This window comes from Mycobacterium sp. MYCO198283 (assembly GCF_021213805.1).
GTDB lineage: Bacteria > Actinomycetota > Actinomycetes > Mycobacteriales > Mycobacteriaceae > Mycobacterium.
The window spans coordinates 1-56,768 of sequence record NZ_JAJQJI010000003.1; the positions used below are offsets into that span (position 1 = coordinate 1).

Here is a 56,768-nt window from a genome sequence, read left to right on the forward strand (position 1 = left end):
ATGGACACCGGCGCGTCGATCGCCCCGTACAACCATTTCGAGCTGGGTCAGCCGATCCTCACCGAGTACGTGTGGGGTCGCCAGGTGGGGGAGAACACGATCAACCCATGAAAATCACCGGTACCGCCGTCAAGCTCGGCGCATTCTCGCTGGTGCTGCTGCTGTTCACCGCGGTCATCATCGTGGTGTTCGGACAGCTGCGGTTCGACCGCACCACCACGTATGCCGCCGAGTTCCAGAATGCGAGCGGCCTGCGCAGCGGCCAGTTCGTCCGCGCCTCCGGCGTGGAGGTGGGCAAGGTCAAGAGCGTGAAGCTCGTCGACGGCGGGCAGCGGGTGGTCGTCGAGTTCAACGTCGACCGCGGGCTCCCGCTGTTCCAGTCGACCACCGCGCAGATCCGCTACCAGGACCTGATCGGCAACCGGTACCTGGAGCTCAAGCGCGGCGAGGGCGAAGGCGCGAACCGCAAGCTGCCCCCGGGCGGTTTCATCCCGCTCTCCCACACGCAGCCGGCGCTCGACCTCGACGCCCTGATCGGTGGCTTCCGGCCGCTGTTTCGTGCACTCGACCCCAAGAAGGTGAACAACATCGCGTCGTCGATCGTCACGGTGTTCCAAGGGCAGGGCGGCACGATCAGCGACATCCTCGACCAGACCGCGCAGCTGACGTCGACGCTCGCCGAGCGGGATCAGGCGATCGGAGAGGTGATCAACAACCTCAACACGGTGCTGGACACCACGGTGCGCCACCAGAAGCAGTTCGACGAGACCGTCGACAACTTCGAGAAGCTGATCACCGGCCTGAAGGGCCGCGCGGATCCGCTCGCGGATTCCGTCGGCCACATCAGCGACGCGGCCGGCACGGTCGCCGATCTGCTCGCCGACGACCGGCCGCTGCTGCGCGACACCGTCAACCACCTCGACACCGTCCAGCAACCGTTGGTCGACCAGCAAGCGCAGCTCGACGACCTGTTGACGAAGCTTCCCGAGGCACTCCGGCGCATCGGTCGCACCGGCGGCGTCTATGGTGACTTCTTCAACTTCTATCTGTGCGACATCAACCTCAAGCTCAACGGCCTGCAGCCGGGCGGCCCGGTGCGCACCGTCAAGATCACCTCACAGCCGACGGGTAGGTGCACGCCGCAGTGAGAACGCTCGAAAGTGAAAACCGGATCCGCAACGGCATCGTCGGCGTCCTCGTCCTCCTCCTGGTGATCGGGGTCGGACAGAGCTTCGCGTCGGTCCCGATGATCTTCGCGACGCCCACCTACTACGGGCAGTTCTCGGACTCGGGCGGCCTGAACACCGGCGACAAGGTGCGCATCGCCGGCACGGACGTCGGGGAGATCAAGAAGCTCACGATCGACGGCGACAAGGTCGTCATGGGCTTCACCATCGGCAGCAACACCATCGGCAAGGAGAGCCAGCTGGCGATCCGCACCGACACCATCCTCGGCAAGAAGGTCCTGGAGATCACGCCGAAGGGCGACCAGCGGCTGCGCGCCAACGACGTGCTGCCGTTGGGGCAGAGCACCACGCCGTACCAGATCTACGACGCGTTCTTCGACGTGACGAAGGCCGCGCAGGGCTGGGACATCCGCACCGTCAAGGAGTCGCTGAACGTCTTGTCGGACACCCTCGACCAGACGTCGCCGCACCTGAGCGCGGCGCTGGACGGGGTGGCCCGCTTCTCCGACACCATCGGCAAGCGCGACGACGAGATCAAGCAGCTGCTGGCGAACGCCAACAAGGTGGCCGGCGTGCTCGGTAACCGCAGCCACCAGGTCAACGACCTGCTGGTGAACTCCGAGGTGCTGCTGCGGGCGTTCAACGAGCGCAACTCGCAGATCGACGCCCTGCTGGAGAACGTCAGCGCCTTCTCCACCCAGGTCAAGGGCTTCATCGACGACAACCCGAACCTCAACCGTGTGCTGGAGCAGCTGCGGGTGGTCAGCGGCCAGTTGGTCAAGCACAAGAACGACCTGGCCGACGTGCTGGTGACGCTCAGCAAGTTCACCGCCTCGCTCGCCGAGGCCGTCGCGTCGGGCCCGTACTTCAAGGTCATGGTCGTCAACCTGCTTCCGTACCAGATCCTGCAGCCGTTCGTCGACGCCGCATTCAAGAAGCGCGGCATCGACCCGGAGGAGTTCTGGCGCAACGCGGGCCTGCCGGCCTTCCAGTTCCCGGACCCGAACGGGGCGCGTCAGCCCAACGGCGCACCGCCGCCGGCGCCGACGCCGCTGGAGGGCACCGCCGAGAACCCGGGGCCGGCCGTGCCGAAGGGTTCGCCGTGCTCGTACACGCCGCCGGCCGACGGCATCCCGTCGCCGGGTAACCCGCTGCCGTGCGCGGGGCTCTCGGTCGGACCGTTCGGTGACAACCCGTACGGCCCGAACTACGGCCCGCCGAACGTCGCGACGTCGCCGCCGAACCCGAACGGGATCCTGCCCGGTCCGGGGGTCCCGGCCGCCGCGATCCCCGGGCAGGCCTCGCCCGACGTGCCGGGTAGCCCGGTGCCGCTGCCGCCCGCGCCGCCCGGTGGCCGGACCGATCCGGGCGGTCCGCCGCCAGGGTTCGCTCCGCCGCCGCCCGCGCTCAACGGACCGCCGCCTCCGCCGGGGCCCGGCCCGCAGGTGCCGGCACCGTTCATCACACCCGGCGGCGACCTGGGGGCTCCGCGCTGATGTCGACGATCTTCAACGTCCGCAACCTGAAGTTGCCGCAGGGCGTCAACCGCACGCGCCTGGTCGTCGGCGTCGTCGTGGTCGTCGTCGCGCTGATCGCCGGAATCGTCGGCTGGCAGGCCTACAAGAGGCTGACCACCAACACCGTCACCGCGTATTTCAGCGACACCCTCGCGCTGTACCCGGGCGACAAGGTGCAGATCATGGGCGTCCGGGTGGGATCGATCGACAAGATCGAGCCCGACGGCGACAAGATGAAGGTCACCTTCAGCTACGAGAACAAGTACAAGGTGCCGGCAAACGCCACCGCGTCGATCCTGAACCCGAGCCTCGTCGCGTCCCGCACCATCCAGTTGTCGCCCGCCTACACCGGGGGCGCAGAGCTGCGAGACGGCGATGTCATCGACCTCCAGCACACCCAGGTGCCCGTCGAGTGGGACGAGCTGCGCGACCAGATCACGAAGATCGTCACCGAGCTCGGCCCGACGCCCGAGCAGCCGAAGGGTCCGTTCGGCGACATCATCGAGTCGGCGGCCGACGGGCTCGCGGGCAAGGGCGAGCAGATCAACAAGACGTTCACCAGCCTGTCGCAGTCGCTCACCGCGCTCAACGAGGGCCGCGGCGACTTCTTCGCGGTGATCAAGAGCCTGGCGACGTTCGTCAACGCGCTGTACCGCAACGACCAGCAGTTCGTGTCGCTCAACAACAACCTCGCGCAGTTCACCAACGCGTTCTCGAACTCCGACCAGGAGGTGTCCCAGGCGCTGCGGCAGATCGACCAGCTGCTCACCACCACGCGGCAGTTCCTCGACCAGAACAGCGAAGTGCTGACCACGGACGTCAACAACCTGTCCGAGGCCACCACGGCGTTGCTGCAGCCGAAGCCGCGTGACGGCCTGGAGACCGCGCTGCACGTGTTCCCGAACCTGGGCGCGAACTTCACGAACATCTACTCGCCCACGCACGGCGCGCTGACCGCGGTGCCCGTCATCAACGGCTTCGCCAACCCGATGCAGTTCATCTGCAGTGCGATCCAGGCGGGCAGTCGGCTCGGCTACCAGGAGTCCGCGGAGCTGTGCGCGCAGTATCTCGGGCCGATCTTCGACGCGATCAAGTTCAACTTCCCGCCGTTCGGCGTGAACCAGTTCTCGACCGCGGAGACGTTGCCGAAGTACGTGGCCTATTCCGAGCAGCGGCTGCAGCCGCCGCCGGGCTACAAGGACACGACGGTGCCGGGGATCTGGTCGCGCGACACGCTGTTCTCGCACGGCAACCACGAGCCGGGCTGGGTCGTCGCGCCGGGCATGCAGGGCGTCCAGGTGCAGCCGTTCACGCAGAACATGCTGACGCCGGATTCGCTGGCGGCGCTGCTCGGCGGGCCCGACATCGTGCCGCCGCCGGGCGGTCCGCCCGGTGGTGCACCGCCGAACTCCTACGACCAGCAGAACCCGCTGCCGCCGCCGTGGTATCCGGGTCCGATCCCGCCGCCCGCACCGGCGCCTGAGGTCCAGACCGGGCCTGGCGCGATGTCGGCACCCGGGCCGGCCCCCGGTCCGGCAGCACCTGCCGCCCCGGCGCCGCCCGCGCCGCCCGGCGGTTACCCCGCGGAAGGAGCCGGCTGATGCGCGTGCCGACCCTGCGTACGTCGCTGCGGCGATGGGTCGTCCGAGCCTTTGCGCTGCTGGCCGCGGCGTGCGTGCTCACGTCCTGCTCGTCGTGGCGGGGCATCGCCAACGTGCCGCTGCCCGGCGGCCCGGGCACCGGCCCGGACAAGATCACGCTGTACGTGCAGATGCCGGACACGTTGGCGTTGAACGTCAACAGCCGCGTCCGGGTGGCCGACGTCTACGTGGGCTCGGTGCGGTCGATCGAGTTGAAGGACTGGATCGCCACGCTGACCCTCGACCTGCAGCCCGACGTCAAGCTGCCGAAGAACACGCTGGCCCGCATCGGCCAGACGTCGCTGCTGGGCACCCAGCACGTCGAGCTCAACGCGCCGGCCGAGCCGTCGAAGGAGATGCTCAAGAGCGGGGACATGATCCCGCTCAGCCAGTCCTCGGCGTATCCGACGACGGAGCGCACGCTGGCGAGCATCGCGACCGTGCTTCGGGGTGGCGGCATCCCGAACCTCGAGGTGATCCAGAACGAGGTCAACAACGTCCTGACCGGCAACGCCGAGCAGATCCGCGACTTCCTCGGCAAACTCGACACCTTCACCGCCGAGCTGAACGCGCAACGCAACGACATCACCCGGGCGATCGACTCGACCAACCGGCTGCTGCAGATCGTCGCCGACCGCAACGACACGCTCGACCGGGTGCTGACCGAGTTCCCGCCGCTGATCCAGCACTTCAACGAGACACGGGATCTGTTCGGCGACGCCGTGGTCGCGCTCGGTGACCTGTCGGCGGTGGTGGACCGATCGCTGACGGCCGCGCGGGCCGACCTCGACCGCAACCTGGAGCTGCTGCAGCGGCCGCTCAAGCAGCTGGGGCGCGCCTCGCCGTACCTGATCGGAGCGCTCAAGCTGATGCTGACCGCGCCGTACAACATCGACAACCTGCCCAAGGTCATCCGCGGCGACTACATCAACACCTCCGCCACCTTCGACCTGACGCTCAGCTCGATCGACAACTCGTTCCTCACCGGAACCGGGTTCTCGGGAGCGCTGCGTGCCCTGGAGCAGGCGTGGGGCCGCGATCCGTCGACGATGATCCCGGACGTGCGGTTCACCCCGCACCCGAACGACCCGGTCGCCGGACCGTTCGTGGAAAGGGGGGAGTGAGTCGTGCTGACCCGCTTCATCCGCATACAGCTCGTGCTGTTCACGGTGCTGACGGTGCTGGCGCTGGTGGTGCTCGGCTGGTACTACCTGCGGGTGCCCAGCCTCATGGGCATCGGCCGGTACACGCTGAACGCGACGCTGCCGGCCTCCGGTGGGCTCTATCCGACCGCCAACGTGACCTATCGCGGCATCACGATCGGAAAGGTCACCGAGGTCGAGCCCACCGAGACCGGTGCCCGGGCGTCGATGAGCATCGACAACCGCTACCGGATCCCGGTGGACGCCACCGCGAACGTGCACTCGGTGTCGGCCATCGGCGAGCAGTACCTCGACCTGGTGTCGCCGTCCGACGACAACGACAAGTTCTTCGGCGACGGCCAGACCATCACCCGCAGCACCGTTCCCGCGGAGGTCGGGCCGGCGCTCGACGCGGCCAACAACGGCCTCGGCGCGTTGCCGTCGGACAAGATCGCCACGCTGCTCAACGAGACGGCGCTGGCGGTCGGTGGGCTCGGGCCGTCCCTGCAACGGCTGGTCGACGCCACCCAGGCGATCGTTGGCGACTTCAACCGCAACATCGGCGACGTCAACGCGATCGTCGACAATTCGGCGCCGATCCTCGACAGCCAGGTCAACAGCGGCGACGCCATCGGGCAGTGGGCGGCCAACCTGAACGTGATCGGGGCGCAGGCGGCGGCCGAGGACCAGTCGCTGCGCAACGGGCTGACGCAGGCCGCGCCGACGGCCGATCAGCTGAACACGGTGTTCAGCGGCGTGCGGGAATCGCTGCCGCAGACGCTGGCGAACCTCGAGATCGTGCTCGACATGCTCAAGCGGTACAACAAGGGCCTCGAACAGACGCTGGTGGTGCTGCCGCAGGGCGCCGCGATCGCCCAGACCGTGGCGGCGCCGTTCCCCGGCCAGGCCGCGCTGGACTTCAGCCTGACGATCAACCAGCCGCCGCCGTGCCTGACGGGCTTCATCCCGGCGTCGCAGTGGCGGTCGCCGGCCGACGTCCGCACGGTGGACCTGCCGGAGAACACCTACTGCAAGGTCCCGAAGGACACCCCGGCGAACGTGGTGCGCGGCGCGCGCAACTATCCGTGCGCCGACGTGCCCGGCAAGCGGGCGGCCACCCCGATGGAGTGCCGCAGCGACGAGCCGTACACCCCGGCCGGCACCAACCCCTGGTACGGCGATCCGAACCAGATCGTCAACTGCCCGGCGCCCGCGGCCCGCTGCGACCAGCCGGTCGAACCGGGCCGGGTGATCCCCGCGCCCACCATCAACAACGGCATGAACCCGCTGCCGGCCGATCAACTGCCCGGACCGGTGCCGCCGACGAGCGATCCGTTGACGCCGCCGGGCACGGGTACCGTGCAGTGCAACGGCCAACAGCCCAACCCGTGCGTCTACACCCCGGCCTCGGCGGTGTACAGCCCGGCCAGCGGCGAAGCCATCGGGCCCGACGGCACTCGTTACGACGTGTCGAATTCGATCAGTACAGGAGACAACGGATGGAAGGAGATGCTGGCACCGGCCGGCTGAACCCCACCGATCACACCGACGACGCGGCCGAGGACGTAGCTCCCGCGCCGGAATCCCCCACATCCGACGATCCGTCCGGGTCCGACCTCGACGCGGCGGGCGCCACCGACGAGCAGGCCGCCGCCGACGAGACGGCACAGCCCGACGCACCGGCACCGCCCGACGGGGCGTCGTTCCTGTCGCGCGGCTGGATTGCGGCCGTGGCCGTCCTGCTGACGGTGCTGGCGCTCGGAGTCGGAACGCTCGGCTACCTGACGTGGCGGGCGAACCGCGGCGATGCGGACACCTCCCGCAACGAGGCCGCCGCCGCCGCGGCCGCGAAGAACTGCGTCGCCGCCACCCACGCGCCGGACGTCTCGGCGATGGCGGCCAGCCAGCAGAAGATCATCGAGTGCAGCACCGGCGACTTCGGTGTGCAGGCGAACTTCTTCGCGCCGATGCTCGTCGAGGCGTATCAAGCCGCCGACGTGAAGCTGCAGATCGAGGACATGCACGCCGCGGTCGAGAAGCACAACGACGACGGCTCGATGGACGTCCTGGTGTCGTTCCGCGTCAAGATGTCGAACGTCCAGAGTGCTGACCAGGAGATCGGTTACCGGCTGCGGGCCCGCATGGCGCCGGACGCCGGACAGTTCAAGGTGGCCCGACTCGACACGGTGTCGGCTTGACCACGGTGCTCGACGAGAACGCCGTCGGCGACGAGGCGGTCGCGACGGATCGGCCCGTCGCCTCGTGGGGCGCGCGCGCGGCCGCCTTCGCCATCGACGTGCTGCTCGGCCTTGGCGCGGTGGCGTCGTTCGTGCTGCTCGCCGTCATCGCCCGGGACGTTGCGTGGCTGCGCTGGAGCGCGGCCGGGGCAGCGGGTGTGCTGCTGCTGGCCGTCGCCGCCAACCGCTGGCTGGGGCCGGCGCTGACCGGCCGGACGCTCGGCCGGGCGCTGCTCGGTCTGCGGGTGGTCGGCCGCGGCGAGGCCGCTGACGGTCCGGTGCTGCCGGCGTGGCGGGCGCTGCTGCGCGATCTGCTGCACCTGCTCGACACGCTGTCGGTGTTCGTCGGGTGGCTGTGGCCGCTGTGGGACGACCGCCGCCGCACCTTTGCCGATCTGCTGGCCCGCACCGAGGTCCGGCCCGTCCCGCGGCCGAAGCGCCGGGTGCCGAGGGTGGTCGCCGTCGTCGTCGCCGCCGTGACCGCGTTGGCAGTCGCCGGCGCCGTGCTCGGCGCGCTGACCGTCTACCGCCCGCAACGGCAGACCGCCGACACCCGGGAGGAGCTCCGCGCGCAGGCGCCGGAACTGGTCGGCGACCTGCTCAGCTACAGCGCCGACACCGTGGACCAGGACTTCCAGTACGCCCAGGAGCTGGTGACCGACTCCTTCCGAGAGCAGTTCGTCGCCGAACAGCAGGCCGCACGCAAACGGAAGATCGTCGACACGCAGTACTGGGTGGTCGACAGCGCGGTGCTGTCGGCGTCCCCCGACCGGGCGCAGCTGCTGATGTTCCTGCGCGGTCAGCGGGGCAACGATCCCGCCAGCACGGCGTTCCTGTCGAACGTCAACGTGTTCGTCGATTTCGAGCGCAACGGCGACGGGGCGTGGCGGGTGTCCGGGTTGCGGCCGCTGCCGCCGCCCAACGCGTCGACCCCGCCGCCGACCGCCGCGCCGCCCACTGCGCCGGCGCCGCCTCCGCCCAACACGCCGGCACCGGGAGCGCCCCGATGAGCCCCCGCCGCCGGATCGATCCGGTCGAGGAACCCGCCGACGTCGCCACCGAGGCCGCCACCGCCGAGCCGGGCGCCACCGAGGCGCCGACGCGTCGGTCCGCACTCGGCTGGCTGCGGAGGCGGCGGTGGAGTGTCATCGCCGCGAGCGCGGTGGTGGCGTTGCTGGTCGCGGGGGCGATCGCCGCCAACGCCCTGATGGCGGTGGCGACGACCCGCGTTCACCGCGCGCAGATCGACGAAGCGGCGGCGCTCGATTTCGTGAAATCGTTCATGGTCGAGTTCACTTCGCCGAACCCGTTCGCGGCCAACCAGTACGCCGACAGCGTGATCGCGAAGTCGACGGGCCCGTTCGAGGACCAGATGACGCAGATGAAGAACCAGGTCGTCCTGATCGCCGGGTTGGGCACCGTGACGTCGGGTTCCGTCGCGTCTGCCGGCCTGGTCCATCACGACGACGACGGCAGCATCCGCACGCTGGTGGTCATGAACATCGCTCGCGCGTCGCCGGACGGCAAGTCAGCCGAGCAGATTCAGAAGCGGTGGCAGGTGACCACCGTCAAGAGGGGGCAGGAGTGGAAGATCAGCGACGTGACGGACGTCCCATGAGTGGGGGCGACGATCCGGCCGCCGGCACCCTCCGGGAGCACGAGCCGCCGGTCGAGCCGGCCACCACCGAGGAGCGGGCCGCCGAGCTCGCCGAGGGCGACGCGGCCGGGGGCGCGGTGAGCACCGAGACGACCGGGGACGCGGGAGACGACGGGTCGCCCGCCGACGGACCCGCCTCGGAAGAACCGGCCGCCGCAGAACCGGCCGCGGAAGAACCGGCCGCCGCAGAACCGGCCGCCGAGCCGGGCCCGAAGGTCCGCAAGCCACCCAACCGGCTGGTCTTCGCGGCTGCGGCGGTCGCCGCGGTGCTGTTCGTCGCGGCGTCTGCCTTCGCGGCGGCGATGGCACAGCCGCAGCTGTCGCACGCCGCGCAGGTGCAGAGCAAGCTGAACGTGGCGCGCACCGCGGCCGACGGGATCACCGCGCTGTGGACGTACACGCCGGAGAACATCGAAGGCCTGCAGGCCCGCTCGTCGCAGTACCTCGGCAGCGAGCTCGCCGAGGAGTACCGCAAGACCATGGACGCGATGGCGGCGATGAACAAGCAGGCCGAGGTCAGCACGTCCACCCAGGTCGTGGCGGTTGCCGTCGAGTCGTTCGAGGGCGACACCGCCACGGCGATGGTGTACACCAACACCACGAGCATCAGCCCGAAGACCCGCAATATCCCGTCGCTGCAGTACCGGTCGTACCGGCTCGCCATGCACCGGGAGGGCAGCCGGTGGTTCATCGACGACATGCCGTTGATCAGCAACCTCGACATCACGCCGCGCCTGCCACCGGTCTGAGCGGCCGCCGTCGATAGGCTGGCCGGCATGCCAGGAGTTCTCGTCACGGGTGCGTCCCGCGGCATCGGCCATGCCATCGCGACGCGCCTCGCCGCCGACGGCTGGGAGGTGTTCGGCGGCGTCCGCACTGACCGCGACGCCGACCAGTTGGGCCGCCATCCGCGCATCCGGCCGGTCGTCCTCGACGTCACCGACGAGGCGCACATCGCAGCGCTGCCCGCCGCGCTGCCCGAGCGGCTCGACGCGCTGGTGAACAACGCCGGCATCGCGGTCGGCGGCCCGCTCGAGACCATCAGCCCGGCCGACATCCGCCGTCAGCTCGAGGTCAACGTCGTCGGCCAGCTCGCCGTCACCCAGGCGCTGCTGCCGCGGCTGCGGGCGTCGCGCGGCCGGATCGTCTTCATCTCCAGCGTCAACGGGCAGGTGTCGGCGCCCTTCTTCGGGGCGTACGGCGCGTCGAAGTTCGGCCTGGAGGCGGCGGCGCACGCGTTGCGGATGGAGCTGCGGCCGTGGCACATCGGTGTCAGCATCGTCGAGCCCGCCCAGACGAGCACCGACATGTGGCACACCGCCGAACAGGTGCTCGACGACACCGTCGCCCAGCTCTCGGCCGACCACCGCCGGCTCTACGGCAGGCACATCGAGGGTTTCCGCAAGGCGATCCCGGTGTCGCAGCGGATGGCCGCGCCGCCGGAGAAGGTCGCCGACGTGGTGGAGCGGGCGCTCACCGCGAAGCGGCCGAAGGCCCGCTACGTGGTGGGTGCCGGACCGGCGCTGGCCGCCGCGATCGTGCCGAGACTGCCGCTGCGGCTCAGCGATCCGATCCTGCGGCGCGTGATGGGCCAGCCCGCTCGGCTCTGACCGCCGCTCAGCTGAACGCCAGCCAGCTCGGCAGCGCGCGCTCCCGCGAGTCGCACAGCACCAGCCGCGTGTCGCAACTGCCCTTCGGCGCGCCGGCACCGGACCACATGCCGCCGGTGTCGCGCTTCAACACGATCGCTGAGGAGCCACCGCCGTCGAGCAGGATCGCCTGGTCGGCGCCGAGGCCGCGGAACAGGTCCTGCATGTTGTCCGGTGTGTAGCTGCCGCCTTGGAAGACGTACAGCTCGTCGCGGGCCCTGCTGTAGCCGACGGCGGTGCGGGCGGCGCTGGGGCCGCCGTCGCCCAGCTGAGCGGTTGCACCGGGCGCCAGCAAGCCGATCCCGCTCACCGCGACGAACCGCGCACCGGCGTCCGTCAACCGCTGGATGACCGGCGTGGCGGCGTCGAAATCGTTGTCGCCCTTCGGCATCACGACGTAGGGAGCCGCGCCGACGGGCAGGATCATCGTCGCCAGCGCGCTCCAATTCTCGCCGCCGCCGGACAATCCCTGCTTGCCGGCGTACGCGACGGTGCCGGTGACGGCGGTGTTGGCGCGGCCCTGGCCGCGGGTGTTGTCGACGTAGGCGCCGAGCGGCGAGCTGCACCCCGTGGCCTTCCACGACCCGCCGGCCTGTGGCCGGACGTCGAAGAAGTTCGCGTTGATCGCGATCACCGGCATGCCGAGCGCCTGCCAGGCCTGCAGCGGGGGATAGGTCTCCGACGCCTGTCGCAGGCCTTCGGCGGTGCGGGCGCCGGGCGTGCGCTCGCAACGCGACTGCGCCCCGGCGTGGCTGTCGACCAAGAGCCGCGGAGTCATCCGAGCGGTGGCGTTCTTGATGGTCATGAGGCGGCCACCGTTGTCGAGCGTGTACTCGGCGCCGGCGGCGTTGCGGAACGGCGCCGCGTATTGGCCGCCGAAGTTGTAGACCAGGTAAGCGCCCTTGGTGTTGGCGATCGCCGCCATCAGCATCGCGCGGGCATCGCCCTCGGCGCGGGCGGGCTGCTCCCCGATCAGCGCGAGTGCCGGGAGCAGGGCGACGGCCAGGCAGCCGGACAGCAGGCGGCGCAACCTCGGCGTCGACACAGTCCGACTCCCTCCTGAGCTGGGGCGATATCCGAAGAATCAGTCACAGGAACCACACTGTCAACTTTCGTCACAGTTCCGTTGCGGCGCGGTTGCGGCGCGTCGCGGACGGGTCACGATGTGGCCGCTTCTGCCGCAAATTTGGTCATCGAAGCGTTAGACCTTCCCCAAACGGGGAACACGGCGGACAGCGGCACCACGGAAGGCGCCGTAGAACAAAGGAGCGGCTATGTTGTGGACAATTCTGAGCGCCATCGTCGTTGGCCTCATCGTCGGCGCGCTCGCTCGCCTGATCCTTCCAGGTAAGCAGAACATCGGCGTGGTCATGACGATCCTGCTGGGCGTGGTCGGATCGTTCCTCGGAACCTGGATCACCTACAAGCTCGGCTACAGCAACGAGAACGGCGGCTGGAAGGTCATCCCGTTCCTCGTCGGAATCGTCGTCGCCTGCGTCTTGATCGCGATCTACACCGGCATCACGGGCCGGCGCGGCGCAGGAACCGGCTCACCCGTCACCCGACGCTGACACTCGACAACGACGCCCTCGAAGGTTCCGGCCTTCGGGGGCGTCGTGGTGCGGGAGGCGTCGATATTCGACGGCGTGGCTGAGAACCGGAGAGACGCCGGCGGCGCGTTCGCGCTGATCGTCGCGGCGCTCAAGATCTCGGCTCTGGCCGGTCCGGTGAACTAGGGCGGCGGCGCCAGCCGGTACACCGCGCCGGCGTAATCGTCGGTGACGTAGACCGCGCCGTCGGGCCCGGCCACTGCCGCGACGGGACGTCCCCAGCGGGAGCCGTCGGCCGCCTGGAAGCCGCCGACCAGCGTCTGCTGGTCGCCGAGCCCGCCGTCGCGCCAGGGATAGAACGACACCTCCGGTGCGCGCGCCGGCTCCCGGTTCCACGAGCCGTGCACCCCGATCAGCGCACCGCGACCGAGCGGCCCGGGCAGCGTGGCAAAGGCCATCCCGAGCGGCGCCGAGTGCGCGCCCATGCTCTGTTCGATCGGCGGCAGGGCGGCGCAGTCGAGCTTCGACCCGTCGGCGTTGGTCTGCACGTCGGGGATGAGCGGCAGGTTCGCCGGCCCGCCGTCGGTATTGCAGTACGGCCAGCCCAGTTCGCGGCCGGGCGTCAGCCGCGCGACCGACTCCGGCGGATGGTCGTTGACGTAACTCTGGTCGACCTGACCGCGCCGGGGGCCGTCGGGGAAGGCGATGTTGTCGCGGTTGTTGACCGCGGTCCACACCGCACCGTCCGGCGCGACGGCCAGCCCGGTGCCGTTGCGGACGCCGGTGGCGAACGGCGCTGCCGGCCCGCCGCCCGGCGGAACCCGCATGATCGTCGCGCGCGGCGGCGTCGCCTCGCGGTCGGCGGCCGAGATGTTGCCGGTCGACCCGATCGAGAAGTACACGGCGCCGTCGGTTCCCACGGCCACGCTCTTCAATGCGTGCGAGTACGCGCCGCGCAGCTCCGGGCTCTTCGCGTCGGGCAGGTTCGCGGCGACGACGCGCGGCGCGCGGGCGGTGCCGCCGGTGTAGTCGTAGGCGACGACCCGGTTGCTCTCGGCGACATACAGCGTCGATCCGGCGAAGGCCAGCCCGTGCGGCTGCTCGAGGCCGCGCAACAGCACGCCGTCGCGGTCGTCGGCGGTGAGCCGGCGCACGCTGCCGTCGGCCGGAACCGACACCAGCAGTGCGCCGTCGGGCGCCCACGCCGCGAGCCGGGCCTTGGGGATGCGGGCCCACACCGAGATCGTCCACCCGGTCGGCACCACCGCCGCGCGCGGCTCGTCGAACGGCGGCTGCGCGAACTCAGCGGGCACGGTCAGCGTCACCCGGGCGCTGCCGCCGGCGACCGGGGCGGCAGACGTCGGTGCGGTGGTCGACGGCGATACGTCGCCGCCGCCGCACCCGGCCAGCAGGACGGCGACGGCGACGAGCGCGCCCGCGTTACGCGGCCGCAAGCCCGGCATGCATCTCCCAGACCAGGATCTCGGCCGGCTCAGTCGCGGTGACACGCTGGCCGCCCGTCGCCGTGAAGCGCACCGCGTCGCCCTGGTGCAGCGGGCCGGCCCCTTCGAGGTCGACGGCGCCGCGCGCCACGAACAGGTGCACGTACGGGGCCTCCGGAAGCGTCACGGTGTCGCCGAGCTGCAGCCGACCGCCGTGCAGCGCCGCGTAGCGGTTACGGATCGCGATGGCAGTCTCGCCCGCGTGCTGCGGCATGCCGGACGCGATGGTGACGAGCCCGCCGCGGAGCAGTTCGTCGCCGATCTCCAGCTGCTGGTAGCCGGGGCTGATCCCGGATTCGTCGGGCACCACCCACATCTGCACGAAATGCACCGGCTCCCGGTGGCTTTCGCTGCCCGTGAGCCGCCACGAGTCGTTCTTCTCCGAGTGCAGGATCCCGCGGCCGGCCGACATGCGTTGTGCCAGGCCGGGATAGATGACGCCCGAGTGTCCGGTCGAGTCCTGGTGCACCAGTGAGCCACGCAGCACCCACGTCACGATCTCCATGTCGCGGTGCGGATGGGTCTCGAAACCCGCACCGGGCGTGACGATGTCGTCGTTGTTCACCAGCAGCAGCCCGTGATGGGTGTTGGCCGGGTCGTAGTGGCTGCCGAACGAGAACGAGTGCTTCGAGTCCAGCCACGAGATCTTCGTCGCCGCCCGGTCGGACGCGCGGCGGATGTCGACGGTTGCGGTCAAATCGGTCACGTCCCTACCCCTACCTCGAATACCAGCCTAGTGGCCGGCGCTGCCCCCGACAACGAGCCGCTCGGGCAGCCCGAAGCGGGCGAACAGCGAGGTGTCCATGAACGCGACGACGTGGTCGATGCCGGCGGCGGCCATGGCCAGCACGTGCAACTGGAACGCCTCGTGGTGTCCGGTCTGCGGGTCGCGCAGGTACATCGCGGCGGCGGGCTGGCCGTTCGCGGTGGTGGGGATCAGCCGCATGTCGCCGGCGCGCTCGGCGGGGCAGTGGTGGCGCGAGAGGTCGCCGATGGCCTGCGGCCCCTGGTACCAGCCGGTGAACGGCGGCATCTCCCAGACGGCCTCGGCGGTGAACAGCTCGACGAGCCGGTCGATGTCGTACGCCTCGAATGCCGCGATGTAGCGGGCGAGCCGATCCTGCACGTCGGGCGAATCCGGGGTGCTGTACCGGTCGTCGGCGCTCGGTTTGACCTCGTCGAGCTGCGCGCGCGCCCGCTGCAGCAGGCTGTTCACCGCGGCGGTGGAGGTGCCGAGCGCCTCGGCCACCTCGGCGGCCTTCCACTGCAGCACGTCGCGCAGCACCAGCACGGCGCGCTGCCGCGGGGACAGGTGCTGCAGCGCGGCGACGAACGCCAGCCGGACCGACTCCCGGGACCCGACGATGGTCGAGGGGTCCAGCGCGTCGTCGGGCAGTGGTTCCAGCCACGGCACCTCGGCGTTCTGGGCGAGCTCGTCGTGCGGGTCGGAGCTCGGGGCGCCGAGCCCGCTCGGCAGCGGACGGCGTTGCCGGCTCTCCAACGCCGTCAGGCAGGTGTTGGTGGCGATCCGGTAGAGCCACGTCCGCAGCGACGACTGGCCGCGGAAAGTGCCGTGGCCCTTCCACGCCCGCAGCAGGGTTTCCTGCACCAGGTCTTCGGCGTCGTGCAACGAGCCGGTGAGCCGATAGCAGTGCGCCAGCAGTTCCCGCCGGTGCGCTTCGGCCTGGAGGAGGAACTCGTCGTCGGTATGTGCCAGGACGCTCACGCTTGCCCAGCCTACGCAGGGAGGTCAGGCGATTTCGGTGGTTCCCGCGACCGGCGGCTACCCTGCCCGAATGGCGAGTACCCGCAGCGAGCAGGCCTTCGACGGCGTCGGCGGCACCTCTTCCCGTCGCTCCGCTCGCCCCGGCGTCCGCATCGTCTACGACCGCTGGACGCCCGACGGCGAGGTCCGCGGCGTGGTGGTGCTCGCGCACGGCTACGCCGAACACGCCGGTCGTTACGCCCATGTCGCGCAGCGGTTCGGGGCGGCGGGGTTGGCGGTGTATGCGCTCGACCACCGCGGCCACGGCCGCTCCGGCGGCAAGCGGGTGATCGTCGGCGACATCTCGGAGTACACCGGTGACTACGGCACGCTCGTCGACATCGCCGCCGCCGAGCACCCGGGCGTCCCGGTGGTCGTCCTCGGCCACAGCATGGGCGGCGCGATCGTTCTCGCCTACGGCGCCGAGCACGTCGACCGCTACGCCGCGATGGTGCTCTCCGGGCCGGCCGTCGCGATGCAGGACGAGATCGGCGCGCCGATGGCGGCCATCGGCAAGGTGCTCGGCCGGTTCCTCCCCGGCGCGCCGACCCAGCTGCTCGACGCGAACGCCATCTCCCGCGATCCGGCCGTCGTCGCCGCCTACCGATCCGATCCGCTGGTGCACACCGGCCGCGTGCCCGCCGGGATCGCCCGGGCGCTGATCACGGTCGGGGAGCGGCAGCCGCAGCTGGCGGCGCAACTGACCAAGCCGCTGCTCATCGTGCACGGCGGTGCGGACACGCTGGTGCCCCCGGCCGGCAGCCGCAAGCTCGCCGAGCACGCCGGCCGCGCCGACGTCGCGCTCAAGATCTATCCCGAGCTGTATCACGAGGTGTTCAACGAGCCCGAGCGCGACCGGGTGCTCGACGACGTGGTGTCGTGGATCGAGACCCACCTGTGAGGAGCCGGTGGGCCGCACCGCTTTTCGCCCTGCTGCTGGTCGCCGGCTGCTCGTCCGGGAACTCGGGTGAGACGGCATCGCCGTGGGTCGAGGACGAGGTGACGTTCACCGCGGACGGCCTGACGCTGCACGGCACCTACCGGCACGGCCGCGACGGCGACGCTGGTCCGGCCGCGGTGCTGATCTCCGAGAGCGGGCAGACCGACCGCAACGGCGACAACAAGGTGGCCGGCAAGATCGGCACCATGCGCGACATCGCGCAGCGGCTCTCCGACGCCGGCGTCGCCAGCCTGCGCTACGACAAGGTGGGCACCGGCGACACCGGGCTCGGCCCCTACGCCCAGAATCCGGCGGCCGTCGGCAGCGCGGTGTTCACCGGCGGCGCCAAGGCCGCGGTGCGCTTCCTCGCCGCCCAACCGGCCACCGCGCCGGACCGCATCGGCGCCTACGGGCTGGGGGAGGGCACGGTCCACGCCCTCCAGCTGGCCGTCGACACCGCGCCCGACGCGCCGCGCATCCACACCCTGGGATTGCTGCAGCCGCTGCCGGGCCGCTACCTGGACCTCATCACCTCGAAGCTGCGGGCGCAGAACGAGGCGGGTGTGCGGGAAGGCCGCGTCACTGCGCAGCAGGCCGATCAGTTGATGACCGCCTGGACGACGGCCGTGCAGCAGGCGCGGACCACCAAGACGGTGCCGCAGCTGCCCCCGGAGCTGCGCGGGCTGCTGCATCCCGGCAACGTCGCCGCGGTGGTCGAGAGCGACGCAATCGACCCGGTGGCCCTGGCGCGGCGGGTGCCGCCGACCACGCAGGTGCTGCTGACCTGCAGCGACGCCGACGGCCAGGCGCCGTGCGACCAGATGCAGCCACTGGCCGACGCGCTGGCGGCCACCGCGCTGGACGACGTGCAGCTGCGGGGCGTCAACCACGTGCTGAAGGACGACCCCACCGACAGCGTCGCCGACTACGCCAACGACAAGCCGCTGTCGCCGCAGTTCGTCACGGCACTGCAGGCCTTCGCCACCCGGTAGCGCTGCCGGCGGGTTGTCGAAAGCGGTGCCCTACCGTGGCGCCATGACCGACAAGATGCTGGCGCGGATCGCCGCGCTGCTCCGGCAGGCCGAGGGCACCGACAACCCGCACGAGGCCGAAGCGTTCCTGGCGGCGGCCCAGCGCCTCGCCACCGCCACGTCCATCGACCTCGCCGTGGCGAGATCGCACGCGAAAAGCCGTACACCGCAGCAGGTTCCGGTGCAGCGCACCGTCACCATCGGCAACCCCGGCACCAAGGGCCTGCGTACCTACGTGCAGCTCTTCGCCGTCGTCGCCGCCGCCAACGACGTCGCCTGCGACGTGGCGTCGAACTCGTCGTTCGTCTACGCCTACGGGTTCGCCGAGGACATCGACGCCACCAAGGCGCTGTACGCGAGCCTGGTGGTGCAGATGGTGCGGGCCTCCGACGCCTACATCGCCAGCGGCGACCACCGGCCGACGCCCACCATCACCGCCCGGTTGAACTTCCAGCTGGCCTTCGGCGCACGGGTCGGGCAGCGGCTGCAGGAGGCGCGGACGCAGGCCCGCCACGAGGCGTCCGAGGCCCGCGGCTCCGCACCGGGCACCGCGCTGGCGTTGCGCAACAAGGACATCGAGCTGCGGGACTTCTACCGCAGCGAGTCCCGGGCGCGGGGCACCTGGCGGGCGGCCCGTGCCACCGCCGGCTACTCGTCGGCGGCGCGGCGGGCCGGTGACCGCGCCGGCCGGCGCGCGCGGCTGGGCAACAGCGCCGAATTGTCCGGCGCCCGGACCGCGCTGCCGTGACGGCGAGCCGCGACACCCAGCGATCACAGGTGTACGCGGCCGAGGCGTTCGTCCGCACCCTCTTCGACCGGGTGGCGCAGCGCGGTTCGCCGCTGGTCGACTTCTTCGGCGCCCAGCTGACGCTCCCGCCGGAGGGCCGGTTCGGTTCCGTCGAATCGGTGCAGCGCTACGTCGACGACGTGCTGGCATTGCCGGCGGTGCAGGCACGGTGGCCTGGTGCCGCGCCGCTGGCCGTCCGTCGCCGCCGCGGCGCCACCGCCGCGCATTACGAGCGCTCGACGGCGGGTGCGGCCATCGCGGTGCCCGACCGGTCCGGCACCTGGGCGCTGCGCGAGCTGGTGGTGCTGCACGAGATCGCCCACCATCTCTGCCTGGCCGACGACGAGCCGCCGCACGGCCCGCGGTTCGTCACCACGATGCGCCAGCTGTGCGACGCGGTGATGGGTCCGGAGGTCGGGCATGTGCTCGGGGTGGTCTACGCACAGGAAGGGGTGCGCGAGGGCACCGGCTGACAGCGGTGGGTTTACCGTGACGCGGGTGACCGATGCCACCGCACACGACGTCGACGTGCTGCTCGACGAGCTCCTGCTGGGCGACGATCCGGTGCTGACGGCCGCGCTGGCCGACAGTGCCGCGGCGGGACTGCCGCCGATCGAGGTGTCACCGCAGGCCGCCCGGCTGCTCGGGCTGCTGGTCCGCATCGGCGGCGCGCGCCGGGTGCTGGAGATCGGCACCCTCGGCGGCTACAGCACCATCTGCCTGGCCCGCGCCGTCGGGCCTACCGGGCGGATCGTCACGCTGGAATACGAGCCGCGGCACGCCGAGGTCGCCCGCCGCAACCTGGACCGCGCAGGTGTCGCCGACCGGGTCGACATCGTCGTCGGGGCCGCGCTCGATTCGCTGCCGACGCTGGCCGGCGGCGAGCCGTTCGACTTCGTATTCATCGACGCCGACAAGGAGAACAACCTCGCCTACGTGCAGTGGGCCGTCGACCTCGGCCGCCCGGGCACCGTCATCGTCGTCGACAACGTGGTGCGCAACGGCCGCGTGCTGCATCCCGCGCCCGAGGACCGGCAAGCCCAGGCGGTGCGCGCGACGCTCCGGCTACTGGGCGAGCACCCGCGGCTCGACGCGGCCGCCATTCAGACCGTGGGCCGCAAGGGCTGGGACGGCTTCGCTGTCGCGCTGGTGACCTGACGCCGAGAACACCGTTCTTGCGCGATATGCCCGGCTTTTCGGCAAGAACGGTGTTCTCGGCGAACGGGGCCTAGCTGCAGACCGCGCCCACGGCCGCTGAGCCGACCAGCTTGGTGTACTTGGCCAGCACCCCAGTCGTGTACACGGGAGGCAGCGGCTCGAAGCCGGCCTTGCGTGCGTCGAGTTCGGCGGCGTCGACCAGCAGGTCCAGCGTGCCGTTGGCGACGTCGAGGCGGATCTTGTCGCCGTCGCGCACGAACGCGATCGGCCCGCCGTCGACCGCCTCGGGCGCGATGTGGCCGACGCACAGGCCGGTGGTGCCGCCCGAGAACCGGCCGTCGGTCAGCAGCAGCACGTCCTTGCCCAGCCCGGCGCCCTTGATGGCGCCGGTGATGGCGAGCATCTCTCGCATGCCCGGCCCGCCCTTGGGGCCCTCGTAGCGGATGACGACGACGTCACCGTGCGTGATGGTGCCGTCCTCCAGCGCGTCCAGCGCCGCCCGCTCGCGCTCGAAAACCCGTGCGGTGCCTTCGAACACATCGGAGTCGAAGCCGGCCGATTTCACCACCGCACCCTCGGGCGCCAGAGAGCCGCGCAGGATCGTGATGCCGCCGGTGGGGTGGATCGGGTTGTTCATCGCCCGCAGCACCTTGCCGTCGGGGTCCGGCGGCTCGATGTGCGCCAGGTTCTCGGCCATCGTCAGGCCGGTGACGGTCAGGCAGTCGCCGTGCAGCAGGCCGGCGTCCAGCAGCGCCTTCATGACGACGGGCACACCGCCGATCTCGTCGACGTGCTTCATCACGTGGCGGCCGAACGGCTTCACGTCGGCCAGGTGCGGCACCCGCTGCCCGACGCGGGTGAAGTCCTCGAGGGTGAGCTTGACGTTCGCCTCCCACGCGATGGCCAGCAGGTGCAGCACCGCGTTGGTGGAACCGCCGAACGCCATGACCACGGCGATGGCGTTCTCGAACGCCTCCTTGGTGAGGATGTCGCGGGCGGTGATGCCCCGGCGCAGCAGCTCGACGACGGCCTCGCCCGACCGGCGGGAGTACTCGTCGCGCCGGGAATCGATGGCCACCGGGGACGCGCTGCCCGGCAGCGACATGCCGAGTGCCTCGGCGGCCGAGGCCATGGTGTTGGCGGTGTACATGCCGCCGCAGGCGCCCTCGCCGGGACAGATCGCGCGTTCGATGATGTCGACGTCCTCGCGCGACATCAGGCCGCGGGCGCACGCGCCGACCGCCTCGAAGGCGTCGATGATGGTGACTTCGCGTTCCGAGCCGTCGCTGAGCTTGGCGACGCCCGGCATGATCGAGCCGTTGTAGACGAAGACCGACGCCAGGTTGAGCCGCGCGGCGGCCATCAGCATGCCCGGGATGGATTTGTCGCAGCCGGCCAGCAGCACCGTGCCGTCGAGTCGCTCGGCCTGCACCACGGTCTCGACACTGTCGGCGATCACCTCGCGGGACACCAACGAGAAGTGCATGCCCTCATGACCCATGGAGATGCCGTCGGACACCGAGATCGTGCCGAACTCCAGCGGGAAGCCGCCGGCCGCGTGCACGCCGCCCTTCACCGACTGCGCCAGCCGCTGCAGCGACAGATTGCACGGCGTGATCTCGTTCCACGACGAGCCGACGCCGATCTGCGGCTTCTCCCAATCGTCGTCGCCCATGCCGACCGCGCGCAGCATCCCGCGCGCGGCGGTCTTCTCGAGGCCGTCGGTGACATCGCGGGAACGCGGCTTGATGTCGGGACCCTTGGTGTCGCTCATGAGGTCAAGTATGCGCAGCGTGTCCAATCGCTTCCGTCGCGATCGCGCAGCGGGCGACGCTCGCTTGACATACCCCACCGGGGTACCGAAGCTGATGGCATGATCCGGCTGTCCGCCCTCCTCGCCGCCGCGCTCGGCGCCCTGCTGCTGATCGCCGGTTGCAGCCAGCAGCCCGCCGAACACGACCATGCCAACCACGACCATGGGTCGTCCGCCACCCACAACGCCCAGGACGTGATGTTCGCGCAGCACATGATCCCGCACCACCGGCAGGCCGTCGAGCTGTCGGCGCTGGTGCCCGAGCGCACGCAGAACGCCGAGGTGCGACGCCTCGCGCAGCAGATATCGGACGCCCAGCAGCCCGAGATCGACACCATGACCGGCTGGCTCACGGCCTGGGGCGAGACGTCCGGCTCCGGCGGTCACGACGCGATGGCGGGCATGGTCGACGATGCGACGATGCAGCGCCTGACCGACAGCCGGGGCACCGCGTTCGACCGGCTGTGGCTGCAGTCGATGATCGCCCACCACGAAGGGGCGGTCACCATGGCGCAGCAGGAGGTCGACAACGGCGGCAACCCCGACGCCAAGGCGCTCGCCCGCCGGATCGTCGAGACCCAGCGGGCCGAGATCGACCAGATGAAGAAGTTGCTCGGGCCGTGAGCGCCGACCACGGGTACACCGCCCGCAAGGACGACTACGCCAAGCGGTTGCGCCGCATCGAGGGCCAGGTGCGGGGCATCGCCCGGATGATCGACGACGACAAGTACTGCATCGACGTGCTCACCCAGATCAGCGCGGTGAACAGCGCGTTGCAGTCGGTGGCGCTCGGCCTCCTCGAGGAGCACCTCGGCCACTGCGTCGCAGGCGCCGTGGCCGCCGGGGGTGACGACGCCGCGGACAAGATCGCCGAGGCGTCGGCCGCAATCGCGCGGCTGGTGAGGTCCTAACCGCCCAGCTCGGCTTCGAGCCGCTGCACCTTCGCGGCGAGCTGGCCGGTGTAGCCGGGGCGGATGTCGGCTTTGAGGACCAGGCTGACCCGCGGGGACACCGCGGCCACCGCGTCCACCGCCGCCTTGACGACGGCCATGCACTCATCCCACTCGCCCTCGATGTTGGTGAACATGGCGTTCGTCTCGTGCGGCAAGCCCGACGCCCGCACCACCCGGACCGCCGCCGCGACCGCCTCGCGCACCCCGCCCGTCTCGTCGGAGGTTGCGGGACTGATGCTGAACGCCACGATCATCCCGCCAGCCTGGCACATCGGCACCGGCGCACACGCTGCCGCAACCGCACGCTCCGACTGCACCGAACACACCCCCCGGGGGTATTCCGGCCTGGGCGTCGGCCCGCTGTGCGACACTGGGCGGCGAACTGCTTGGAGGTGGGGATGCGAAAGACGTCATCGAGCTGGGCGCTGCGCGCCGCGATCCTGCTGGTCAGCGCGCTCGCGGTGATGTTCAGCCTGGTCGCGCCCGTCGCAACGGCCGATCCCGATCCGGTGCCGCCGGCCCCGGGTGATCCCTTCGCGCCACCGCCGCCGCCGGACCCGTTCGCGCCGCCGCCGAACCCCGTCGCACCGGCCGCGCCGGCGGATGCGCTGGCCGCGCCGGGCCCCATCCCGCAGGGCACCCCCGCGGGCCAGAACCCGCTGCCGTTCACCGGCACGCCGCCGTTCCGACCGCCGGCGTTCAACCCCGTCAACGGCGCCATGGTGGGCGTCGCCAAGCCGATCATCATCAACTTCGCGGTGCCCATCGCCAACCGCAAGATGGCCGAGGACGCCATTCACGTCTCGTCGAGCCCGGCGGTGCCCGGCAAGTTCTACTGGATGAGCGATACGCAGGTGCGGTGGCGGCCCATCGACTTCTGGCCGGCCCACACGACGGTCAACATCGACGCCGCCGGCGCGAAATCCAGCTTCCGCGTCGGGGATTCGCTCGTCGCGACGGTCGACAACAAGACCAAGCAGATGGAGATCATGCGCAACGGGAAGCTCGAGAAGACCTTCCCGGTGTCGATGGGCAAGCCCGGCAACGACACCAAGAACGGCACGTACTACGTGCTGGAGAAGTTCCCCGACATCGTCATGGACTCATCGACCTACGGCGTGCCCGTCGACTCACCCCAGGGATACAAGCTCAAGGTGCAGAACGCCGTGCGCATCGACAACAGCGGCGCCTTCGTCCACAGCGCGCCGTGGTCGGTGGGGGACCAGGGCAAACGCAACGTCAGCCACGGCTGCATCAATCTCAGCCCCGCCAACGCCCAGTGGTTCTACGACAACTTCGGCAGCGGCGACCCGGTGGTGATCAAGAACAGCGTCGGGCTCTACAACCAGCCCGACGGCGCCCAGGACTGGCAGATCTAGGCGCTTGCACCCGCGCTAGTTCCAAATCCGCACCCGGCGCTCGGGTTCGAGGTACAGCTCGTCGTCGGGTGTGACGTCGAAGGCGTCGTAGAACGCGTCGATGTTGCGCAGCACGCCGTTGCAGCGGAACTCCGGCGGGGAGTGCGGGTCGACGGCGAGCCGCCGGATGGCCTCGGCCTCCCGGGACTTCGTCCGCCACACCTGCGCCCAACCGAACAGCACCCGCTGCACGCCGGTGAGGCCGTCGAGCACCGGCGGCTCGTCGTCGCCGCGCGACAGCTGATAGGCCAGCAGGGCGATGGACAGCCCGCCGAGGTCGCCGATGTTCTCGCCCACGGTGAACGCGCCGTTCACATGCGGAAGGGGGGAGCGGCCGTCGCGCAATTCCCGCGGCACGTAGGCGTCGTACTGCTCGATCAGCGCCTGGGTGCGCTTGCCGAACTCGGCCCGGTCGGAGTCGGTCCACCAGTCGACCAGGTTGCCGTCGCCGTCGTACTTGCTGCCCTGGTCGTCGAAGCCGTGGCCGATCTCGTGGCCGATCACCGCGCCGATTCCGCCGTAGTTGGCGGCGTCGTCGGCCTCGGCGTCGAAGAACGGTGGCTGCAGGATCGCCGCCGGGAAGACGATCTCGTTCATGCCGGGGTTGTAGTAGGCGTTGACGGTCTGCGGCGTCATGAACCACTCGTCGCGGTCGACGGGTCCGCCCAGCTTCGCCAGGTCGCGGTCGTGCTCCAGCTCGTAGCCGCGCAGGTAATTGCCGTACAGGTCGCCGCGCCGGATCTGCAGACCCGAGTAGTCGCGCCACTTCGCCGGATAGCCGATCTTCGGGGTGAAGGAGTCGAGCTTGGCCAGCGCGCGCCGGCGGGTCTCCGGCGTCATCCACTCCAGCGAGGTGATGCTGACGCGGTACGCCTCACGCAGGTTGGCGACGAGGGTGTCCATGCGTGCCTTCGCCTCCGGCGGGAAATGCCGCTCGACGTAGAGCTTGCCGACGGCGTCGCCCAGCAGACTCTCGACCACCGACACCGCGCGCTTCCACCGGTCGCGGATCTGCTCGGTGCCCGACAGCGTGCGGCCGTAGAACGCGAAGTTCTCCTCGACCAGCTCGTCGGTCAGCAGGAACGCGCGGGCGTGGATCAGCCGCCAGCGCAGCCACGCCTTCCAGTCGTCGAGCGGAACGTCGGCCCAGGCGGCGGCGAACGCGGTGAGGTAGTCGGGCTGGCGGACAACGACCTCGGCCACCATGTCCGCGGCACCGCCGAGCGCGCCGAGCCACCCCGACCAATCGAAGCCGGGCGCCTCGGCGGGCAGGTCGGCGAAGGCCCGCAGGTTGTAGGTCAGGTCGGCGTCGCGGCGCTTCACCACGTCCCAGTGCGCGGCCGCAAGCCGGGTTTCCAGGGCGACGATGCGGGCCGCGGTGACCGCGTGGTCGCCAGCCCCGTACACCAGCGCGAACATCCGCGTGATGTGTCCGGGGTAGGCGGCGAGCACCTCGGCGTGCTGCGGATCGCGGTAATAGGATTCGTCGGGCAGGCCCAGCCCCGACTGCGACATATGCAGCAGGTAGCGCGTCGAATCCTTCGAATCGGTGTCGACGTATACGCCGACGCCGCCGCCGACCCCGGTGCGCTGCAGCCGGCCCACCACCGCGGCCAACGCGTCGGCGTCCGTGGCGCCGTCGACCAGCGTGAGCTCGTCGAGCAGCGGCGCCACCCCGCGCGCCACGACCGCCGCCTCGTCCATGAACGACGCGTACAGGTCGCCGATGCGCTGCTCGTCGGTCGCCGCGGTTCCCGTCGTCCCCGCCGGGGCGGCCCCGGCCGCCGTGGTGATGATGTCCCGGATCTGCTCCTCGGCCCGGTCGTAGAGCGCGCGGAAGGCGCCGTCGGTGGCGCGGTCGGCCGGGATGTCGTACTCGCGCAGCCAGCGGCCGTTGACGTGACCGAAGAGGTCGTCCTGCGGGCGGATGGACGGGTCGACATGGCTCAGGTCGATTCCCGAGCGGAGCATCGATGTGGTCACCTCCCCATCCTGCCAGCCGGCTACCGGCGGTCCGGGTGCGCTCCACCACGGCTGAGCGCGGCATCGCCGGCCGCAGCCAACCGGGTAGCCTTCCCGCCATGCCGGACAGCGCCGCAGCCGAGGACGTCGACGCCCGCGAACCGGTGTTCTCCGGCTATGGGGTCGCGTCCGCCGTGCTCGCGGTGGTCGCGGTCGCCGCGGTGGTGCTGCTCGGCATGATCTGGTCGGGTCACCGCGACCGGGTCGCCGAGATCGAGTACCAGAACCGGGTGGCCCGCGCCGCCGCCGACTGGACCGAGGTGCTGATCAACGTCAACACCGACAACGTCGACGACAGCCTGCGCCGCCTGCAGGAGGGCACGATCGGCACGCTCAACGAAGACTTCGACACCGCCATCCGGCCGTTCACCGACGTGGTGCGCCGGCTCGGCGCCAACACCGAGGGCCAACTCGAATCGGTGGCCGTCGAATCGCTGCAGCGCGACCCCCGCAACGGCGGGCCGCCGCCGCCGAAGCCCCCGGTGCCCGGCGTCACCCGAACGGACACCGTGCTCATCGTCGCCACGTCGGTCAGCAAGAACACCGGCGACAAGCAGCCGGATCCGATCAACTGGCGCATGCGGCTCGACGTCTCCGACGCCGGCGGCAAACTGCAGATCTCGGGCCTGGAGCTCTACCTGTGAGGAATCTGCTGCGGGTCCTGGCGTTCGACGTCGTGGCGCCGGCCGCCGCAATCGCCGCGCTCGTCGTCATCGGCGTCGTGCTGCGGTGGCCGGTCTGGTGGGTGTCGGTGTGCTCGGTGCTGACCCTGCTGATCGTGCAGGCCGTGATAGTCAACGCGGTGCTCGCGCGGCGCGACGGGGTCACCATGGGCACCGACGACGACGGCCCGGGCCTGCGGCTGGCGGTGGTGGCGGTGGCGACGGCCGCGCTGGTGGCGGCGGCGGTCGTCGGCTACACCCGCTGGACGCAGCCGGACCGCACCTTCGCCGCCGACCGCGACCAGGTCGTCGACATCGCGGCCGAGGTGACCGAGGCGTACGCGTCGTTCTCGCCCGACGAGCCGGCGGCGTCGATGGACAAGGCCGCCGCGCTCATGACCGACGAGGAAGCCGCCTCCTACCGCCAGGAGTTCCCGAAGCAGGCCGCGCAGCTGCAGGCGCGCCGCATCTCGGCGACGGCCCACACCGTGTCAGCGGGTGTGCAGGCGCTGGGAACCGCGGCCGCAAGCGTCGCCGTCCTGCTGCACATCGAGCAGAACGCGCCGAATACCCCGGCGCGGCCCCTGGACCTGACCTTCCAGGTGGCGTTGACCAAACAGGGCGAGACCTGGCGGGTGGTCAACATCCTGCCGCTGCCGCTCGACGCCGCCCGGGCGGCGCAGCAGAAGCAGCAGGCGCCGCGGCGTTAGCCGAGCAGGGTTAGAACTGCACGATCGTGGGACGGAATTCGATCGGCAGCCGTACCAGATCCCGGTGTTCTGAGCTCATGCGGCGAGCCAGCGCCAAGCACGCGCCTTCGGCGGTCAACGCCCGATCCCATTCGATCCGAACCTGACTTTCGAAGCCCGATCTGAGCCGCATCTCTATTTGCGCCTCGAACGCTGAACGGTAGAAGTAGTTGTTCAGCAGACTGCCGCACTGCACGAGTTTGAGGCCTCGGGACAGCTCCTCCAAAGTGAATCGCCGACGAAGCGCAACGGCGGTCACATCGGCCAGATCTTCGGCCGCCGATTTGACCAGGTTCTGCGCATCGGTATCTCCGCGTTCGGCGGCACCGCACACGTCAGCAGTGAAACGTGCGATCTCTCGTTTCATGTTGGGATCGGCGATGGCGAGGTCCCGCATCTTCGCTATCAGACCCCGGTCGTCCGAAGACCGCACCCCGTACGCCTGTCGCAGCCGCTGCAACAGCACCGAATCGTTTCCGGCTTCGAAGTCCCGGAAAGCTTTTCGAATCGCTTCGAGACCGATCCAAAATCCACTGCCGTAATCGCACGCAACCCATTCATGGCCGCCGGCCTGATGAATGTCACCGTTGGTGTCGCGGACCAGCACGCTCGACCCTGTTCCGGCGATGACGATCCCCTGCGCACCGCTTCCCACCAAAAGCGAGACGGCATCGTTCGCCGCTCCGATCGCGGTGACCTCGTCGCCAAGGGTCGGTCCCAGCTGGTGCAGCGCGTTGGTGAACTCATCTCGTGTCCACGGTGTGTAGCCGGCTGCGCTCACCCAGATCGAGATGGGCAGCGACGAGGTGACGAGTTGATCCAAGCGTGCCGGAAGCGGGGCGAGTATCCGGCCGAGAATCTTCGGTATGAGGGCCGGATCCAAAGCTCCGGAAAGGCTGTCGCCGGCCTCGTATTTCGCTGTGGCGGTGCCAGTGGGCGAGTCGACCAAAATCTCGACATTGGTGCGTGTTCCGCCCGAGTCGACACCGACGAGAACCGCGCCTACCGTACTGCTATCCATTTACCTTCATCTCTGATACGCCCCGAATTCTGCAGCGCCATGATAGCTGCCTCGACATCGTCGACCGAGTGCCCGTGACCAAGAAAGTACGACGTCAGGGAGCTCCGGCGAAGGCGCCCTTCGGCGTTCTGCGTTCGCCGTGCGCGATCGTGCACAAGTGTCTCCAAGGGTTCCGTCGGCGATTGCTCCACGACGGGATCGGTGATCGCTTCAACGCCGCCCACCGAGTAGATCGACGTACGAAGTTGGTCGAGTTCTCGTTCCAACATCCGGTTCTGAGTCAAAGCCGATTTCGTAGCCCGTCGCTCGAAATAGAAACCGGTCACCAATCCCACGATCAAGCCCAGGACCGTTGAGATGAAGTCGTGCAACACCGCCGAACCCCCGGGTCTTCGCTGAACGCTGTGAGCGAGTCGTACCCTAGTGTCTTCGCGCGGTGGATGGAGCCTTGTGGTCGAGGCGAGATCGCCGGCGGGGCGCCGCGGCGTTAGCCGAGCAGGTTGGCGTAGTCGACCTTCAGGCAGCGGTCCATCACGACCCGGATCCCGGCCGCCTCGGCCCGGTTCGCGACGTCCTCGTGCCACAGCCCCTGCTGCAGCCACAGGGTGCGGGCGCCGACGGCGATGGTGTCGGCGAGCACGCCGGGCAACTCCTCGGTGCGACGGAACACGTCGACCATGTCGGGTACCGCGGGCACGTCGGCGAGGCTGGGATACACCGGGCGGCCGTCGAGCTCGGTGAGGGTCGGATTGACCAAATACAGCGTGTAGTGGCTGTGCGACGCCAGATACCGGTAGACACCGTGGCTGGGCCGCATGGGGTTGGCGGACACGCCGACGATTGCGACGGACTGCGTCTCGCGCAGCAGTCGGCGGAGCTCCTCGGCGTCGGGCTCGGTCCAGGTCGGTGTGCTCACGGGTACCGCCTCACTCACCGGGTCGTGGCCGGCGCATCTTCGCGAACCGGTCGGACAGCCGCCGCATCCGGATCATCTGGGCCGCGCTGGGGCTCACGGTCCCGGCGGCGTACTCGGCGAGCTCGTGACCCGACACCCCGATGCGCGACGCGAACTCCTGCACCCCGAGCCCCGACCGCTCGATGAAGGACCGCACGTAGTCGGCGACCTCGGCGCGCTCGTTGGCCTCGAGGTGCTCCCGGGTGCGCATCAAGACTTCCTCGAGTGCCCGCGAGATGCCCTGCGAGTGCACCGACTGCAGCACCTCCTCGACCTGGCGGGCGGTGCGGCCGAAGGGGTCGCGCTTGATGGCGGTGACGATGCGCTGCCAGACGGCCAGGTCGCCGCCCTCGATGGCGAGCCGGATGGCCGATGTCGGCCAGAATTCGACGGGCTGATCGGCGTAGCCCGAGGCCGGCCCGGCGGGGCGCTGCCCGGGCGGGCGGACGGGCGGCTGACGGGGACCGCCGCGCGCATCGGAAGCCAACGTCACCTCGCCTCCTCCAGCATCGCCACGGCAACGGACAGGCAGCGCTCGCGCACCTCTGACCAGTCCAGGTCCGGCCCCACCCCGGCGGCGAGGTCGTCGCCCTCGTCGTAGGGCTGCGGATCCGCCAGGCGGCGGACCAGCTGGGTCGCGATGTACTGCCTTCTGGGCTGGTCGCAACAGTAGTACCTGTCCATGCCCGCGAGGACGACCGCGGCGGTGCGGGCGTCCATGGCGTCGACGAGCTCGGCGAACTCGGCGTAGTCGCGGCTGCTGTTGCGGCACATCAGCAGGTATCCCTTGAGTCGCAGCGTCTCGGCGCCGGTGGGAATGGCCAGCCGGTCGCCGGTGGGCAGCTGCACGTTGGTGGTCTCCACCGGCACGCGGCGCTCGACGTGCGACGAGTCGGCGTCGATGCCGGCGCCCAGCGCGTCGAGCGCCACCGCGATACGGCCCCGCCACATCGTCACCGGGTGCATCGGCCGCAGCGACCTGGGTTTCGTGCGGCCCGGTCCGCGGTGGCCGTTGCCGACCGCGTGCCCGTTGGTGGTGGGCGTGTGCCCACCGAGCCGGCTCCGGGGCCCGCCGGACCGCCGCCGGATCGGTTCCTCCCCGCGGGTGCAGCCCGACAGCGCCAGCGGGTCGGCCACCGAGATGGCATCGGGTGCAAGCACTTTCAGCTTCGCCGCGCCCTTGACCACCATCCGCAGATCCGAGCCCGGCGCCACCAGGCCGGAAATGTCGTCGGGGATGATCACCACGTCGCCGGCCTCGACCCGCGGCAGCGGCTTCTCGAAGTCCACCGACGGCAGCACCTTCCCGAGCCAGCGGGGAATCCACCAGTTCCACTGGTCGAGCATCGCCATCAACGCCGGCACCAAGACCAGCCGTACCACCGTGGCGTCGACGGCGATCGCGACCGCGCACGCCACCCCGAGCTGAGCCACCAGCGGCATACCGGCAAAGGCGAAGCCGATGAACACCGCGATCATGATCAGCGCCGCGCTGGTGATGGTGCGGGCGCTGGTGCTCACCCCGTAGGCGACCGCGTCACGGGTGTCGCCGGTGAGCAGGAACCGCTCGCGGATGCGGGTGAGCAGGAAGATCTCGTAGTCCATCGACAGGCCGAAGGTCAGCGCCATCACCAGCGGCGGCACCGTGCTGTCGAGCGACGGGAGCTTCTCGAACCCGAGGAACTCGAACCAGCCCCATTGGAAGACCACCACCAGGCTGCCGTAGGCCGCGGCCACCGACAGCACGGTCATCAGCACGCCCTTGAACGCCAGGAACACCGACCGGATCGAGATCAGCAGCATCACGAACGCGATCAGCGACACGAACAGGAACACCGCCGGCTGCGTGTCGGCGACCCGGTCGTCGAAATCCTTCAGCAGCGACGTCGACCCGCCGACGTCGATCTCGGCGGGCTGCGCCGACGGCACCGTCGGCAGGTTCTCCCGCATCCAGTCGATGCTCTGCCGCGCGCCGAGGTCCTCGGGATCCACCGACAGCACCGCCGACAGCAGCGCGCTGCCGTTGTCGGTGGCGTACACCGGCGGCGAGACGGTGGCGACGTTGGGCGCCTCGGCCATCTTCTGGCGCAGCGCCGCCAGCGTGGCGGCGTTCGCCGTCCCGGCCGCGTCGCCGCCGGGGAAGGTCACCAGCACGCGGATCGGTCCCAGCGCGCCCGGTCCGAGCGCCTCCGCGGCCGCGCTGACGCCGCCGCGGATCTCGTGGGTCGGCTCGAACTGCCGCTGCAGGCTGTTGCCCAGCACCATCGAGAACGCCGGCGCCGCGACGATCAGCAGGAACGCCGTCGCCGCGAGCGCGCTCACCCACGGCCGGCGCATCACCGCCCCGATCCAGCGGGTCCAGAACCGCGACTGGGTGACCTCCGGCCGCCGCGACCAGTGCAGCAGCCACGACCGCTTCGCCGCGGCGCGGCCGAAAGTCGCCAGCAGCGCCGGGATCAACGTCACCGACGTGAGCACCGCGAACGCCACCGCGAGGATGGCGCCGGTCGCCATGGACATCAGCACCGGGGTGTCGATCAAGTAGATGCCGGTGACCGACGCGATGACCGTCAACCCCGACAGCACCACCGCCAGGCCCGAGGTCGCCATCGCGGCGTCGACGGCCTGCTGGCTGTCGCGACCGGCGCGCAGCTCCTCCCGAAACCGCATCAGGATGAACAGCGAGTAGTCCACCGCCAGCGCGATACCGAACATCGAGACCGTCGAGGTGACGAACACCGACATCGAGACGACATTCGACAACAGGTAGACGACGCCCATGGTCACCGCGACGGTGCAGACCCCCAGCGCCAGCGGCATCGCCGCGGCGGCCAGCGAGCCGAACACCGCCAGCAGCACGATGAGGATCACCGGCAGGTTCCAGCGCTCCGCCTCGGCGATGTCGCTCTTGGTGTTCTCCGACGCCGCGACGCCCAGTGCGCCCTGCCCGATCACGTACAGCCGGACCCTGCCGTCGCGCAGCTCACCGGGTTTGTCGCCGCTCACGCCCACCTTTTCGCGCAGGTGCTTGGCGACGTCGGAAGCGCCCGCGGAGGTGAAGTCCAACCGCAGGGTGACGACGTAGGGCCGGTCGGGCTGCGGCGGCGGCTGCAGCGGATCCTTGACGACGGTCACGTTGCCGACCTCGGCCGCCTGCTGCTCCAAGAAGGCGACGGCCGCGAACATGTCGTCGTAGGTGGCGTCGGCGCGTGGCGCGGCCACCAGCGCCAGCGGCGACGCGCCCTCGTCGGGGTAGTGCGCCTCCAGCTCCTGCTGCACGCGCAGCGACTGCGAGCCCGGCACCTCGAAGCCGCCGCCGGTGAGCTTGCCGCTGTCGGTGACCGCCACCCAGAGCGCAGCACTGAGCACCAGCAGCCACACGACGAACACCGCCCAGCGGTGTCGGCGCAGCTCACTGCTGAGGCGCATCATGAAGTGCTGGATGGTGTCCCCGCTTTCTCCCCGGCGGCGCGTCGAGCGCGAGAATACCCCAGCCTGCCGCGGTACAGGCCCGCGTCGAGTGCCCTGACCTGCGGTGTTGACCCTTCGATCACGATGAGCCGGGTCGCGGCCGTGCGGACGGCGCAGATCGGTGGTGGCACGATGAGAGCCGGGCCACAACCCGTAACGCGTGCCCGCGCCGCGCCGATGACAGCAGCGACCCCCGACGTGCCCGCGGCACGATCGCGCGACCGAACACCGAATGCAGGAGCGCCGATGACACCGTCACGCCAGCAGCCGACGACGGCGTACCGCCCGCTCGTGCGCCGCGGATTGCTCGGGACCTTCGCCGGCTGCGCGGCCGGCGGACTGGCCGTGGCGCTGCTCTCGGTGTCACCGGCGGGCGCCGCCCCGGATCCGTGCGCGGCCAGCGAGATCGCCAAGACGGTCGGGTCGGTGGCCACCAACACCGGCTTCTACCTGGACAAGAACCCCGCCACCAACCAGGCGCTGACCACGGCCGCGGCCCAGCCCGGCCCGCAGGCGGCCGCCTCGCTCAAGACGTACTTCGACGCCAACCCGCAGGTCAGCAGCGACATGCAGAAGCTGCAGCAGCCGCTGGTCTCCCTGAGCAGCCGGTGCAAGCTACCGGTCACGCTGCCGCAGGCGCTGGCGGTGCTGGGCAACCTGCAGAACTCCCAGCAGGCCGGTCAGCTGCCCGGCGCGAACCCCGCCGTCCCGGCGCCGGCAGCCCCGGCGGGCGGGCCGCTGCCCGGTCCGGCGCGCGCCGCCGGAACGGCGTAACCACCCTTCTGCCCGGGCGCCGCGACGGCTTAAAGTGGAGTTGCTCTCGGCAACTCGACACCAGGAGACCGTCATGCTGCTTTCCGCCCGTGTGCGTCGCGCCGTGACCGGTGCCGTCGGATCCGGCGCCGTCGCCGGTGCGCTGCTGGTCGCCGCCGCTCCGGCCGCTGTCGCCGATCCGCCCAACTGCACGGCCGCCGATCTGGCGGGGGTGGCGGCGGGCGTCTCGGCGTCCACCTCCGCCTACCTGTTCACCCATCCGCCGGTCAACGACTTCTTCACCAGCCTCAAGGGCAAGCCGCACCGGGAGATGCGCTCCGAGGTCACCGCGTACCTCGACGCCAACCCGCAGGTGAAGGCCGACCTGGCCGGCATCCGCCAGCCGCTGGTGGACTTCCGCAACCGCTGCGGTGACGCCCACGCCCACGGCGACGACGGCGACGGCCCCGCCGGCGTCGAATAGCGCCGGGTGCCGGCCGGCGAGCCCGCGGCGCGTGAGGGCTCGGGACACGTGGTGCTGCTGGTCGACGACGATCCCGACGTGCGGACCTCCGTCGGGCGCGGGCTGCGCCACTCCGGGTTCGACGTCCGGGTGGCCGCGACGGGCAAGGAAGCGCTGCAGCTGCTGTCCGCCGAACCGCACGACGCGCTGGTGCTCGACGTGCAGATGCCCGAACTCGACGGCGTCGCCGTGGTCACCGCGCTGCGCGCGCTCGGCAACGAGATCCCGATCTGCGTGCTGTCGGCCCGCGACACCGTCAACGACCGCATCGCGGGATTGGAGGCCGGCGCCGACGACTATCTGACCAAGCCGTTCGACCTCGGTGAGCTGGTGGCGCGGCTGCACGCGCTGCTGCGGCGGGCGGCGCACGCCGCGGGGGAGCGGTCCGACGCGGTGACCGTCGGGCCGCTGACCATCGACACCGACCGGCGGCTGGTGTTCGTCGGCCGCGAGCGCGTCGAGCTGACCAAGCGGGAGTTCGACCTGTTGGCGGTGCTGGCCGCGCACGCAGGCGTGGTGCTGTCGCGGCAGCGGCTGCTGGAGCTGGTGTGGGGCTACGACTTCGACGTCGACACCAACGTCGCGGACGTCTTCGTCAGCTATCTGCGCCGCAAGCTCGAACGCGACGGCGCGCCCCGCGTCATCCACACCGTCCGGGGCGTCGGCTACGTGCTGCGTGAGGAACCGTGAGCCGCCGCTGATGGCCGGCCGCCGGTGGCCGCTGCGCCGCTCGACCTCGCTGCGCACCCGGGTCGCGATCGCCGCCGCATTGTCGGCGGCCGCGGTGGTGGCGGTGTTCGCGGTGCTCACCTCGGTGCTCTTGGTCAACAACGACGCCGCGCAGCTCGACCGGCGGCTGGACTCCATCATCGACACCAGCATCGACGCGGATCAGGCGCACAACCCGCAGTCCGGCATCCTCACCACGATCCGCGCGCAGCGCACCGGCGAGGTGGTGTTCCAGCGCGGCTTTCAGCTGCCGCCGCTGCCGGAGGGCACGTCGACCGTCGCCGTCAACGGCATCGACTACCGGGTGCGCACCATTGCCCAGCACACGCAGGGCCAGGACGTGCTGATCTCGATCGGGATCCGCGTCGACAGCATCCTCATGGACCGCGGCCGGGTGCCGCTCTACCTGTTGATCGGGCTGACGGCGGTGCTGCTCGCGGCTGTGCTCGGGTGGCTGCTGGCCGGGCCTGCTATCCGGCCGCTGCGCAAGCTCACCGAGCACACCCAGCGGCTCGGCGACGAGGTCGACGAGCTCCCCGAGGTCCACGGCGTGCGCGAGGCCGAAGAGCTGTCCGATGCGATGTCGGACATGCTGCGCCGGCTGGCCGCCGCCCAGGCCGCGACCGCGGCGTCCCTGCAGGCGGCGCAGGACTTCGCCGCCAACGCCGCGCACGAGCTGCGGACCCCGCTCACCGCGATGCGCGCAGACCTCGACACACTGCGGATCCACGACCTGCCCGACGACGAACGCGACGAGGTGGTCGCCGACCTCGCCCGCGCCCAGCGCCGCATCGAAGCCCTGATCACCGCCCTGGGTCAGCTGGCGTCCGGTCAGCTCGCCCGGGCCGAGGACCGCGAACCCGTCGACGTCGAGGAGCTGCTGGAGCGGGTGGCCCGCGAGACCGCGCGGCCCGGCGTCACCATTGCCATCGACGCCGAGAACGCGGGCACCGTGTGGGGCTGGCCGGGCGGACTGCGGCTGGCCGTCGACAACCTGGTGCGGAACGCCATCGCCCACGGCCGGGCCACCCGCATCGAGCTCACCGCGCGGCGCGCCGGCGACACCGTGGTGATCGACGTCGACGACAACGGCCGCGGGCTCCCCGCCGAGGAGCGCCGCGAGGTGCTCGGCAGGTTCGCCCGCGGCAGCACCGCCGCGCCCGGCGGGACCGGGCTGGGGCTGGCCCTGGTGGCGCAGCAGGCCGCGCTGCACGGCGGCACCGTCACGCTGTGCGACGGCCCGCTCGGCGGGCTGCGGGCGCGGCTGACGGTGTCGGCGGCGCCGGATCAGCGGGCGTGACGGCGGTGCGTCACCGCCCGCCAGCCCAGCAGCAGCGCCGCCGTCACCACCGACGCCACCACGACGAAGCTCGCCGCCACGCCCTGCCCGGTGAGCTTGCGCAGCACCATCCCGACCGCCACCGCGGCCACCCACACCGCGACCCCGGTGGGGGCCAGCGCGGTGGGCCGGCGCCAGCCGCGGGCGAGCAGCCAGCCGACCAGCGCGCCGGTGAGGAACGGCCACGCCGTCTCGGCGACGCCGGCGACCGTCACCCCCTCGGCGTGGCTGCGGCGGCCCACCGCCGCGAACACCGCGATGCACCCGATGTCGGCGGCCAGCGCGGTCGCCGTGCGGCGGGCGGTCACGGCGCCGGACAGTTCATCAGGTCGCCCGCCAGCGGCGAGATCGCAGTCTCCTCGCGGGCAGCGAACCCGGGCTGCAGCGGTGCGACGCCGGTGTCGAAGATGTGGTCGACGACATCCGGGGACGTGAGCCGACCGGCCAGCGTGACGGTGTCGATCACGAACGGCAAACCGTTGGCGCGCACCGGGTCCGGCCCGCCCATGACGTGGAAGTGCAGATGCGGCGCGCCCAGGGCGGCGAGCAGCGCGGGACGGGTCGGCATCCGCTCATCCAAGCACGCGCGACGCCGCGGTCAGCGGTCTTCGTCCGAGCTCTCGGGGGCAATCGGGTCGGGGTCGCGCTCGGTGCGGAACATGAAGAAGAAGACCACCCAGCCGATCGCGGAGATGAACAGCCAGCTGGTCATGCGGTAGATGAGCATCGCGGAGATCGCGGCGGGCAGCGCCATGCCGCTGGTCACCAGGCCGGGCACCAGTACGGCCTCGACCACGAGCAGGCCGCCCGGCATCAGCGGGATGGCGCCGACGGTGCGGGCGGCGGCGTAGGCGACCGTCACCCCCGCCAACGACGGGTGGCCGCCCGCGGCGTAGCAGGCGAACGCCAGGCAGGCGACGTCGGCGAGCCAGTTGAAGAACGACCAACCGAACGCCGTGCCCAGCGCGCGGCGGCTCAGGCTCACCGACTCCAGCTGGCGCAGCATCTCCCGCCACGCCGCGAGCCCGGTGTCGGCGGGCTTGCCGCGCAGCGAGTTGAACCAGGACAGCACCCTGACGCCGATGCCGTCGAGCAGCTCCGGCCGGCTGGCCACGGCCTGCCCCAAGAGCAGCAGCGCGACGAACCCGCCGATGGTGAAGATCAGCGAGAGCGGGTTCTTGCTGGTCGACAGCAGCACGGCGCCGCCGAGGCCCAACAGCGCCAGCCCGACCACCTGCAGCGCCCCCGACATCACCAGCTGCCACGACGCGACCACCGGCGACGCGCCCCACAGCCGCTGCTGGCGGTAGATGAAGGTGGCGCTGAGCACCGGGCCGCCCGGCATCGTCGTCGACAACGCGTTGCCGGCGTAGAACGCGGCCTCCGAGCGCCACTGCCGGACGTCCACGCCGGCCGAGCGCAGCAGCGTCCGCTGGATCTGGGCGAAGCTGTGCATCGACAGCATCGCGGCGACCACCGCGGCCGCGACCCACCACCAATTGGCGTCGTACAGGCTCTTCCACGCCTTGGCGAGCTGGTCGGAGACGACGACGAGTTCGACGGCGAGCACCGCGACGACGACACCCAGGACCGCCCACCGCACCCACCAGTACTTGCCGCGCGGCGGCCCCTGCTTGTTCCGGGCGTCGCTCACCGGCGCATCCTGCGACACCTGTCCCAGGGTAACGGTGACGCCGCGCTGAACATCGCTGGTGGGGCGGGGCGCGCCGGTTACGCTACGCCCATGCCATCCGGTGCTGCGGGAGCCTCGCTCGACAACGACGAGTTCGTCCATCCGCTGGTCCGCAAGGGTGCGGCGTGGTCGTGGCGGTTGCTCGTCCTGCTGGCGGCGGGGCTCGCGGTGCTGTGGGTGGTGCGGCATCTGTGGGTGATCTTCGTGCCGGTGGCGCTGGCGCTGCTGCTCAGTGCGCTCCTGGTGCCCGGCGTCGACTGGCTGGACCGGCGCGGTGTGCCCCGCGGCGGCGCGGTGTTCCTGCTGCTGCTCACCGGCCTTGCGCTGGTGGGCGGCATCCTGTCGTTCGTCGTCAGCCAGTTCATCGCCGGCACCCCGGACCTCGTGGCGCAGGTGACCCGAAGCATCGAGTCCACCAAGACGTGGCTCATCAACGGCCCGCTGAAGCTCGACGAGGCGTCGATCCAGAACGCGACGCGCAACGCGGTCGACACGCTGCAGAACAATCAGTCCCGGTTGACCAGCGGCGCGCTGTCGACGGCGGCCACCATCACCGAGATCGTCACCGGCGCGTTTTTGCTGCTGTTCACGCTGATCTTCTTCCTCTACGGCGGCCGCAACATCTGGCAGTGGGTCACCCAGATCTTTCCGGTCACCGTGCGCGAGCGGGTGCGGGAGGCGGGCGCGGCGGGTTTCCACTCGCTGGTCGGCTACATCCGCGCGACGTTCCTGGTGGCGCTCGTCGACGCCATCGGCATCGGCACCGGCCTCGCCGTGATGGGCGTGCCGTTGGCACTGCCGCTGGCCTCGCTGGTGTTCCTGGGCGCGTTCGTGCCGCTGGTCGGCGCGGTGGTCAGCGGCTTTCTGGCCGTCGTGGTCGCGCTGCTCGCCAAGGGCTGGATCACGGCGCTGATCATCCTGGGCGTGGTGATCGCCGTCCAGCAGCTCGAAGCGCACGTGCTGCAGCCGCTGGTGATGGGTCGCGCGGTGTCGATCCATCCGCTCGGTGTGGTGCTCGCGATCTCGGCGGGCGGCGTGCTCTCGGGCGTCCTCGGCGCCCTGCTCGCCGTGCCGGCCGTCGCGTTCCTCAACAGCGCGATCCGCAAGCTGCTCGAACCGCACGAGGATCCGGTGCCGGCGGGGCAGCCGGTCGGGATCACCGCCGAGGCCGACGAGCCGCCCGATCACGGCCAGGGCAAGCCGGAGAACGCCGCCCTGGGTGCGGCCGTCGGCACGGACGCCGCCGGCGACCGAACCTAGCTACATCCGTCCTTCGCGGCGCAGCAGGTCCTGTGCGCTGACGCCGCCGCCGCGCCGCTGCCGGGCGGCCTCGGGGTCGTCTTCGGCGGCGCCCTCGGTGCGGCCCTTCGGCAGCTTCTGCGTCGCCTCGGCGCCGGCGTCCGCCGGGCCGTCGGGCGGACGTTGCGCCGGCATCGCGGTGGTGGGTTCGGCGTCCTCGGGCGCCGCCATCGCGCGGGTGGCGTCCGCCGACGGCTGCCGCGGCTGCGGGGCCGGCTTGGCGGCCGGCGGTTTCGGCGGCTGTTCGCCGCGCAGCTCACCCAGCCAGGACTCGATCTCGCGCTCCGGTCGCGCCGCCGGCGGTCGCTGACCGCGCTGCGCCGGGGCGGCGTTGCCGACGACGCCGCGGACACTGCGCGCCGCGGAGCGCGCCTTCATCGACAGCCGGGTCGTCGGCGGCTCGTTGGCCGGGATCCGGGTGGTCGACGGTTCGGCGCCGGTCATGCGGGTGGTGGGCGGTTCGGCCGTCCCGTTGTCCGGTCGCGGCGCGGCGGGGATCCGCGTCGTCCCGGCGACGGACGGTTCGCGGCGCGGCGGTTGCGGGCCGCGCGGCCGTCCCGCGCCGTCGGGCACCGGATGCGTCGGGTCGTGGGGGCGGCGCGGTGGCGTCACCGGCGCGCCGGCGCCGACGAGCACCTCGTCGGGCGTGCGGGACGTCGCCCGCTTGCGCTCGTCGGGCAGGTGCACCTCGCCCAGCCCGAGCTTGTTCTGCAGCCGCTTCATCCACCGCGGCGCCCACCAGCAGTCGTCGCCGAGGAGCCGCATGATCGCCGGCACCAGGAACATGCGGATGATCGTCGCGTCGAGCAGCAGCGCGATGAGCAGGCCGAACGCCAGGTACTTCATCATCACCAGGTCGGAGAACACGAACGCGCCCGCGACGACGGCCAGGATCAGCGCGGCGCCGGTGATGAGGCGGCCGGTGGTGGCCGTGCCGATCCGGATGGCCTCGGCCGTCGACATGCCCCGCTCGCGGGCCTCCACCATGCGGGAGACCAGGAACACCTCGTAGTCGGTGGACAGCCCCCAGATCACGGCGATGATCAGGCCGATCATCGGCGCCATCAGCGGCTGCGGCGTGTAGTTCATCAGCCCCGAGCCGTGCCCGTCGACGAACATCCAGGTCAGAATGCCCATCGTCGACCCCAGCGTCAGCGCGCTCATCAACGCCGCCTTGATGGGCAGCACGATCGAGCCGAACGCCAGGAACATCAGGACCGTCGTGGTGATGATCAGCACCACCACCATGAGCGGCAGCTTGTCGAACAGGCTGTGGATGCTGTCCTGTTCCAGCGCCGGGGTGCCGCCGACGGAGATCTCCAGGCCGCGTGGCGCCGGGATGTCCCGCAGCTCGGCGATCTTCTGCGCCGCGTCGTTGCGGTTGACCAGGCCGTTCTGCAGCACCCGGATCGACGGGTCCTTCGTGCCGCCCTCCTGCACCGAGCGCGGCTGCCACATCTTCGTCGGATCGTTGTTCGGGTCGGTGAACCCGCTGATCGTCATCGCCTCCGCGCGGATCTCCGCGACCTGCTGCTCGGTGACCGGCTGACCGTCCTGCCGCTGGATCACCAGGGTCAGCGGCTCGGTGCGGAAGCCGGGGAAGCTGCGGTCGAAGTCCTCCTGGGCCTGGCGGACGCTGTTGTCCGGCGGCAGGTACTTCTCGCTGATGCCGCCCAGCGCCAGCTGCCCGAGCGGGATGACCAGCAGGATCATCACGATCAGGATGGGCGCCGCGAACGCGATCGGCCGCTTCATCACGACGTTGACCAGGCGGCCCCAGAAGCCCTTCTCGACCTCTTCGCGCGTCTTGGTCTTCTGCAGCCGGTCGGCCAGCCAGTTCAGCCACCAGTTCATCGGCTTCCAGTTGCGGAAGAACGGCACCCGCAGCAGCGTCCGGACACCCAGCGCGTCGACGTTGGCGCCGAGAATGGCCAGCGCGGCCGACAGCACGGTGATCGACAGGATCGCGGCCAGCAGGACCGACGCGATGATCGCGTAGGTGATCGATTTCAGGAAGCCCTGCGGGAACAGCAGCAGCGGCACCGACGACGCGACGATGATCACGGCCGAGAAGACGACCGTTCGGCCCGACGTCATCATGGTGCGGCGCACCGCCGTCTCGGTGTCGTAGCCCTCGGCGATCTCCTCGCGGAACCGGCTCACGATAAACAGCCCGTAGTCGATCGCGATGCCGAGCCCGATCAGCGTCACCACCGGTTGGGCGAAGAAGTGCACCGGCGTGAACTCGGCAATCAGCCGCATGATGCCCAGCGCGCCGGCGATGGACAGGCCGCCGATGATCGCGGGCAGCGCGGCCGCCACGACGCCGCCGAACACGAAGAACAGCACCACCGCCACCAGCGGGATCGCGGCGATCTCGGCGCGCCGCTGATCTTCGCCGATGGTGCCCGTCAGCTCGCTGGCCAGCGGGTTCAGCCCGGCAAGCTTGATGTCGCCGTCGTTGATCTCCTTCAGCTGCGGCTCGATCGCCTGGTAGTTCTTGAGGATCTCGTCGTCGCTGTCGCCCTTGAGCGGGATGCTGACGAAGGTCTTCGACCCGTCGTCGGTGCGCATCTCGCGCACCGTCTCCAGCGTGCTGTCGGGGGCGCGCAGCCAGCCGACCCAGCTCACGACCTGGTCCGGGTTGTCCTCGACCAGCTTGTTCAGCTCGCCGTTGACCTTGGCCATCCACTGCGGGTTGTCGACCTTCTGCCCCTCGGGCGGGGTCAGGATGGCGACGACGTGGCTGGTGCGGTCACGGCCGTAGGCCTCGTCGGAGACCACCGACGCGTGCACCGACTCGCTGCCCTCGTCGTAGAAGCCACTCTGCGTGACGTGCTGCCCCAGCGAGATGCCGAAGAGGCCGCCGCCGAGGCACAGTGCGACCATCACCCCGATGACGATGTACCGGTAGCGATAGACAGTTCGACCCCACCAGGCGAACACACGAAGCTCCTAACTCGTTCGGTCGACCCGCGGCTGCGCCGTCGTCACGCTCGCGACGTGAGCAGCGACGACAGCGGCCGGAACGGCTGCAGCCAGGCGCCCTCGTCGGGCAGCGAATCCAGTCCGATCCGCGGCAGCGGTTCCCGGAACACGCCCGGGATGTCCTCCAGGTCGACGAAACCCAAGGTATCCGACGCTAACGCCCAGCTGGCATGTTCACGAAATCCGAGAACCTGGACGTCGACGCCCGCCCGGGCCAGGTCTTCCAGCGGCTGCCGGAACGCCTGCCCGTCCGCCGACGCCACGATCAGGCCCGCGAGCCCCTCGTGACGGCGGAGCGCGATGTGGTCGAGCATGTCGCTGTCCACGTCGCTGTCTTCGTCGATCTTCGGCTTCGCGAAGACCGCGAAGCCGACGTTGCGCAGCGCCTCCACCCACGGCCGCACGACGTCGGCCGTGCCGGGGGCGATGTTGGTGAACACCGTGGCCTCGGGTTCCAGCGAGATGTCCGGGCGGTCGGTGGCCAGTTCGGAGGTGCGTTTGAGCAGCCACCGGCCCAGCGCGTCGAACCGCGGCCGGTGCGCCGCGGTCGGCCGGCCGCCGAGGATGGAGCCCAGGCCCATGTCGAGGTTCGGCGCGTCCCACACCAGCAGCACGCGACTCACCCGCACGTCCGCCGGTGCTCCGGGTGCCGCCGCCACGACGTCCTCCGCGGCGCTCATGACGCCGGTTTCTGCCAGATCAGCTCGGCGACCGGGCTGCCGGCGACGTGCGCCTTGGATTCGTACTTGGTCACCGGGCGGCGTACCGAGATGGGCAGCGGCTCGTCGGGCGCCACCCGCCGCAGCAGCGGTTCGGCGTCGCCTACCTCGGCGATCTGCGCGGCGTAACCCGGGTGGTCGGTGGCCGCGTGCAGCACGCCGCCGGGCGCCAGCCGGTCGGCGATCAGCGCGACGGTCTCGGCCTGCAGGAAGCGGCGCTTGTGGTGGCGGGACTTCGGCCACGGGTCGGGGAAGAACACCCGCACCCCGGTCAGCGACTCCGGGCCCACCAGGTGCTCGAGCACGTCGAGCCCGTCGCCGCGCACCAGCCGGATGTTGTCGATGCCCTCGCGCTCGATCACCCCGAGCAGCTGGGCGAGCCCGCGGCGGTAGACCTCCACCGCGATCACGTCGACGTGCGGTTCGGCGACGGCCATCGCCGCGGTCGAGGTGCCGGTGCCGCAGCCGATCTCCAACACCACGGGCGCGCGGCGGCCGAACCAGGTCGCCAGATCGAGGCGGTCGGCGGGCCGGTCCTCCCAGCGCGCCTGCGTGCCGATGCGCGGCCACAGCCGATCCCACGTCTGCTGCTGGGCTTCGGTGAGGGTGGAGCGCCGGGAGCGGAAGCTTGTCACCCGTGGATGCAGATGAGGCGCCGCCCGCAATCCGTCGTGCCGCTCGCCCACGGAACCGACGTCGGGACCCGTCGTCGGGCCCGTGCTGGGCGACTGCATCCGTCCATGGTGGCGCACGACGGGCCGGGTACCCGAATCGTGTGGCGATTTGATACCCAACAGTTGCCTTCGCCCGAAGGTGTTGGCGGCGGTTCGCGCGCCGGCCGGTCAGCTGTAACGATCGAACACCGGCAATCGTCGGCACGCGCGGTGGAAAGGCACACCATCACTCTCGATACCTTCGCCGGACGGGTGAACGCACTGGCCGCCGAGCTGGCCGACGAGCGGGTGGCCGCGATCGCGCGCGCCGCCGCCCGGCCCGCCACGGTGGCCGTGGGCGGTCGGCCCGGGGTCGGCGCGCCGACCGTGGCGGCGGCGCTTACTTCCGCTGGGCTGCCGGTGAGCAGCTCCGCCGAGGCGTGGGCCGCCGCCGACGTCGCGGTCCGGGTGATCGCGGACGCACCCAAACCCGAGGACCGCGCCGCCCTCGCCGCCGCCGCGGGCCGCCGGCTGGCCGTGCTGAACAAGGCCGACCTCTCCGGACACGGCCCGGGCGGTCCCGTCGCGGTGGCGCACCGGCGCGCCGCGGCCTTCGCGGCCACCCTGGGCGTCCCGGCGGTGCCGCTGATCGCGCACCTGGCGACCGCCGCGATCGACGACGCACTGGTCGGGGCGCTGCGGGCGCTGGCGCGCACCCCGGTCGACGCGGGAACAGCCGACGACTTCCTGGCCGCCCCGCACCCGGTGCCCGCCGAGGTGCGGCAGCGGCTGCTCGCAACGCTCGATCTCATCGGGATCGCCCACGGGTCGCAGCTCGTCCACGATCGGCCGGCCGTGGACGCCGCGGGGCTCACCGCGCACCTGCGCCACGCCAGCGGCGTGGGCGTCGTCGCCGGCGAGGTGGCCGCGGCGCTCGCCGACGCCTCCTACCGCCGGGTGGCGGCGGGGGTGTCGGCGCTCACCCGGCTGGCGGCGACATCACCACCCGCGCCGGCCCGGCGGCTGACGGCCTTCCTCACCGGCGACGAGCTGATCTTCGTCCGGATGCATGCCGCGGCGGCCGCGCTGGGCACCGACGCGTCCCCGCCCGTGGACTGGCTGCGGCTCGCCGTGCGGTGGCGGCGCGCCGGCCGCGGACCGGTGTCGGCGCGCGCAGCGGCGTGCGCCGCGGATCTCTCGCGGGGCGCGCTGCGGATGTGGGACCGCAGCGGGCGGCCGTCATGACCGCCGACCACGCGGACGTCGACGCATTCGTCGGTGACCTCGTCCCGTCCCGCATCGCCGCGCCCGACGTCATCCACCGCGACGTCGTCTGCGTCACCGGGCCGTGGCTGGCCGGCACCAGCAGCGTCGCCGCCGCGCTCGCCGCCGCCCTACCGGACGTCACGGTGGTCGAGCGCGACGACCTCGCGCCCGGCGAGGCGCCCGCGGTGGTGGTCTTCGCGGCCTCGGCGGTCGCGCCCCTCACGCCCTCGGACTGTGCGCTGGCCGAGACCGCGACCGCCGACACCGACGCCGTCATCGGCGCCGTCACCAGGATCGACGTGCACCACCGGTGGCGCGACGTGCTGGCCGAGGACCGCGACCTGCTGGCCGCGCACGCCGACCGCTACGCCGCCGTGCCCTGGGTCGGGGTCGCCGCGGCCCCGCAGCTGGGCCCGCCGCAGCTCGACGACCTCGTGGCGGCGGTGCGGGCCGCACTGGGCGATCCCGGGCTGGCCCGCCGCAACCGGCTGCGCGCCTGGCACACCAAACTCGACCGGTTGGTGCGGCGCAGCGACGCCGACGCCGCCGGCACCGGGTCGCAGCTGGCCGCGCTGCGCGAGCGCCGCAGCGCGCTGATCCGGCAGCGCCGGCTCGACAGCAGCGAGCGGGCGACGGCGCTGCGCGGCGAGCTGGCGCAGGCGCGGGTGCAGCTCGGCTACTTCGCCCGCAAGCGTTGCGCGTCGGTGCGCGGCGAGCTGCAGGAGGACGTGGCGTCGCTGCGGCGCGCCGGCTTCGGTGACTTCCGGCGCTACGTTCGGGCCCGGGTCGAGGAGGTCGCGACGGACGTCGACGCCGGCATCACCGAGCGGCTGGGCGCCGTGGCCGCCACGCTCGGCTTGCCGGCGCCGGCCGCGGCCCCGCCGGCGCCACCGCCCGCCGTGCCGGCGCCCGGGCTGCGCAGCCGACGGCTCGAGGGGCGGCTCATGATGCTGTTGGGGGCCGCGTTCGGCATGGGCGTCGCACTGACGCTGGGCCGGCTGGTCGCGGACCTGGCGCCGGCCTACGCGGTGGCCGGGATCGCCGCCGGTGTGCTGGTGGGGTCGGCGGTGGCCGTCTGGGTGGTGCGCAGCCGCGGACTGCTGCACGACCGGGCGCTGCTCGACCGCTGGGTCGGCGACGTGCTCGCCGAGGTGAGGGCTCACGGCGAGCAGCGGGTCGCCTCCTGCGTGCTGGCGGCCGAGACCGCGATGGCCGCCGAACTGGCCGCCCGCGACGCCGCGGAGTCCGCCGGCGTCGCCGCCGACGTCGAGCGCATCGACGACGAGCTGCGCCGGTTGGCCCTCGCCGAGGCACGCGCCGCGGCCCGCCGCGACCGCGAGCTTCCCGCGTTGCGACGGGCGCGGGAGAAGGTGGCCGCGGCGCTGTCCGAGACCGCGCCCGCGGACCCCGAATCCGTTACCCGGCGGTAACTTGCCGGTCGCCCGCGCAGGGGACGCCGCCCGATTGCCGTCGCAGCCCGTCGTCGCGTTAACCTGGTCAGTTAAGGGATGACTCGTCGCCGGTCGGCGGCGACATGCTCCTGAGCGTCTGGCCCCCCACGCAGGAGAAGTAGCGATGACCGCAGCGACCGTTCCCGGTCTGGACAGTGCACCCACTCAGCACGAGGGCCTGCTGGCCTGGGTGCGCGAGGTCGCCGAGCTGACCCAGCCCGACCGCGTGGTGTTCACCGACGGGTCCGGCGAGGAATGTGCCCGGCTCACCCGGCAACTGGTCGACGCCGGCACCTTCCAGACCCTGAACCCGGAGAAGCTGCCGAATTCCTACTTGGCGCTCTCCGATCCCAAGGACGTCGCGCGCGTCGAGTCCCGCACCTACATCTGCACCGAGCGCGAGGTCGACGCCGGCCCGACGAACAACTGGATGGACCCGGCGCAGATGCGCCGCACCATGACCGACCTGTACCGCGGCTGTATGCGCGGCCGGACGATGTACGTGGTGCCGTTCTGCATGGGCCCGCTCGACGCCGAGGATCCGAAGCTCGGCATCGAGATCACCGACTCGGAGTACGTCGTCATCTCGATGCGGACCATGACGCGGATGGGCCAGGCCGCGCTGGACAAGCTGGGCGACGACGGCTTCTTCGTCAAGTGCCTGCACTCGGTGGGCGCGCCGCTGGCCGAAGGCCAAGCCGACGTGCCGTGGCCCTGCAACGAGACGAAGTACATCACCCACTTCCCGGAGACCCGCGAGATCTGGAGCTACGGCTCGGGTTACGGCGGCAACGCGCTGCTGGGCAAGAAGTGCTACTCGCTGCGCATCGCGTCGGCCATGGCGCACGACGAGGGCTGGCTCGCCGAGCACATGCTGATCCTCAAGCTGATCAGCCCGGAGAACAAGGCGTACTACATCGCCGCCGCGTTCCCGTCGGCGTGCGGCAAGACCAACCTCGCGATGCTCCAGCCCACGATTCCCGGCTGGCGCGCCGAGACCGTCGGCGACGACATCGCCTGGATGCGGTTCGGTAAGGATGGCCGGCTGTACGCCACGAACCCCGAGTTCGGCTTCTTCGGCGTCGCGCCGGGCACCAACTGGAGCTCCAACCCCAACGCGATGAAAACCATCGCCAAGGGCAACACCGTCTTCACCAACGTCGCGAAGACCGACGACGGCGACGTGTGGTGGGAGGGCCTGGAAGGCGACCCGCAGCACCTGATCGACTGGAAGGGCAACGACTGGACGCCGGAGTCCGGCGAGAAGGCCGCCCACCCGAATTCCCGCTACTGCACGCCCATCTCGCAGTGCCCGACGCTGGCGCCCGAGTGGGACGACCCGCAGGGTGTGCCGATCTCGGCGATCCTGTTCGGCGCCCGCCGCAAGACCACCGTGCCGCTGGTCACCGAGGCCAACGACTGGCAGCACGGCGTGTTCATCGGCGCGACCATGGGTTCGGAGCAGACGGCGGCCGCGGAGGGCACGGTGGGCACCGTCCGCCGCGACCCGATGGCCATGCTGCCGTTCCTCGGCTACAACGTCGGCGACTACTTCCAGCACTGGATCGACATCGCGAAGAACGCCGACGAGTCGAAGATGCCGAAGATCTTCTTCGTCAACTGGTTCCGCCGCGGCGACGACGGCCGCTTCCTGTGGCCGGGCTTCGGTGAGAACAGCCGCGTGCTGAAGTGGGCGATCGAGCGCATCGAGGGCAAGGCGAACGGTGCCACCACGCCCATCGGGGTCGTCCCCAGCGCGGCGGACCTCGACCTCGACGGCCTGGACGTCGATCCCGCCGACGTGGAGGCCGCGCTGGCGGTCAAGCCCGACGAGTGGCGCCAGGAGATCCCGCAGATCGAGGAATGGTTCTCGTTCGTCGGCGAGAAGCTGCCGACCGGCATCAAGGACGAGTTCGACGCCCTGAAGCACCGCCTCTCCGACGCCTAGCTCGCGCCCCGCGAGCCTCATCCGCGCGAGCGTGCGTGTCTGTACCGCGACACGCCGCTACACGCGTGCCGGCAGCGCACGTTCGCGCTCGGTGACCGCTACGCCGCCGCGTCGATCAGGCGGTACTGCGGGCCACCCGCTCTGCGGCGACGCCAGCCCCGCACGCTGCGCGCCACTGATTTCGCGCCGCGCATGGTCGCTCCGCGGTGCACCCGACCGAAGTGCAGCACCAGCGTGATGCGACGGCTGCCCGGCGGAATCGGCAGCGTCGTGTGGAAGGTGCGGTAGCCCCAGAACAGGTAGAGGTCGCCGGGCCGTAGCGGCACCCTCGTCGCCGCAGCCGGGTCGACGGGACGGGTCCGCAGCTTGTCGACGGCGTTCCCGAGCACCGTGCGGCGATAGGGCCGCCGGTGCGGGTCCAGGATCAGCTCGCCCGATCGACCGGGGCCGCCGTCGGGCATGACGATCGGGACGACCGCGGTGAGCACCGTGCTGTCGTAGTGGAAGTCCAGCGGCGCGTGCCCGGTGCCGGTGACGATGCGCAGCAGGTGTTCGAGTTCCTCGTCGTCGCCAAGGCCGTCGTGGTCGACCGCGGCCGCCGCGCGGAAGAGGTCGGTGAGCCGCTGGTCGGCGATGAGCCGGTCGATGCTCGAACCGGAGCCGCCGTCGAAGTGGTCGACGAAGAGCTCGTACACGCCCTCGGCCGGCAGGTGTGAGGCGACGGCGGCGCGCGCGTCGGCGAGCCATTCGGGCGACAAGACGTCGGTCAACCGGGCGTAGCCGTGTTTGTCGATGGCGGCGGCGATGGCCTTCGCGCGGTGCCCGGCGAGGCGTGCCGCGCTCCGCGAACGGGTGGTCACGAGCATGCCGAATATGTTGCTCGAAACGCCGCAGTTTGACAAGGCAGATGGGCAAACAAGCCGTTGACGTCGTAAAAACCCGCAACATTGCGGACGCAGCAAATATTTTAGATATTGCAGCCGACCAAGTGACCAGCGTCTCCCCGACGGGCTCGACACCCGTCAAATCACCGCGTCGTACAGTCTCCCCATGCAGATCCGCGAGCATCTGGGACGGGACAAGCCGGCGATCATCCTCCATCCGTCCGGGACCGTCGTGACCTTCGACGAGCTGGAGGCCCGGGCGAATCGGCTGGCGCACCTCTTCCGCGCGCACGGCCTGGCCGAGGGCGACGCCGTGGCGATCCTCATGGAGAACAACGAGCACATGCACGCGGTCATGTGGGCCGCGCGGCGCAGTGGGCTGTACTACGTGCCGATCAACACCCATCTGACCGCTGCCGAAGCGGCCTACATCGTCGACAACAGCAGCGCGAAGGCCATCGTCGGATCGGCGGTGCTGCGCGACGTGTGCGCCGGGCTCGCCGAGCACCTGCCCCGCGGCCTGCCCGAGCTGCTGGTGATCGCGGACGGCGCGCTCGACGGCTGGCTGAGCTATCCCGACTGTGTCGCCGACCTGCCCGACACCCCGATCGACGACGAGATCGAAGGCGACCTGCTGCAGTACTCGTCGGGCACCACGGGCCGGCCGAAAGGCATCAAGCGCGCGCTGCCACACGTCCCGCCGTCCGAATCACCGGGCTTGATGGCGGCGCTCGTCGACTTCTGGCTCGACCCCGATGCCGTCTACCTCAGCCCGGCCCCGCTGTACCACACCGCACCCTCGGTGTGGTCGATGCAGATCCAGGCCGCGGGCATCACGACCGTCGTCATGGAACGCTTCGACGCCGAAGGCTGCCTGGACGCAATCGAGCGGCACCGCGTCACCCACGGACAGTTCGTGCCCGCCATGTTCACGCGCATGCTGAAGCTGCCCTCGGAGATCCGCGAGAAATACGACGTGTCCAGCCTCAAGCGCGTGATGCACGCGGCGGCGCCCTGTCCCGTCGAGATCAAGCAGCAGATGATCGAGTGGTGGGGTCCGATCGTCGACGAGTACTACGCCTCCTCCGAAGCGCACGGCTCGACGCTGATCACCGCCGAGGAGTGGTTGACGCATCCCGGCTCGGTCGGCCGACCGCTGACAGGTGCGCTCCACATCCTCGACGAGAACGGTGACGAGCTGCCGCCCGGTCAGCCCGGCGAGATCTACTTCGAGGGCGGCTTCGACTTCGAGTACCTCAACGACCCCGACAAGACGGCGGCCTCGCGCAGCAAGCAGAACTGGAAGACCGTGGGCGACATCGGTTACGTCGACGCCGACGGCTACCTGTACCTCACGGACCGGCGCCACCACATGATCATCTCCGGCGGCGTGAACATCTATCCGCAGGAAGCGGAGAACCTGCTTGTCACGCACCCCAAGGTGCTCGACGCCGCGGTGTTCGGCATCCCGCACGACGAGATGGGCCAAGAGGTCAAAGGGGCGGTGCAGCTCGTCGACCCGGCCGACGCTACGCCCGAGTTCGAGCGCGAGCTCCTCGAATGGCTGCGGGAACGGTTGGCGCACTACAAATGCCCGCGCTCCATCTCGTTCGAGGCACAGCTCCCGCGCACCGACACCGGCAAGCTGTACAAGCAGGAGCTGATCGCCAAGTATTCGTGACCATGCGTGTCGTCGACCTCGCCGATGAGCCCGCCGATCCGGGGCCGGGCGTCGTCGTCGCGGTCGGTGACCTCACCGCGCCCCACGCCGAATACTGGTTGGACAGAGCGACTTTCACGCTGACCGACCAGCCGACGACCGACCGGCGGGCCGTGACGGTGCGGTACGTCCACCTCGACGTCGGGCGGCTGCAGAACCAGTGCGAGGTGTCGCCGCATGCCGCTCAGATCGGTGACGACGTGCTGCGGGCGCTCGATCCGTCGGCGCCGGCGTATCGGGGGGTCATCACCGAATCGCTGGCGTACTCGACGCTGCAGGCCGGGCCGGAGTTCCAAGCCTGGTTGGCGCAGCGCGAACCCGCACCGGTGCCCGACATTCCCGACCCGGTGCTCGTCGACCGCGACGGCGACACCCTGCATATCCGGTTCAACCGCCCCGCCCGGCACAACGCGTTCTCCACCGACGCCCGCGCCGCGCTGCTCGACGCGCTGGAGGTGGCCCGGCTCGATCCGTCCGTCGACGAGGTCGTGCTGTCGGGCAACGGGCCGTCGTTCTGCAGCGGCGGCGACCTCGCCGAGTTCGGCTCCTTCGCCGATCCCGCCGAGGCACACCTCGCCCGCACCCGCTACAGCCCGGCGCTGGTGCTCGACGCACTGCGCACCCGCCTCGGTGCCCGGCTGCGCGCGGAGATCCACGGCAAGGTCTACGGCAGCGGGCTGGAGATGGCGGCGTTCTGCGGGCGGGTGTCCGCACACCTGGACACGGTCCTGGTGCTGCCGGAGCTCGAGCTGGGGCTGCTCCCCGGCGCGGGCGGCACCGTCAGCATCACCCGCCGGATCGGCCGGTGGCGCACCGCATATCTGTTCCTCACCGGGAACGCGCTGCCCGCCGAACAGGCGAGGGAATGGGGCTTGGTCGACGACGTCGTCGCCGAGCCGGCCGCGCACTCGCCCCGCGTCATCCGGATGCTGCCCGAGTACAGCGTCGACTATCCGCTGTGGGAGGCCGGCGGACCGAAGAGCCCCTTCGACCCCGGCGACCTGGGCTTGAGCGAGGAACTCGATGGCGCACTGCTGGATTGGGCCGCCCACTTCCACCGCCACTTCCATCACGACCGCGGCTGGGACACCCCGGCGCACCGCGATCACTGGGCGCGCTGGGCCGACGATCTCGCCGCCCGGCTGGAGCGGGAGATCGCCGGCTGGGGCGTCGTCGACCGCGACTACTACTGGCCGCTCGGCGACGCCTGACTCAGCGCTGCCGGGCCGGCCGGACGATGATCTCGTTGACGTCCACGTCGGCGGGCTCGTCGATCGCGTAGGCGATGGCCCGCGCGATGGCGTCCGGCGGAATGGTGTCGGCGCGGTACTCGGTCATCGCCGCCGCGGCCAGCGGATCGGTGATGGTGTCGGCCAGTTCCGACTCGACGACGCCCGGCGACACGGTGGTGACCCGGATCGACGGGTCGGCCTCCTGCCGCAGCCCCTCGGTGATCGCCCACGCCGCGTACTTGGTGCCGGAGTAGACCGCGGCCGTCGGCACCACCTGATGAGCGCCGATCGACGCGACGGTGATGACGTGCCCGCCGCCTTGCCGCTGGAAGTGCGGCAGCACCGCCGCGATGCCGTGCAGCAGGCCGCGCACGTTGACGTCGATCATGCGGTCCCACTCGTCGACCAGCAGCGCGTCGAGCCGCGACAGCGGCATCACGCCCGCATTGTTGACGATGACGTCCACCCGCCCGTGGTCGGCGACGGCGCCGTCCACGAACGCCGCGACATCCGCCCGGTCGGTCACGTCGAGGCGGCGGACGTCGATGCTGCCGCCGGCGTCGCGGACGCGCTGGGCGAGGTCGGCGAGGCGGTCTTCCCGGCGGGCGCCCGCGACGACGTGGTGGCCGGAGGTGGCGAGCCTGGCGGCGACGGCCTCACCGATACCGCTGCTGGCGCCGGTGACGAGGATGATCTTCTGCGCTGTCATGCCTCTAGCGTCGGTGCCGGCGGCCTCGCCGACCAGGGTGCATCGCACCCACGCTGAACGGACCCGCCGTGCCTACGCTGGACCGGTGACCGAACTGGGTGACTACCTCAAGGCCCGGCGGTCGGCGCTCACCCCCACCGACGCCGGCCTCGTCAGCACCGGCGTGCGGCGGGTGCCCGGCCTGCGCCGCGAGGAGGTGGCCCTGCTGGCCGGCGTCAGCGTCGACTACTACATCCGGCTTGAGCAGGGCCGCGAACGCTCGCCGTCGGCGCAGGTGCTCGACGCGCTCGGGGCGGCACTGCGGCTCGACGACGACGGTCGCAGCCACCTGTTCCGGATGGCCGGGCTCACGCCGCGCCCGGCCCGCACCGAGACGCCCGACCGCGTGGACCCGGCGCTGCTGCGGCTGATGGAGGCCTGGCCGAACAACCCGGCGCTGGTGTACAACCGCGCCTACGACGTAGTGGCCGCCAACGCGCTGGCGTCGGCGCTGTTCGGCGAGCTGGGCGCCGTCGGCAACCTGCTGCTGCTGGTGTTCACCGATCCGCGCGCCAAGGACTTCTATCCCGAGTGGCACCAGATCGCAGCCGACGCCGTCGCCGGTTTTCGAATGGCCTATGGCGCAGCCCCCGACGACCCGCGCGCCCGCGCGATGCTGGCCCGGCTGCTGGCCGACAGCGAGGAGTTCCGCACGCTGTGGTCGGCGCACGAGGCGCGCCGGAAGCGCATGACCAGCAAGACGTTTCGGCATCCGGAGATCGGCCTGCTGACGCTCACCATGCAGACCTTCGACGTGCGCTCGGCGCCGGGGCAGGAACTGATCGTCTACGACGCCGAACCGGGCAGCCCGAGCGCCGACGGGCTGCGGCTGCTGGGCAGCATTGCGGCCAGCCGCTGATTTTCCGAACGCACATGCTGGCGGCCGCGCAGCGCGCACGACCGACGCGGCCCGGGTGGACGACGCGTGGCCGTAGTCGCTCGGTTGTGGTCGACACCTGCGCCGCAGCCCGCACAAAGCACTTCGTGACCCGAGCGAATACGACCAGATTTGGTGACGGGAGGGACTGAGCGGCGAGCCTAGACTCGCGGAATGGAGGTTCCCATGTATGGTCGCCGCCGATCCGCACCGGGCCAATCCCGACTATGACAATTTCGGCGCCGGTGGCGGGGACTGCACGAACTTCGCTTCTCAAGTAATGCGTGCCGGCGGATTTGAGGATGTCGGCAACGGCATCGACGATTGGCGCCGCGGCGATGCTGACGACTGGTACTACAACAACGGTCCGCACTTCCCCGGCAACACCAACTCCAACACCTGGTCAGTCGCCCAAGCCAACCGCAACTTCATCGTCAACTCCGGCCGCGGCCAGGTCGTCGGCACCGCACCGATGCCAGCCGACCTCGCCGCACCCGACCCTCTAGCCCCCTCGAAGGCCGGCCTGGTCCCCGGTGACCTTATCTATTACCACGACACCGCCACCGGCACCATCAACCACACCGCCGTCTACGTCGGACAAAAATTCGAGAACGGTGCGCTGGTGGATATCGTTTACCAGCATGCGTTGGGCACTAACAACTTTCATGACGACTGGATGCCGGACAACCCCGGTTTCAACGGCGGCAACGCTTCGGTCGAATTCGTCCACCTCACTTACCCCGGAGAATGATCGATGGCTCGCATGAGCAAGACCCGTCGCGCCATGGCGATAGCCGCGTGCACCGTCTTCGGCGTCCTCGTGGTCGCCGCGGTGGCCTGGTTCGGGTACTGGCACGTCGTCGACAGCCGGAACCCCTACGGCGGCCACAATTCATACGGCATGCGCGACTACACCCCCGACGTGCAGCAGGAAGCCGCCCGCAAGATCGTCGCAGGGCTCAACACCGGGAATCCCGACCGCGTCCAGCTGGTTCGTTACCACGGACGCCCGGAATACGAGGCACCTAACGCGGCGATCAAAGCGAACATCACCGCTGTCCTGCCCGCGCCGGGATGCCGATACGTCCTCGACGCCGTCGAGGACAAGGGCGAACAGGCTCACCCCGCCGACCTCGTGCCCTGGTACGCCAAGTCCGTCGAGCACGCCTGGGGCTTCGACATGAGACTGCAGCAGCAGTGCCCCGGACGACAACCAACGTCCCGCACGATTCGCGTCATCGCGATCGCCGGAATAGGTGGCTACTGGGCCGAAGCAGCCCTCAGGGAACAGGCGTAGGCGAGCGGGACGCCGATCCGCCGACCGCTACTCCAACCCGCCGCGCGAAACGAGTTACGCCGCGATCACGTTGCGCTGGATCTCGTTGGTGCGACCAGATGCGTTGCGCACTAACAACTTTCATGACGACTGGATGCCGGACAACCCCGGTTTCAACGGCGGCAACGCTTCGGTCGAATTCGTCCACCTCACTTACCCCGGAGAATGATCGATGGCCCGCATGAGCAAGACCCGTCGCGCCATGGCGATAGCCGCGTGCATCGTCTTCGGCGTCCTCGTGGTCGCCGCGGTGGCCTGGTTCGGGTACTGGCACGTCGTCGACAGCCGGAACCCCTACGGCGGCCACAATTCATACGGCATGCGCGACTACACCCCCGACGTGCAGCAGGAAGCCGCCCGCAAGATCGTCGCAGGACTCAACACCGGCAACCCCGACAACGTCGAGCTAATGCGCATTGACGGACAACCTGAATCGGACGCCTACCTCAAAGCAATCGCCGAAAATATCACTGCAGTCCTGCCCGCGCCGGGATGCCGATACGTCCTCGACGCCGTCGAGGACAAGGGCGAACAAGAACACCCCGCCGACCTCGTGCCCTGGTACGCGAAGTCCGTCGAGCACGCCTGGGGCTTCGACATGAGACTGCAGCAGCAGTGCCCCGGACGACGACCAACGTCCCGCACGATTCGCGTCATCGCCATCGCCGGAATAGGCGGTTACTGGGACGAAGCAGCCCTCAGGGAACAGGCGTAGGCGAGCGGGACTCCGATCCGCCGACCGCTACTCCAACCCGCCGCGCGAAACGAGTTGCGCCGCGATCACGTTGCGCTGGATCTCGTTGGTGCCCTCGCCGACGATCATCAGCGGCGCGTCGCGGAAGTAGCGTTCGACGTCGTATTCGGTGGAGTAGCCGTAGCCGCCGTGGATGCGCACGGCGTTGAGCGCGATCTCCATCGCCACCTCGGATGCGAACAGTTTCGCCATGCCGGCTTCCATGTCGCAGCGCTCGCCGCTGTCGTAGCGCTCGGCGGCGTGGCGGGTGAGCTGGCGGGCGGCGGTGAGCTTGGTGGCGCCGTCGGCGAGGTAGTTGCCCACCGACTGGTGCCGCCAGATCGGCTGGCCGAAACTCTCGCGCTGCTGGGCGTAGGCGAGCGCGTCGTCGAGCGCGGCCGTCGCCACCCCCAGCGCGCGGGCCGCCACCTGGATGCGGCCGGTTTCCAGGCCCTTCATCATCTGCGCGAACCCGCGGCCGGGCTCGCCGCCGAGGATCGCCGACGCGGGTACGCGGCAGTCGTCGAAGGCCAGCTCGCAGCTCTCGACGCCCTTGTAGCCGAGCTTCGGCAGATCGCGCGACACCGTGAGCCCGGGATGCGGGTTCTCGACGAGCACCACCGAGATGCCCCGGTGCCGCGGGCTGGCCTGCGGGTCGGTCTTGCACAGCAGCGCGATCAACCCGGACCGACGCGCGTTGCTGATCCACGTCTTGGCGCCGCGGATGACGAGCTCGTCGCCGTCGGCGGTCGCGACGGTCGACATGTTCTGCAGGTCCGATCCGCCACCGGGCTCGGTGAGCGCCATGGTGGCTCGCAGGGCGCCGGTCGCCATCGCCGGGAGGTAGGCCTGCTGCTGCTCGTCGGTGCCGAACAGCGTGAGCAACTTCGCGACGACGGTGTGGCCACCCATCGCGCCGGCGAGGCTCATCCAGCCGCGCGCCAGTTCCTGCGTGACGAGCACGTAGCAGGGCATGGACACCGGGGAGCCGCCGAACTCCTCGGGCACCGCCAGCCCGAAGATGCCGATGCGCTTCATCTGCTCGATCCAC

Annotated in this window: 54 protein-coding genes and 2 pseudogenes (1 of these 56 running past the window's edge); 36 read left to right on the plus strand and 20 right to left on the minus strand. The window is 70.7% G+C overall.

What is annotated here, in order from left to right; all coding sequences use genetic code 11:
* The 11 genes from LV457_RS06595 to LV457_RS06645 all read left to right on the plus strand — a co-directional run.
* Window positions 1-111, plus strand: a 111-nt coding sequence (locus tag LV457_RS06595) for a hypothetical protein (RefSeq protein WP_232170416.1), incomplete at its 5' end; no start/stop codon positions are given.
* Window positions 108-1,148, plus strand: coding sequence for a virulence factor Mce family protein (locus LV457_RS06600; protein ID WP_232169990.1), 1,041 nt, complete (start codon window positions 108-110; stop codon window positions 1,146-1,148). The genes LV457_RS06595 and LV457_RS06600, both read left to right, overlap by 4 nt.
* Window positions 1,145-2,683, plus strand: coding sequence for an MCE family protein (locus tag LV457_RS06605; RefSeq protein ID WP_232169991.1), 1,539 nt, complete (start codon window positions 1,145-1,147; stop codon window positions 2,681-2,683). The genes LV457_RS06600 and LV457_RS06605 overlap by 4 nt, the downstream gene beginning before the upstream one ends.
* Window positions 2,683-4,305 (plus strand): virulence factor Mce family protein, encoded by a 1,623-nt coding sequence (locus LV457_RS06610; RefSeq protein WP_232169992.1) that lies wholly within the window; start codon window positions 2,683-2,685, stop codon window positions 4,303-4,305. Before LV457_RS06605 ends, LV457_RS06610 begins: the two co-directional genes overlap by 1 nt.
* Window positions 4,305-5,468: a virulence factor Mce family protein gene (locus tag LV457_RS06615; RefSeq protein WP_232169993.1), complete on the plus strand. Its 1,164-nt coding sequence runs from the start codon at window positions 4,305-4,307 to the stop codon at window positions 5,466-5,468. Before LV457_RS06610 ends, LV457_RS06615 begins: the two co-directional genes overlap by 1 nt.
* 3 nt (window positions 5,469-5,471) lie before the next feature.
* Window positions 5,472-7,016: an MCE family protein gene (locus tag LV457_RS06620; RefSeq protein WP_232169994.1), complete on the plus strand. Its 1,545-nt coding sequence runs from the start codon at window positions 5,472-5,474 to the stop codon at window positions 7,014-7,016.
* Window positions 6,986-7,684: a hypothetical protein gene (locus LV457_RS06625; RefSeq protein WP_232169995.1), complete on the plus strand. Its 699-nt coding sequence runs from the start codon at window positions 6,986-6,988 to the stop codon at window positions 7,682-7,684. Before LV457_RS06620 ends, LV457_RS06625 begins: the two co-directional genes overlap by 31 nt.
* Before the next feature lie 5 nt (window positions 7,685-7,689).
* The gene (locus LV457_RS06630) at window positions 7,690-8,733 is read left to right on the plus strand and encodes an RDD family protein (protein WP_232170417.1); all 1,044 of its coding nucleotides are present in this window, start codon (window positions 7,690-7,692) and stop codon (window positions 8,731-8,733) included.
* A complete protein-coding gene (locus LV457_RS06635) occupies window positions 8,730-9,341 on the plus strand; it encodes a mammalian cell entry protein (protein ID WP_232169996.1) in 612 nt (203 codons plus the stop codon). Before LV457_RS06630 ends, LV457_RS06635 begins: the two co-directional genes overlap by 4 nt.
* The gene (locus LV457_RS06640; RefSeq protein WP_232169997.1) at window positions 9,338-10,129 is read left to right on the plus strand and encodes a mammalian cell entry protein; all 792 of its coding nucleotides are present in this window, start codon (window positions 9,338-9,340) and stop codon (window positions 10,127-10,129) included. Before LV457_RS06635 ends, LV457_RS06640 begins: the two co-directional genes overlap by 4 nt.
* Before the next feature lie 27 nt (window positions 10,130-10,156).
* Window positions 10,157-10,990 (plus strand): SDR family oxidoreductase, encoded by an 834-nt coding sequence (locus tag LV457_RS06645; RefSeq protein ID WP_232169998.1) that lies wholly within the window; start codon window positions 10,157-10,159, stop codon window positions 10,988-10,990.
* 7 nt (window positions 10,991-10,997) lie between these two features.
* On the opposite strand, the gene LV457_RS06650 is transcribed toward LV457_RS06645, so the two are convergent.
* Window positions 10,998-12,023: a phosphodiester glycosidase family protein gene (locus LV457_RS06650; protein ID WP_232170418.1), complete on the minus strand. Its 1,026-nt coding sequence runs from the start codon at window positions 12,021-12,023 to the stop codon at window positions 10,998-11,000.
* A gap of 280 nt (window positions 12,024-12,303) precedes the next feature.
* Here LV457_RS06650 and LV457_RS06655 point away from each other — a divergent pair, with 280 nt between their 5' ends.
* On the plus strand, window positions 12,304-12,600 hold the full coding sequence (locus LV457_RS06655) for a GlsB/YeaQ/YmgE family stress response membrane protein (RefSeq protein ID WP_232169999.1): 297 nt from the start codon (window positions 12,304-12,306) through the stop codon (window positions 12,598-12,600).
* Between the two features lie 161 nt (window positions 12,601-12,761).
* Here LV457_RS06655 and LV457_RS06660 read toward each other — a convergent pair whose 3' ends face one another.
* From LV457_RS06660 to LV457_RS06670, 3 genes are read right to left on the minus strand one after another with little or no spacing between them, the layout of a single operon-like run.
* Window positions 12,762-14,042, minus strand: coding sequence for a sorbosone dehydrogenase family protein (locus LV457_RS06660; protein WP_232170000.1), 1,281 nt, complete (start codon window positions 14,040-14,042; stop codon window positions 12,762-12,764).
* Entirely contained in the window at window positions 14,020-14,778 is a 759-nt protein-coding gene (locus tag LV457_RS06665; protein ID WP_239030427.1) for a pirin-like bicupin family protein, read from the minus strand. The genes LV457_RS06660 and LV457_RS06665 overlap by 23 nt, the downstream gene beginning before the upstream one ends.
* Before the next feature lie 36 nt (window positions 14,779-14,814).
* Window positions 14,815-15,807 carry a sigma-70 family RNA polymerase sigma factor gene (locus LV457_RS06670; RefSeq protein WP_232170002.1) on the minus strand — a complete coding sequence of 331 codons (993 nt, stop codon included), beginning with the start codon at window positions 15,805-15,807 and terminating at the stop codon, window positions 14,815-14,817.
* 70 nt (window positions 15,808-15,877) lie between these two features.
* Between LV457_RS06670 and LV457_RS06675 the strand changes: the two genes are divergently transcribed.
* Genes LV457_RS06675 through LV457_RS06695 form a run of 5 tightly spaced genes read left to right on the plus strand, consistent with a single transcriptional unit; the run spans window position 15,878 to window position 19,762 of the window.
* Complete coding sequence (locus LV457_RS06675) at window positions 15,878-16,747, plus strand: alpha/beta hydrolase (protein WP_232170003.1); 870 nt, start codon at window positions 15,878-15,880, stop codon at window positions 16,745-16,747.
* Complete coding sequence (locus LV457_RS06680; protein ID WP_232170004.1) at window positions 16,744-17,778, plus strand: hypothetical protein; 1,035 nt, start codon at window positions 16,744-16,746, stop codon at window positions 17,776-17,778. Before LV457_RS06675 ends, LV457_RS06680 begins: the two co-directional genes overlap by 4 nt.
* 43 nt (window positions 17,779-17,821) lie before the next feature.
* Window positions 17,822-18,565 carry a DUF2786 domain-containing protein gene (locus LV457_RS06685; protein ID WP_232170005.1) on the plus strand — a complete coding sequence of 248 codons (744 nt, stop codon included), beginning with the start codon at window positions 17,822-17,824 and terminating at the stop codon, window positions 18,563-18,565.
* The gene (locus tag LV457_RS06690) at window positions 18,562-19,077 is read left to right on the plus strand and encodes a TIGR04338 family metallohydrolase (protein ID WP_232170006.1); all 516 of its coding nucleotides are present in this window, start codon (window positions 18,562-18,564) and stop codon (window positions 19,075-19,077) included. The genes LV457_RS06685 and LV457_RS06690 overlap by 4 nt, the downstream gene beginning before the upstream one ends.
* Window positions 19,078-19,102: 25 nt before the next feature.
* Window positions 19,103-19,762: an O-methyltransferase gene (locus tag LV457_RS06695; RefSeq protein ID WP_232170007.1), complete on the plus strand. Its 660-nt coding sequence runs from the start codon at window positions 19,103-19,105 to the stop codon at window positions 19,760-19,762.
* Between the two features lie 70 nt (window positions 19,763-19,832).
* On the opposite strand, the gene ilvD is transcribed toward LV457_RS06695, so the two are convergent.
* Window positions 19,833-21,536 (minus strand): dihydroxy-acid dehydratase, encoded by a 1,704-nt coding sequence (gene ilvD, locus LV457_RS06700; RefSeq protein ID WP_232170008.1) that lies wholly within the window; start codon window positions 21,534-21,536, stop codon window positions 19,833-19,835.
* Window positions 21,537-21,635: 99 nt separating this feature from the next.
* On the opposite strand from ilvD, the gene LV457_RS06705 reads away from it, so the two are divergent.
* Window positions 21,636-22,199: a DUF305 domain-containing protein gene (locus LV457_RS06705; RefSeq protein ID WP_232170009.1), complete on the plus strand. Its 564-nt coding sequence runs from the start codon at window positions 21,636-21,638 to the stop codon at window positions 22,197-22,199.
* Window positions 22,196-22,486 (plus strand): metal-sensitive transcriptional regulator, encoded by a 291-nt coding sequence (locus LV457_RS06710; RefSeq protein WP_232170010.1) that lies wholly within the window; start codon window positions 22,196-22,198, stop codon window positions 22,484-22,486. The genes LV457_RS06705 and LV457_RS06710 overlap by 4 nt, the downstream gene beginning before the upstream one ends.
* Here LV457_RS06710 and LV457_RS06715 read toward each other — a convergent pair.
* Window positions 22,483-22,782 carry a thiamine-binding protein gene (locus tag LV457_RS06715; RefSeq protein WP_232170011.1) on the minus strand — a complete coding sequence of 100 codons (300 nt, stop codon included), beginning with the start codon at window positions 22,780-22,782 and terminating at the stop codon, window positions 22,483-22,485. The two genes, LV457_RS06710 and LV457_RS06715, sit on opposite strands and share 4 nt — an antisense overlap.
* Window positions 22,783-22,926: 144 nt before the next feature.
* Here LV457_RS06715 and LV457_RS06720 point away from each other — a divergent pair, with 144 nt between their 5' ends.
* Window positions 22,927-23,907 (plus strand): L,D-transpeptidase, encoded by a 981-nt coding sequence (locus tag LV457_RS06720; RefSeq protein WP_305071239.1) that lies wholly within the window; start codon window positions 22,927-22,929, stop codon window positions 23,905-23,907.
* Between the two features lie 15 nt (window positions 23,908-23,922).
* Here the strand turns inward: LV457_RS06720 and LV457_RS06725 are convergent, their stop codons facing one another.
* Window positions 23,923-25,917, minus strand: a complete 1,995-nt coding sequence (locus LV457_RS06725) for a M13 family metallopeptidase (RefSeq protein WP_232170012.1) — start codon at window positions 25,915-25,917, stop codon at window positions 23,923-23,925.
* A gap of 110 nt (window positions 25,918-26,027) precedes the next feature.
* On the opposite strand from LV457_RS06725, the gene LV457_RS06730 reads away from it, so the two are divergent.
* Window positions 26,028-26,612 carry a hypothetical protein gene (locus LV457_RS06730; protein ID WP_232170013.1) on the plus strand — a complete coding sequence of 195 codons (585 nt, stop codon included), beginning with the start codon at window positions 26,028-26,030 and terminating at the stop codon, window positions 26,610-26,612.
* Complete coding sequence (locus LV457_RS06735; RefSeq protein ID WP_232170014.1) at window positions 26,609-27,340, plus strand: hypothetical protein; 732 nt, start codon at window positions 26,609-26,611, stop codon at window positions 27,338-27,340. Before LV457_RS06730 ends, LV457_RS06735 begins: the two co-directional genes overlap by 4 nt.
* A gap of 10 nt (window positions 27,341-27,350) precedes the next feature.
* Here LV457_RS06735 and LV457_RS06740 read toward each other — a convergent pair whose 3' ends face one another.
* The 5 genes from LV457_RS06740 to LV457_RS06760 form a co-directional block, all read right to left on the minus strand.
* On the minus strand, window positions 27,351-28,400 hold the full coding sequence (locus tag LV457_RS06740) for a BadF/BadG/BcrA/BcrD ATPase family protein (RefSeq protein WP_232170015.1): 1,050 nt from the start codon (window positions 28,398-28,400) through the stop codon (window positions 27,351-27,353).
* On the minus strand, window positions 28,382-28,774 hold the full coding sequence (locus LV457_RS06745; protein WP_232170016.1) for a YhcB family protein: 393 nt from the start codon (window positions 28,772-28,774) through the stop codon (window positions 28,382-28,384). The genes LV457_RS06740 and LV457_RS06745 overlap by 19 nt, the downstream gene beginning before the upstream one ends.
* A 113-nt stretch (window positions 28,775-28,887) precedes the next feature.
* A complete protein-coding gene (locus LV457_RS06750; protein ID WP_232170017.1) occupies window positions 28,888-29,316 on the minus strand; it encodes a CoA-binding protein in 429 nt (142 codons plus the stop codon).
* Window positions 29,317-29,326: 10 nt separating this feature from the next.
* The gene (locus LV457_RS06755; protein ID WP_232170018.1) at window positions 29,327-29,848 is read right to left on the minus strand and encodes an XRE family transcriptional regulator; all 522 of its coding nucleotides are present in this window, start codon (window positions 29,846-29,848) and stop codon (window positions 29,327-29,329) included.
* Entirely contained in the window at window positions 29,845-32,787 is a 2,943-nt protein-coding gene (locus LV457_RS06760) for an MMPL family transporter (protein ID WP_232170019.1), read from the minus strand. The genes LV457_RS06755 and LV457_RS06760 overlap by 4 nt, the downstream gene beginning before the upstream one ends.
* A 285-nt stretch (window positions 32,788-33,072) precedes the next feature.
* Between LV457_RS06760 and LV457_RS06765 the strand changes: the two genes are divergently transcribed.
* The 4 genes from LV457_RS06765 (at window position 33,073) to LV457_RS06780 (ending at window position 36,131) form a co-directional block, all read left to right on the plus strand.
* Window positions 33,073-33,600 (plus strand): hemophore, encoded by a 528-nt coding sequence (locus tag LV457_RS06765; RefSeq protein ID WP_232170020.1) that lies wholly within the window; start codon window positions 33,073-33,075, stop codon window positions 33,598-33,600.
* Window positions 33,601-33,673: 73 nt separating this feature from the next.
* Entirely contained in the window at window positions 33,674-34,063 is a 390-nt protein-coding gene (locus tag LV457_RS06770; RefSeq protein WP_232170021.1) for a heme-binding protein, read from the plus strand.
* Between the two features lie 6 nt (window positions 34,064-34,069).
* Window positions 34,070-34,792, plus strand: a complete 723-nt coding sequence (locus LV457_RS06775; protein WP_232170022.1) for a response regulator transcription factor — start codon at window positions 34,070-34,072, stop codon at window positions 34,790-34,792.
* Between the two features lie 10 nt (window positions 34,793-34,802).
* Window positions 34,803-36,131, plus strand: a complete 1,329-nt coding sequence (locus LV457_RS06780; RefSeq protein ID WP_232170420.1) for a sensor histidine kinase KdpD — start codon at window positions 34,803-34,805, stop codon at window positions 36,129-36,131.
* On the opposite strand, the gene LV457_RS06785 is transcribed toward LV457_RS06780, so the two are convergent.
* Genes LV457_RS06785 through LV457_RS06795 form a run of 3 tightly spaced genes read right to left on the minus strand, consistent with a single transcriptional unit; the run spans window position 36,119 to window position 37,842 of the window.
* Entirely contained in the window at window positions 36,119-36,478 is a 360-nt protein-coding gene (locus tag LV457_RS06785; protein ID WP_232170023.1) for a DUF3054 domain-containing protein, read from the minus strand. The genes LV457_RS06780 and LV457_RS06785 overlap by 13 nt on opposite strands.
* Window positions 36,475-36,738, minus strand: a complete 264-nt coding sequence (locus tag LV457_RS06790) for a hypothetical protein (RefSeq protein WP_232170024.1) — start codon at window positions 36,736-36,738, stop codon at window positions 36,475-36,477. Before LV457_RS06790 ends, LV457_RS06785 begins: the two co-directional genes overlap by 4 nt.
* Before the next feature lie 30 nt (window positions 36,739-36,768).
* Window positions 36,769-37,842, minus strand: a complete 1,074-nt coding sequence (locus LV457_RS06795; protein WP_374198749.1) for a YbhN family protein — start codon at window positions 37,840-37,842, stop codon at window positions 36,769-36,771.
* A 72-nt stretch (window positions 37,843-37,914) separates the two neighbouring features.
* Between LV457_RS06795 and LV457_RS06800 the strand changes: the two genes are divergently transcribed.
* On the plus strand, window positions 37,915-39,123 hold the full coding sequence (locus LV457_RS06800) for an AI-2E family transporter (protein WP_232170025.1): 1,209 nt from the start codon (window positions 37,915-37,917) through the stop codon (window positions 39,121-39,123).
* Here LV457_RS06800 and LV457_RS06805 read toward each other — a convergent pair whose 3' ends face one another.
* Complete coding sequence (locus LV457_RS06805; RefSeq protein WP_232170026.1) at window positions 39,124-42,108, minus strand: efflux RND transporter permease subunit; 2,985 nt, start codon at window positions 42,106-42,108, stop codon at window positions 39,124-39,126. It abuts the gene before it with no gap.
* Window positions 42,109-42,152: 44 nt separating this feature from the next.
* Window positions 42,153-43,603 (minus strand): annotated as a pseudogene (trmB, locus tag LV457_RS20270) (tRNA (guanosine(46)-N7)-methyltransferase TrmB).
* A gap of 192 nt (window positions 43,604-43,795) precedes the next feature.
* On the opposite strand from trmB, the gene LV457_RS06820 reads away from it, so the two are divergent.
* From LV457_RS06820 to LV457_RS06830, 3 genes are all read left to right on the plus strand, one after another.
* Window positions 43,796-44,767 carry a hypothetical protein gene (locus LV457_RS06820; protein WP_232170029.1) on the plus strand — a complete coding sequence of 324 codons (972 nt, stop codon included), beginning with the start codon at window positions 43,796-43,798 and terminating at the stop codon, window positions 44,765-44,767.
* On the plus strand, window positions 44,764-46,218 hold the full coding sequence (locus LV457_RS06825) for a TIGR04086 family membrane protein (protein WP_232170030.1): 1,455 nt from the start codon (window positions 44,764-44,766) through the stop codon (window positions 46,216-46,218). Before LV457_RS06820 ends, LV457_RS06825 begins: the two co-directional genes overlap by 4 nt.
* A gap of 145 nt (window positions 46,219-46,363) precedes the next feature.
* Window positions 46,364-48,187, plus strand: a complete 1,824-nt coding sequence (locus tag LV457_RS06830; protein WP_232170031.1) for a phosphoenolpyruvate carboxykinase (GTP) — start codon at window positions 46,364-46,366, stop codon at window positions 48,185-48,187.
* Window positions 48,188-48,285: 98 nt separating this feature from the next.
* Here the strand turns inward: LV457_RS06830 and LV457_RS06835 are convergent, their stop codons facing one another.
* The gene (locus LV457_RS06835) at window positions 48,286-49,053 is read right to left on the minus strand and encodes a hypothetical protein (RefSeq protein WP_232170032.1); all 768 of its coding nucleotides are present in this window, start codon (window positions 49,051-49,053) and stop codon (window positions 48,286-48,288) included.
* Window positions 49,054-49,237: 184 nt separating this feature from the next.
* Here LV457_RS06835 and fadD4 point away from each other — a divergent pair, with 184 nt between their 5' ends.
* Window positions 49,238-50,752 (plus strand): fatty-acid--CoA ligase FadD4, encoded by a 1,515-nt coding sequence (gene fadD4 / locus LV457_RS06840; protein WP_232170033.1) that lies wholly within the window; start codon window positions 49,238-49,240, stop codon window positions 50,750-50,752.
* A gap of 2 nt (window positions 50,753-50,754) precedes the next feature.
* A pseudogene (locus LV457_RS06845) lies at window positions 50,755-51,696 on the plus strand (enoyl-CoA hydratase/isomerase family protein); the annotation flags it as partial.
* Window positions 51,697-52,003: 307 nt separating this feature from the next.
* Here the strand turns inward: LV457_RS06845 and LV457_RS06850 are convergent.
* The gene (locus LV457_RS06850; RefSeq protein ID WP_232170034.1) at window positions 52,004-52,732 is read right to left on the minus strand and encodes an SDR family oxidoreductase; all 729 of its coding nucleotides are present in this window, start codon (window positions 52,730-52,732) and stop codon (window positions 52,004-52,006) included.
* A gap of 85 nt (window positions 52,733-52,817) precedes the next feature.
* On the opposite strand from LV457_RS06850, the gene LV457_RS06855 reads away from it, so the two are divergent.
* From LV457_RS06855 to LV457_RS06870, 4 genes are all read left to right on the plus strand, one after another.
* Window positions 52,818-53,630 (plus strand): helix-turn-helix domain-containing protein, encoded by an 813-nt coding sequence (locus LV457_RS06855; RefSeq protein ID WP_232170035.1) that lies wholly within the window; start codon window positions 52,818-52,820, stop codon window positions 53,628-53,630.
* A 208-nt stretch (window positions 53,631-53,838) separates the two neighbouring features.
* Window positions 53,839-54,399, plus strand: a complete 561-nt coding sequence (locus LV457_RS06860; RefSeq protein ID WP_232170036.1) for an amidase domain-containing protein — start codon at window positions 53,839-53,841, stop codon at window positions 54,397-54,399.
* A gap of 12 nt (window positions 54,400-54,411) precedes the next feature.
* On the plus strand, window positions 54,412-54,945 hold the full coding sequence (locus LV457_RS06865; RefSeq protein ID WP_232170037.1) for a hypothetical protein: 534 nt from the start codon (window positions 54,412-54,414) through the stop codon (window positions 54,943-54,945).
* A 220-nt stretch (window positions 54,946-55,165) separates the two neighbouring features.
* Complete coding sequence (locus LV457_RS06870; protein WP_232170038.1) at window positions 55,166-55,699, plus strand: hypothetical protein; 534 nt, start codon at window positions 55,166-55,168, stop codon at window positions 55,697-55,699.
* Between the two features lie 27 nt (window positions 55,700-55,726).
* On the opposite strand, the gene LV457_RS06875 is transcribed toward LV457_RS06870, so the two are convergent.
* Window positions 55,727-56,768 carry the 3' portion of an acyl-CoA dehydrogenase family protein gene (locus LV457_RS06875; RefSeq protein ID WP_308192173.1) on the minus strand. 110 nt of this gene lie beyond the right edge of the window, so only the last 1,042 of its 1,152 coding nucleotides appear in the window; its start codon lies off the right edge, out of view — the gene reads right to left on this strand; its stop codon occupies window positions 55,727-55,729.

Excerpts from the sequence above, each read along its gene's own strand:
- LV457_RS06635 (WP_232169996.1), top strand. The coding sequence starts at position 8,730 with ATGAGCCCCCGCCGCCGGATCGATCCGGTCGAGGAACCCGCCGACGTC.
- LV457_RS06645 (WP_232169998.1), top strand. The coding sequence starts at position 10,157 with ATGCCAGGAGTTCTCGTCACGGGTGCGTCCCGCGGCATCGGCCATGCC.
- LV457_RS06675 (WP_232170003.1), top strand. The coding sequence starts at position 15,878 with ATGGCGAGTACCCGCAGCGAGCAGGCCTTCGACGGCGTCGGCGGCACC.
- LV457_RS06715 (WP_232170011.1), bottom strand. The coding sequence starts at position 22,782 with ATGATCGTGGCGTTCAGCATCAGTCCCGCAACCTCCGACGAGACGGGC.
- LV457_RS06860 (WP_232170036.1), top strand. The coding sequence starts at position 53,839 with ATGGTCGCCGCCGATCCGCACCGGGCCAATCCCGACTATGACAATTTC.
- LV457_RS06760 (WP_232170019.1), bottom strand. The coding sequence starts at position 32,787 with ATGATGCGCCTCAGCAGTGAGCTGCGCCGACACCGCTGGGCGGTGTTC.
- LV457_RS06740 (WP_232170015.1), bottom strand. The coding sequence starts at position 28,400 with ATGGATAGCAGTACGGTAGGCGCGGTTCTCGTCGGTGTCGACTCGGGC.
- LV457_RS06655 (WP_232169999.1), top strand. The coding sequence starts at position 12,304 with ATGTTGTGGACAATTCTGAGCGCCATCGTCGTTGGCCTCATCGTCGGC.
- LV457_RS06865 (WP_232170037.1), top strand. The coding sequence starts at position 54,412 with ATGAGCAAGACCCGTCGCGCCATGGCGATAGCCGCGTGCACCGTCTTC.
- fadD4 (WP_232170033.1), top strand. The coding sequence starts at position 49,238 with ATGCAGATCCGCGAGCATCTGGGACGGGACAAGCCGGCGATCATCCTC.
- LV457_RS06685 (WP_232170005.1), top strand. The coding sequence starts at position 17,822 with ATGACCGACAAGATGCTGGCGCGGATCGCCGCGCTGCTCCGGCAGGCC.
- LV457_RS06800 (WP_232170025.1), top strand. The coding sequence starts at position 37,915 with ATGCCATCCGGTGCTGCGGGAGCCTCGCTCGACAACGACGAGTTCGTC.
- LV457_RS06835 (WP_232170032.1), bottom strand. The coding sequence starts at position 49,053 with ATGCTCGTGACCACCCGTTCGCGGAGCGCGGCACGCCTCGCCGGGCAC.
- LV457_RS06790 (WP_232170024.1), bottom strand. The coding sequence starts at position 36,738 with ATGCCGACCCGTCCCGCGCTGCTCGCCGCCCTGGGCGCGCCGCATCTG.
- LV457_RS06830 (WP_232170031.1), top strand. The coding sequence starts at position 46,364 with ATGACCGCAGCGACCGTTCCCGGTCTGGACAGTGCACCCACTCAGCAC.
- LV457_RS06725 (WP_232170012.1), bottom strand. The coding sequence starts at position 25,917 with ATGCTCCGCTCGGGAATCGACCTGAGCCATGTCGACCCGTCCATCCGC.
- ilvD (WP_232170008.1), bottom strand. The coding sequence starts at position 21,536 with ATGAGCGACACCAAGGGTCCCGACATCAAGCCGCGTTCCCGCGATGTC.
- LV457_RS06600 (WP_232169990.1), top strand. The coding sequence starts at position 108 with ATGAAAATCACCGGTACCGCCGTCAAGCTCGGCGCATTCTCGCTGGTG.
- LV457_RS06780 (WP_232170420.1), top strand. The coding sequence starts at position 34,803 with ATGGCCGGCCGCCGGTGGCCGCTGCGCCGCTCGACCTCGCTGCGCACC.
- LV457_RS06640 (WP_232169997.1), top strand. The coding sequence starts at position 9,338 with ATGAGTGGGGGCGACGATCCGGCCGCCGGCACCCTCCGGGAGCACGAG.
- LV457_RS06730 (WP_232170013.1), top strand. The coding sequence starts at position 26,028 with ATGCCGGACAGCGCCGCAGCCGAGGACGTCGACGCCCGCGAACCGGTG.
- LV457_RS06720 (WP_305071239.1), top strand. The coding sequence starts at position 22,927 with ATGCGAAAGACGTCATCGAGCTGGGCGCTGCGCGCCGCGATCCTGCTG.
- LV457_RS06850 (WP_232170034.1), bottom strand. The coding sequence starts at position 52,732 with ATGACAGCGCAGAAGATCATCCTCGTCACCGGCGCCAGCAGCGGTATC.
- LV457_RS06825 (WP_232170030.1), top strand. The coding sequence starts at position 44,764 with ATGACCGCCGACCACGCGGACGTCGACGCATTCGTCGGTGACCTCGTC.
- LV457_RS06610 (WP_232169992.1), top strand. The coding sequence starts at position 2,683 with ATGTCGACGATCTTCAACGTCCGCAACCTGAAGTTGCCGCAGGGCGTC.
- LV457_RS06770 (WP_232170021.1), top strand. The coding sequence starts at position 33,674 with ATGCTGCTTTCCGCCCGTGTGCGTCGCGCCGTGACCGGTGCCGTCGGA.
- LV457_RS06625 (WP_232169995.1), top strand. The coding sequence starts at position 6,986 with ATGGAAGGAGATGCTGGCACCGGCCGGCTGAACCCCACCGATCACACC.
- LV457_RS06705 (WP_232170009.1), top strand. The coding sequence starts at position 21,636 with ATGATCCGGCTGTCCGCCCTCCTCGCCGCCGCGCTCGGCGCCCTGCTG.
- LV457_RS06870 (WP_232170038.1), top strand. The coding sequence starts at position 55,166 with ATGAGCAAGACCCGTCGCGCCATGGCGATAGCCGCGTGCATCGTCTTC.
- LV457_RS06615 (WP_232169993.1), top strand. The coding sequence starts at position 4,305 with ATGCGCGTGCCGACCCTGCGTACGTCGCTGCGGCGATGGGTCGTCCGA.
- LV457_RS06660 (WP_232170000.1), bottom strand. The coding sequence starts at position 14,042 with ATGCCGGGCTTGCGGCCGCGTAACGCGGGCGCGCTCGTCGCCGTCGCC.
- LV457_RS06765 (WP_232170020.1), top strand. The coding sequence starts at position 33,073 with ATGACACCGTCACGCCAGCAGCCGACGACGGCGTACCGCCCGCTCGTG.